The 57,446-nt window shown below is 73.0% G+C and carries 46 protein-coding genes and 1 tRNA gene (1 of these 47 only partly in view); 21 read left to right on the plus strand and 26 right to left on the minus strand.

Features of this window, described 5'->3' with window-relative positions; all coding sequences use genetic code 11:
• Positions 1–61, plus strand: the end of a protein-coding gene (locus tag ACIRNI_RS23430) for a class I SAM-dependent methyltransferase (RefSeq protein WP_403553946.1). Its footprint begins 758 nt before the window's first position; 61 of the gene's 819 nt are visible here — the last part of the coding sequence; the start codon falls outside the window, past its left edge; it ends in the stop codon at positions 59–61.
• A 61-nt stretch (positions 62–122) separates the two neighbouring features.
• Here the strand turns inward: ACIRNI_RS23430 and ACIRNI_RS23435 are convergent, their stop codons facing one another.
• The 3 genes from ACIRNI_RS23435 to ACIRNI_RS23445 all read right to left on the minus strand — a co-directional run bounded on the left by ACIRNI_RS23435 (position 123) and on the right by ACIRNI_RS23445 (position 4,353).
• On the minus strand, positions 123–1,670 hold the full coding sequence (locus ACIRNI_RS23435; protein ID WP_403553947.1) for a protein kinase: 1,548 nt from the start codon (positions 1,668–1,670) through the stop codon (positions 123–125).
• A complete protein-coding gene (locus ACIRNI_RS23440; protein ID WP_403553949.1) occupies positions 1,667–2,218 on the minus strand; it encodes a hypothetical protein in 552 nt (183 codons plus the stop codon). The genes ACIRNI_RS23435 and ACIRNI_RS23440 overlap by 4 nt, the downstream gene beginning before the upstream one ends.
• 119 nt (positions 2,219–2,337) lie before the next feature.
• Complete coding sequence (locus ACIRNI_RS23445; protein WP_403554128.1) at positions 2,338–4,353, minus strand: class I SAM-dependent DNA methyltransferase; 2,016 nt, start codon at positions 4,351–4,353, stop codon at positions 2,338–2,340.
• 296 nt (positions 4,354–4,649) lie between these two features.
• Between ACIRNI_RS23445 and ACIRNI_RS23450 the strand changes: the two genes are divergently transcribed.
• On the plus strand, positions 4,650–5,387 hold the full coding sequence (locus ACIRNI_RS23450; protein ID WP_403553951.1) for a hypothetical protein: 738 nt from the start codon (positions 4,650–4,652) through the stop codon (positions 5,385–5,387).
• On the opposite strand, the gene ACIRNI_RS23455 is transcribed toward ACIRNI_RS23450, so the two are convergent.
• The 3 genes from ACIRNI_RS23455 to ACIRNI_RS23465 all read right to left on the minus strand — a co-directional run bounded on the left by ACIRNI_RS23455 (position 5,374) and on the right by ACIRNI_RS23465 (position 10,167).
• Positions 5,374–5,871 carry a hypothetical protein gene (locus ACIRNI_RS23455; protein ID WP_403553953.1) on the minus strand — a complete coding sequence of 166 codons (498 nt, stop codon included), beginning with the start codon at positions 5,869–5,871 and terminating at the stop codon, positions 5,374–5,376. The two genes, ACIRNI_RS23450 and ACIRNI_RS23455, sit on opposite strands and share 14 nt — an antisense overlap.
• Positions 5,868–9,308, minus strand: a complete 3,441-nt coding sequence (locus tag ACIRNI_RS23460) for a hypothetical protein (RefSeq protein ID WP_403553954.1) — start codon at positions 9,306–9,308, stop codon at positions 5,868–5,870. The genes ACIRNI_RS23455 and ACIRNI_RS23460 overlap by 4 nt, the downstream gene beginning before the upstream one ends.
• A 94-nt stretch (positions 9,309–9,402) precedes the next feature.
• The gene (locus ACIRNI_RS23465; protein WP_403553956.1) at positions 9,403–10,167 is read right to left on the minus strand and encodes an HNH endonuclease family protein; all 765 of its coding nucleotides are present in this window, start codon (positions 10,165–10,167) and stop codon (positions 9,403–9,405) included.
• A gap of 198 nt (positions 10,168–10,365) precedes the next feature.
• Between ACIRNI_RS23465 and ACIRNI_RS23470 the strand changes: the two genes are divergently transcribed.
• The gene (locus ACIRNI_RS23470) at positions 10,366–10,839 is read left to right on the plus strand and encodes a carboxymuconolactone decarboxylase family protein (RefSeq protein WP_403553958.1); all 474 of its coding nucleotides are present in this window, start codon (positions 10,366–10,368) and stop codon (positions 10,837–10,839) included.
• A gap of 49 nt (positions 10,840–10,888) precedes the next feature.
• Here the strand turns inward: ACIRNI_RS23470 and mfd are convergent, their stop codons facing one another.
• Positions 10,889–14,419, minus strand: coding sequence for a transcription-repair coupling factor (gene mfd / locus ACIRNI_RS23475; RefSeq protein ID WP_403553960.1), 3,531 nt, complete (start codon positions 14,417–14,419; stop codon positions 10,889–10,891).
• A 265-nt stretch (positions 14,420–14,684) separates the two neighbouring features.
• Between mfd and ACIRNI_RS23480 the strand changes: the two genes are divergently transcribed.
• Genes ACIRNI_RS23480 through ACIRNI_RS23490 form a run of 3 tightly spaced genes read left to right on the plus strand, consistent with a single transcriptional unit; the run spans position 14,685 to position 17,013 of the window.
• Positions 14,685–15,200, plus strand: a complete 516-nt coding sequence (locus tag ACIRNI_RS23480; protein WP_403553962.1) for a SigE family RNA polymerase sigma factor — start codon at positions 14,685–14,687, stop codon at positions 15,198–15,200.
• Positions 15,193–15,549 (plus strand): hypothetical protein, encoded by a 357-nt coding sequence (locus ACIRNI_RS23485; RefSeq protein WP_403553964.1) that lies wholly within the window; start codon positions 15,193–15,195, stop codon positions 15,547–15,549. The genes ACIRNI_RS23480 and ACIRNI_RS23485 overlap by 8 nt, the downstream gene beginning before the upstream one ends.
• A 24-nt stretch (positions 15,550–15,573) precedes the next feature.
• A complete protein-coding gene (locus ACIRNI_RS23490) occupies positions 15,574–17,013 on the plus strand; it encodes a DUF2079 domain-containing protein (protein WP_403553966.1) in 1,440 nt (479 codons plus the stop codon).
• A 37-nt stretch (positions 17,014–17,050) separates the two neighbouring features.
• On the opposite strand, the gene ACIRNI_RS23495 is transcribed toward ACIRNI_RS23490, so the two are convergent.
• Both ACIRNI_RS23495 and ACIRNI_RS23500 read right to left on the minus strand, forming a co-directional pair.
• On the minus strand, positions 17,051–19,630 hold the full coding sequence (locus tag ACIRNI_RS23495) for an ABC transporter permease (RefSeq protein WP_403553968.1): 2,580 nt from the start codon (positions 19,628–19,630) through the stop codon (positions 17,051–17,053).
• The gene (locus tag ACIRNI_RS23500; protein WP_403553969.1) at positions 19,627–20,415 is read right to left on the minus strand and encodes an ABC transporter ATP-binding protein; all 789 of its coding nucleotides are present in this window, start codon (positions 20,413–20,415) and stop codon (positions 19,627–19,629) included. The genes ACIRNI_RS23495 and ACIRNI_RS23500 overlap by 4 nt, the downstream gene beginning before the upstream one ends.
• A 322-nt stretch (positions 20,416–20,737) precedes the next feature.
• On the opposite strand from ACIRNI_RS23500, the gene ACIRNI_RS23505 reads away from it, so the two are divergent.
• Positions 20,738–22,258: an MFS transporter gene (locus ACIRNI_RS23505; protein ID WP_403554130.1), complete on the plus strand. Its 1,521-nt coding sequence runs from the start codon at positions 20,738–20,740 to the stop codon at positions 22,256–22,258.
• Between the two features lie 210 nt (positions 22,259–22,468).
• Here ACIRNI_RS23505 and ACIRNI_RS23510 read toward each other — a convergent pair whose 3' ends face one another.
• From ACIRNI_RS23510 to ACIRNI_RS23520, 3 genes are all read right to left on the minus strand, one after another.
• Positions 22,469–23,380, minus strand: coding sequence for a cellulose-binding protein (locus ACIRNI_RS23510; protein ID WP_403553971.1), 912 nt, complete (start codon positions 23,378–23,380; stop codon positions 22,469–22,471).
• 100 nt (positions 23,381–23,480) lie between these two features.
• Positions 23,481–25,973 carry an SUKH-4 family immunity protein gene (locus ACIRNI_RS23515; RefSeq protein WP_403553973.1) on the minus strand — a complete coding sequence of 831 codons (2,493 nt, stop codon included), beginning with the start codon at positions 25,971–25,973 and terminating at the stop codon, positions 23,481–23,483.
• Positions 25,974–25,980: 7 nt separating this feature from the next.
• Entirely contained in the window at positions 25,981–26,967 is a 987-nt protein-coding gene (locus tag ACIRNI_RS23520) for an SMI1/KNR4 family protein (protein ID WP_403553975.1), read from the minus strand.
• A gap of 228 nt (positions 26,968–27,195) precedes the next feature.
• Between ACIRNI_RS23520 and ACIRNI_RS23525 the strand changes: the two genes are divergently transcribed.
• Together ACIRNI_RS23525 and ACIRNI_RS23530 are read left to right on the plus strand one after the other, a co-directional pair.
• Positions 27,196–27,753: a YwqJ-related putative deaminase gene (locus ACIRNI_RS23525; RefSeq protein ID WP_403553977.1), complete on the plus strand. Its 558-nt coding sequence runs from the start codon at positions 27,196–27,198 to the stop codon at positions 27,751–27,753.
• A 10-nt stretch (positions 27,754–27,763) separates the two neighbouring features.
• Positions 27,764–28,252 (plus strand): SUKH-3 domain-containing protein, encoded by a 489-nt coding sequence (locus ACIRNI_RS23530; RefSeq protein ID WP_403553979.1) that lies wholly within the window; start codon positions 27,764–27,766, stop codon positions 28,250–28,252.
• A 10-nt stretch (positions 28,253–28,262) separates the two neighbouring features.
• On the opposite strand, the gene ACIRNI_RS23535 is transcribed toward ACIRNI_RS23530, so the two are convergent.
• Positions 28,263–29,594 (minus strand): sensor histidine kinase, encoded by a 1,332-nt coding sequence (locus tag ACIRNI_RS23535; protein ID WP_403553981.1) that lies wholly within the window; start codon positions 29,592–29,594, stop codon positions 28,263–28,265.
• Positions 29,595–29,749: 155 nt separating this feature from the next.
• Here ACIRNI_RS23535 and ACIRNI_RS23540 point away from each other — a divergent pair, with 155 nt between their 5' ends.
• The 8 genes from ACIRNI_RS23540 (at position 29,750) to ACIRNI_RS23575 (ending at position 36,291) form a co-directional block, all read left to right on the plus strand.
• Complete coding sequence (locus ACIRNI_RS23540) at positions 29,750–30,622, plus strand: hypothetical protein (protein WP_403553983.1); 873 nt, start codon at positions 29,750–29,752, stop codon at positions 30,620–30,622.
• 11 nt (positions 30,623–30,633) lie between these two features.
• Positions 30,634–30,704: transfer RNA gene (locus ACIRNI_RS23545), tRNA-Gln, on the plus strand.
• Positions 30,705–30,813: 109 nt separating this feature from the next.
• The gene (gene glmU / locus ACIRNI_RS23550; protein ID WP_403553985.1) at positions 30,814–32,265 is read left to right on the plus strand and encodes a bifunctional UDP-N-acetylglucosamine diphosphorylase/glucosamine-1-phosphate N-acetyltransferase GlmU; all 1,452 of its coding nucleotides are present in this window, start codon (positions 30,814–30,816) and stop codon (positions 32,263–32,265) included.
• Positions 32,266–32,374: 109 nt separating this feature from the next.
• A complete protein-coding gene (locus ACIRNI_RS23555) occupies positions 32,375–33,352 on the plus strand; it encodes a ribose-phosphate diphosphokinase (RefSeq protein WP_031068797.1) in 978 nt (325 codons plus the stop codon).
• A gap of 209 nt (positions 33,353–33,561) precedes the next feature.
• Positions 33,562–34,152, plus strand: coding sequence for a 50S ribosomal protein L25/general stress protein Ctc (locus ACIRNI_RS23560; protein WP_403553987.1), 591 nt, complete (start codon positions 33,562–33,564; stop codon positions 34,150–34,152).
• Between the two features lie 84 nt (positions 34,153–34,236).
• Positions 34,237–34,833, plus strand: a complete 597-nt coding sequence (gene pth, locus ACIRNI_RS23565) for an aminoacyl-tRNA hydrolase (RefSeq protein WP_403553989.1) — start codon at positions 34,237–34,239, stop codon at positions 34,831–34,833.
• A 54-nt stretch (positions 34,834–34,887) separates the two neighbouring features.
• Complete coding sequence (locus tag ACIRNI_RS23570) at positions 34,888–35,355, plus strand: hypothetical protein (protein ID WP_403553991.1); 468 nt, start codon at positions 34,888–34,890, stop codon at positions 35,353–35,355.
• Between the two features lie 201 nt (positions 35,356–35,556).
• Positions 35,557–36,291: an LAETG motif-containing sortase-dependent surface protein gene (locus ACIRNI_RS23575; RefSeq protein WP_403553993.1), complete on the plus strand. Its 735-nt coding sequence runs from the start codon at positions 35,557–35,559 to the stop codon at positions 36,289–36,291.
• A 79-nt stretch (positions 36,292–36,370) separates the two neighbouring features.
• Here ACIRNI_RS23575 and ppc read toward each other — a convergent pair whose 3' ends face one another.
• On the minus strand, positions 36,371–39,100 hold the full coding sequence (gene ppc / locus ACIRNI_RS23580) for a phosphoenolpyruvate carboxylase (RefSeq protein WP_403553995.1): 2,730 nt from the start codon (positions 39,098–39,100) through the stop codon (positions 36,371–36,373).
• Between the two features lie 228 nt (positions 39,101–39,328).
• On the opposite strand from ppc, the gene ACIRNI_RS23585 reads away from it, so the two are divergent.
• Together ACIRNI_RS23585 and ACIRNI_RS23590 are read left to right on the plus strand one after the other, a co-directional pair.
• A complete protein-coding gene (locus ACIRNI_RS23585) occupies positions 39,329–40,321 on the plus strand; it encodes an acyl-CoA desaturase (RefSeq protein ID WP_403553997.1) in 993 nt (330 codons plus the stop codon).
• Entirely contained in the window at positions 40,318–40,995 is a 678-nt protein-coding gene (locus ACIRNI_RS23590; protein WP_355361850.1) for a TetR/AcrR family transcriptional regulator, read from the plus strand. Before ACIRNI_RS23585 ends, ACIRNI_RS23590 begins: the two co-directional genes overlap by 4 nt.
• A 105-nt stretch (positions 40,996–41,100) precedes the next feature.
• On the opposite strand, the gene ACIRNI_RS23595 is transcribed toward ACIRNI_RS23590, so the two are convergent.
• On the minus strand, positions 41,101–41,928 hold the full coding sequence (locus ACIRNI_RS23595) for a trans-aconitate 2-methyltransferase (RefSeq protein WP_403554000.1): 828 nt from the start codon (positions 41,926–41,928) through the stop codon (positions 41,101–41,103).
• 131 nt (positions 41,929–42,059) lie between these two features.
• Between ACIRNI_RS23595 and tamR the strand changes: the two genes are divergently transcribed.
• Positions 42,060–42,554 (plus strand): MarR family transcriptional regulator TamR, encoded by a 495-nt coding sequence (gene tamR / locus ACIRNI_RS23600; RefSeq protein WP_355361846.1) that lies wholly within the window; start codon positions 42,060–42,062, stop codon positions 42,552–42,554.
• Here the strand turns inward: tamR and ACIRNI_RS23605 are convergent.
• From ACIRNI_RS23605 to ACIRNI_RS23640, 8 genes are all read right to left on the minus strand, one after another.
• A complete protein-coding gene (locus ACIRNI_RS23605) occupies positions 42,516–43,367 on the minus strand; it encodes a LuxR C-terminal-related transcriptional regulator (protein WP_403554131.1) in 852 nt (283 codons plus the stop codon). The two genes, tamR and ACIRNI_RS23605, sit on opposite strands and share 39 nt — an antisense overlap.
• Positions 43,368–43,598: 231 nt before the next feature.
• Complete coding sequence (gene galK / locus ACIRNI_RS23610) at positions 43,599–44,774, minus strand: galactokinase (RefSeq protein WP_403554002.1); 1,176 nt, start codon at positions 44,772–44,774, stop codon at positions 43,599–43,601.
• Positions 44,771–45,742, minus strand: a complete 972-nt coding sequence (galE, locus tag ACIRNI_RS23615; protein ID WP_403554004.1) for a UDP-glucose 4-epimerase GalE — start codon at positions 45,740–45,742, stop codon at positions 44,771–44,773. The genes galK and galE overlap by 4 nt, the downstream gene beginning before the upstream one ends.
• On the minus strand, positions 45,739–46,782 hold the full coding sequence (gene galT, locus ACIRNI_RS23620) for a galactose-1-phosphate uridylyltransferase (RefSeq protein ID WP_355361838.1): 1,044 nt from the start codon (positions 46,780–46,782) through the stop codon (positions 45,739–45,741). The genes galE and galT overlap by 4 nt, the downstream gene beginning before the upstream one ends.
• Before the next feature lie 116 nt (positions 46,783–46,898).
• On the minus strand, positions 46,899–47,591 hold the full coding sequence (locus tag ACIRNI_RS23625; RefSeq protein WP_355361836.1) for a LuxR C-terminal-related transcriptional regulator: 693 nt from the start codon (positions 47,589–47,591) through the stop codon (positions 46,899–46,901).
• A 251-nt stretch (positions 47,592–47,842) separates the two neighbouring features.
• The gene (locus tag ACIRNI_RS23630; protein ID WP_403554007.1) at positions 47,843–49,594 is read right to left on the minus strand and encodes a PQQ-binding-like beta-propeller repeat protein; all 1,752 of its coding nucleotides are present in this window, start codon (positions 49,592–49,594) and stop codon (positions 47,843–47,845) included.
• A 46-nt stretch (positions 49,595–49,640) separates the two neighbouring features.
• Complete coding sequence (locus ACIRNI_RS23635; RefSeq protein WP_403554009.1) at positions 49,641–51,446, minus strand: PQQ-binding-like beta-propeller repeat protein; 1,806 nt, start codon at positions 51,444–51,446, stop codon at positions 49,641–49,643.
• A 265-nt stretch (positions 51,447–51,711) separates the two neighbouring features.
• Positions 51,712–53,526: an ABC-F family ATP-binding cassette domain-containing protein gene (locus tag ACIRNI_RS23640; protein WP_403554011.1), complete on the minus strand. Its 1,815-nt coding sequence runs from the start codon at positions 53,524–53,526 to the stop codon at positions 51,712–51,714.
• A gap of 64 nt (positions 53,527–53,590) precedes the next feature.
• On the opposite strand from ACIRNI_RS23640, the gene ACIRNI_RS23645 reads away from it, so the two are divergent.
• The gene (locus ACIRNI_RS23645; RefSeq protein WP_403554013.1) at positions 53,591–54,307 is read left to right on the plus strand and encodes a lipoprotein; all 717 of its coding nucleotides are present in this window, start codon (positions 53,591–53,593) and stop codon (positions 54,305–54,307) included.
• 18 nt (positions 54,308–54,325) lie between these two features.
• Here the strand turns inward: ACIRNI_RS23645 and ACIRNI_RS23650 are convergent, their stop codons facing one another.
• The 3 genes from ACIRNI_RS23650 to ACIRNI_RS23660 are packed head-to-tail and all read right to left on the minus strand — an operon-like array spanning position 54,326 to position 57,389.
• Positions 54,326–55,219, minus strand: a complete 894-nt coding sequence (locus ACIRNI_RS23650) for a 4-(cytidine 5'-diphospho)-2-C-methyl-D-erythritol kinase (protein WP_403554015.1) — start codon at positions 55,217–55,219, stop codon at positions 54,326–54,328.
• Positions 55,216–56,079, minus strand: a complete 864-nt coding sequence (rsmA, locus tag ACIRNI_RS23655; protein WP_403554017.1) for a 16S rRNA (adenine(1518)-N(6)/adenine(1519)-N(6))-dimethyltransferase RsmA — start codon at positions 56,077–56,079, stop codon at positions 55,216–55,218. Before rsmA ends, ACIRNI_RS23650 begins: the two co-directional genes overlap by 4 nt.
• Positions 56,076–57,389 (minus strand): ubiquitin-like domain-containing protein, encoded by a 1,314-nt coding sequence (locus ACIRNI_RS23660; RefSeq protein ID WP_403554019.1) that lies wholly within the window; start codon positions 57,387–57,389, stop codon positions 56,076–56,078. Before ACIRNI_RS23660 ends, rsmA begins: the two co-directional genes overlap by 4 nt.
• Positions 57,390–57,446 lie beyond the last annotated feature (57 nt).

Raw genomic sequence — 57,446 nt, forward strand, 5'->3', positions numbered from 1 at the left:
GGGGCTCACGGGTCTGGGCCGGGTGGCGGACTCCGTGTACTGCCGGGCGGCCGAGGCGTAACGGCGGCTTACAGCAGCGTGGCGGGGGCTCAGGCGGACAGGCGCTCGCCGGAGCCTGCGTTCTAGAAGGTACGCATCTGCTGCTGGCGTTCCAGCGCGCGCCGCAGCTCCGCCGCCTGCGGGTGGTACGGCCCGTAGACCCGCTCCGTGTCGTACAGCAGGCTCTGCAGCTGCTGGTACGCGGCCGAGTGGTCGCCCGTCGCCAGCAGCAGGTGGCCGATGCGGTGGCGCAGGTCGAAGGCGCGGCCGGGGTCGGGCGCGGTGGCCGCGGTCGTGCCGCCGTTCTCGTAGTACGGCAGGAGGGCGCGGTATTCGGCGAGGGCGGCCGCGGTCTCGCCGAGCTGTTCCAGGCAGAGCGCGGCGTCGTACCGGAACTGGAGCGTCTGCGGGTCCGCCGGGCCCGCCTCGGCCGTCCGGTCGTCCGCGAGGCGCCGCAGCTCGGGCAGGGCGCGGCGGTACTGGCCGTCGTCCATCAGCGTCGTCGCGTACTGCTTGCGCAGGATCCGGACGACCGGGGAGTGCTCGCCGTGCTCGGCGGCGGCCGCGGGGAGGATGCCGCCGAGGATGTCCACGGCCTGGGTGATGCCGCCCTCGCCGAGGAGTCGCTTCACCTCGTCGACCGCGGCGGCGACGTCGGGCCGTCCGGCGGCGGTCGTCGCGACCGGCGCGACCGGCGGGCGGGGCGGGGGCGGGGGTGCGGCGGCACGGTCCGGCCAGGGCGCGTACGGGCGCAGGAAGGGGCGCGTCGGGTCGAGGGGCCCGGCCGTGACGCCGCGTGCGGGCAGCAGGGGCGCGAGGACCTCGTACACCTCCTGCGCGCCGGACGGCCGGTGCTGCGGGTCCTTGGCGAGCAGCCGCAGCACCAGGGCCTCCAGGGCCTCGGGTATCTCGGGGCGCAGGCGGCGCACGGGAAGCGGCGGCTCGTACAGGTGGCGGTGGAGGACGCCGAGGGCGGTGGAACCGGCGAAGGGCACGTTCCCGCTGAGGAGTTCGTGGAGCAGGACACCGAGGGCGTACAGGTCGGTGTACGGGCCGACGGCGCCGCCCATGGCCTGTTCGGGCGCCATGTAGGCGGGGCTGCCGACGGGCGAGCCGGTGTGGGTGAGGCGGGTGGTGTCGGTGTCGATGACGGATGCGACGCCGAGGTCGAGGACGGTGAGGGTGCCGTCCGGTTTCACCATGACGTTGCGGGGCTTGAGGTCGCGGTGGACGATCGGCACGGCGTGCACGGCGGCGAGCACGCCGCACAGTTGGGCGGCGACGGCGACGGCCCACTGCCAGGGGTACGGGTCGTGCTCGGCGAGGTGGTCGGCGAGGTCGGCGCCCTCGACGTACTGCATGACCAGGTAGAGGTCGTCGCCGTCACTGCCCGCGTCGTGGACGGTGACCAGGCCGGGGTGGGAGACCTGGGCGGTGACGCGGCACTCGCGCACGAAGCGGCGGCGCATCTCCTCGGCGGCGGTGGCGGCGGCCATGTGGTCGGGACGCAGCAGCTTGACGGCGACGCGGCGGTCGAGGCGGCCGTCGTAGGCCGTCCAGACCTGGCCCATGCCGCCCTGGCCGATGACGGTGGACAGTTCGTACCGGTCGGCGATGATCCGCCCGTTCACCGGCTGTCTCCTCCCGGGTTCCGCGGGTCTCCGGGGTTCCGCGGGTCCCTGCGGAGCAGGTGGCTGAGCTCGTCGAGCTCGGCGCGCACCTGGTCGATACGGGGCGGCTGGGGCTGGGGCTGCGCCGGGGGCGTGGGGGGTGGTGTGGCGGGCGGTCCGTATCCGTACGGCTGCGGCGGCATCTGCACGGGCTGCGGCGGGCCGTACGGGGGCAGGGGCGGTACGGGTGCCGCCGTGGCCCGCTGACGGTGGTGGATGTCGACGATCAGGTAGTACACGACGACGCCGACCATCTGCACCAGCAGCCCGGCCATGCCGACGTTCGAGATCCAGTGGTCCGCGAAGTGCTCTTCCAGGGTCACCAGGCAGCCGATGTTCACCACCAGTTGGCACCAGAACAGCGCCCAGTCCCGGCCCGTACGGCGCACGATCGCGATCCGCAGCATGGCCACCCAGGCGAGCATGCCGAGCGTCAGCACGATCAGGAGGCAGAGGATCACGCGCACGGCGATCACGCCCGCCGTCACGGCGGGACGCGGGGGCGTCATGGGCGCGTGCCCGTGCATACGTCGCTCCAGGGATGCGGATCAGAGGAACTCGAGCGTATACACCGACACCGACAGCCGCCCCAGGGTTGTACGAAACGGCCGCCCTCCTGATCGCTGGGTCACTCAGGTGACTCGGGCAGCACCGTGCCGTCCGCCAGGCCGTCGTACAGGCCCTGCACCAGCTGCTCGCCGAGCCGTCCCGCGAGGCGCAGCGCGTCCTCGAACTCCGCGAGGGTGCGGAAGCGTTCGCCGTAGCGGCGCTGCTCGGCCAGGGGCAGCCGGGGCAGGCGGAGGCGCCGTACGTCGAGCCGGGTGGCGGTGGAGGCGTAGCTGCTGGCCCGGCGGTTGTTGGCCGTGCCGCGCAGGAAGCCCGCGAGGAACCAGGGGTCCAGGGCGGTGCGGTCGGCCCGCAGCAGCTGGAGGTTGCGGCCGAGCGCGGCACCGGCCGTGGCGGCGTCGACGACGCGCGCGACGGAGCCGCCGCCGAGGACGGGGACGACCACGTCGCCCTCCTCGGTGAGCACCGGCTCTTCCGGGGGCCCGTCGGGGAGGGTGCCGGAGGGTGCCGCGCCGGCGAGTACGTCGTGCTCGGTGAGGACCGCGACCGGGTGGCCGGCGGGCGCCGTGCCGGTGCCGCCGGCGCGCAGCTGGAGGGCGCCCGCGCGGGCGAGTTCGCCGACCGTGGTGAGGGTGCGGGCGGCGCCCGCGGCGGACGGGGCGGGGGCGGCGGGCGGGGGCGTGAGCTCCATGGTGCGGCGCAGGGTGGCGCCGAGGCGTTCGCGTACGTCTTCGAGGCCTGCCGCCGAGCCGCCGGGGGCCGGGAGGGGCAGGTGGCGGGCGGGGGCCAGGTCGACGTCGTCGTCGAGCAGTTCGATGACGGGTACGGAGCGGCTCACGCCCGGGACGCCGGGGTGGTCGCCGCGGCCGCGCCAGGCGTCGAGCACGGCCGACTTAAGGGCGGGCCAGGGCAGTTTGTCCCGGCCGCCGTCCGGGACCAGGCCGGTGGTGTCGACGAACAGCAGTTCCGGGTCCGGGCGCTGGTCCGCGCCGGGCCGGCACAGCACCCACAGGTGCAGTGGGATGCCGTACGGGGGCGCGGCCCCGGCGGGCAGGGCGATCACGGCGCGCAGGGCGCCGCGGCGCAGCAGGTCGGCGCGGATGCGGCGGCCGGAGCGGCGGGAGGCCACGGCCGGGGGCATCAGGAGGACGGCGGTGCCGCCGTCGCGGAGACGGGCGAGGGCGTGCTGGACCCAGGCCAGTTCGGACTCCGTGCGGGCCGGGAAGCCGTACTCCCAGCGGGGGTCGTAGGCCAGTTCGTCGTGGCCCCAGTCGCGTTCGTTGAACGGTGGGTGGCAGACGACGGCGTCGGCGCGGAGCCCGGGGAAGGCGTCGGCGCGGAGGGTGTCGGCGGCGGCCGTACGGATCCCGGCCGAGCTGTGCAGGGCGAGGCGCAGCGCGGTGAGCGCGGCGAGGTCGGGGTCGGCGTCCTGGGCGTGGACGGTGTCCGCGCGGTCGAGGGCGCGCAGGAGTCCGCCGGTGCCGCAGGCCGGGTCGAGCACGGTCCGCGCGGAGGGGCCGGCGAGGGCGGCCATCAGCTCGGCGGGGCCGGGCGGGGTGAGCGTGTACTGGCGGGGATTGGCGTCCAGGTGCCGCCCGAGCAGGAACTCGAACGCCTGGCGCGCCCCGCCGAGCTGGGCGGCCAGGTCGGCGGCGCCGCGCAGCAGCGGCAGGGAGGGTTCGAGGTCGGCCGCCGTGGGGGTGCGTACGGACCGGGGGACGCCGAAGCGGGCGGTGAGCACCTCCTCCAGGGCGGTCGGCAGGGCGTCGGCGAGGCGGTCGTCGGGGAGGGCGGAGAGCTCCAGCCAGCCGGTGGGCCGCTCGTGGACGAGGAGCAGGGCGCAGCCGGCGTGGACGAGCGCGGTGAGGGGTCCGGCGGGGTGGGAGGTGAGCTGCTGCCAGACGCGCTCGCGCAGGGGCACCTCGGCGAGCTTGCCCTGGTCGCGCAGCCACTGCTCGACCTCGGCGAGGGCGAAGGAGGGGCTGGTCTCGGTGCCGCCGACGGGCTTGGGGAAGTCGGCGTGGCGCCGGCGCCAGTTGCTGACGGCGGCGCGGCCGACGCCGGCGAGCCGGGCGATACCGGCGGCGGTGACCTCCGGTGCGCCTGCTGAGGCAGCGGCTGCTGCGGCTGCTGCGGCTGCCGTGCCTGTTGTGCCCGCCGTGCCTGCTGTGCCTGCTGCGCGCTCCTGCGGCACGTGTCCGTCTCCCCTCATCCGCCCTCATCCGCACTGAAGGACCGAGCATACCGATCCAACGGTTCACAGTGTGAGTCGATCGAAATTCCGTGAACCGTGTTGACTCGGTTCACACGCTCTGCTGTGATTGACCCATCGAACAACGGAGCAACTCCAGCGCCCGGGAAGGTGCCACAGCCATGTCTCAGCCCATGAACGCCCCGCAGCCGCAGCAGCCGCAGCACGGCCGGCCGGAAAAGAAGCGCGGCTGGTTCGCCCGCCACAAGGTGCTCACCGGCCTCGGCGCGGTCGTCGTGGTCGTCGCGGTGGCCTCCGCGGTCGGCTCGGGCGGTGACGACGCGTCCCCCAAGACGGCCTCGGGCGACACCAAGGGCAAGCAGGAGCAGCAGGCCAAGCCGCAGGAAGAGGCGAAGAAGGCCGCCTCGATCGCCGGCGACGGCGACCACGAGGTCGGCAAGGACGTCCAGCCCGGCCTGTACCGCACCAGCGGCAACGAGGACGGCCTCTGCTACTGGGAGCGCGCCAAGGACTCCACCGGCGAGACCGACTCCATCCTCGCCAACGACAACGTCACCGGCACGAGCTACGTGCTGCTCAAGGCGAGCGACAAGGTCTTCAAGTCCAACGGCTGCAAGGACTGGGAGGCCGTCGACGAGAAGGCCGCCGGGACGCCGAAGTCGGAGGCGAAGGGCGACGGCGGCATGTTCAAGGTGGGCGCGGACCTCGCCCCCGGCACGTACAAGTCCACGGGCAACGAGGACGACACGTGTTACTGGGAGCGCGCGAAGGACGCCTCCCACAACACGGACGCCATCCTCGCGAACGACAACGTCTCCGGCACGGCCATCGTGAAGATCACCGCGACCGACGGGTACTTCAAGACGACGGGCTGCAAGGACTGGGTCAAGACCGGCTGACGCTCGCCCTGACGGCCCCCGTCCCACAGGGCGGGACGGTCCCGAGGGTCACCTGACCGTCCACCAGGCATTCGAGCAGTACCCGTCCACCCAGCGGATGGATCCAGAGATGCGGCTCGACGTCCAGGAGGTCGCGCGCGTGCGCGACCGCCAGCTCCGCGGACAGCACCACCGTCGGCAGGACGAGGTTGCCCCACTGGACCGCGACGAGCGCGCCCGCCGCCACCTCGGGGGCGAGCAGTTCGGCGGCCAGCCGGGCCCACCCGTCCTCGTCGTCCCACCAGCGGCGCTCCCGCACGGAGCCGGCGCTCCAGTCCAGCCGGTCACCGGACAGGGCCGGGAACAGTCCGAGGGTCGCGGCCGCGACGCTCCTGCTGTCCTCCCGGTCCAGGAGCATGACGTCCTCGCCGTTCCGGAGGAAGCCGGGCAGGAGGTCCGGCCGGCTTCCACGGAGGTGGTCCGCGGGGGTGTCCGCGGCCCTCACTCCCGCTCCACCACGACCTCCAGCGCCGCGTCCCGCACGTCCGCCACCGGGTGCCGGCGCAGTGTGCGCAGGGGGGCGGGCCAGCCGAGGCGGACGCCGAGGGTGCCGACCAGGGCGACGGCCAGCAGCCCGGCGCCCGGGTCGCCCGCCGCCGTGCACCGCTCGGCCGCGGCCAGCGCCACCGCCGGGTCCTGCGCGCGGTGCGTGACCGCGACGCGGGAGACCAGCCGGTCGGCGGTCCGGGCCGCGAGCGCCGGCCTGCCGTCCACCGCGTCGGCCACGGCGCGCAGCCGGGCCGTCAGCTCGGACGGCTCCGCGTCGAGGTCCACGAGTGTCACGAGGAGCCGCGCCCGGGCGCCGGCCAGGGACGGCTCGGCGGCCAGCTGCGCGGCGACCGCCTCCACCACGGGGCGGGCCCCGGGCCCCCGGCCCTGGTCCGCGGGCAGGTTCTCCACCAGGGTCGACAGCCGCTGACGGGCCGGCAGGTCGCGGTCCTCCAGCGCCTCGTACTCCCCGGCCGCGACGGCCGTGAGCAGCCGGGCGACCGTGTCGTGCAGCAGGCTCCCCGGCGCCGCGCCGCCCAGCGGGTGGGGCAGGCCGGAGACGGCCAGCATCGCGACGGCCTGCGCGGCGCTGCGCCAGAGGCTGTGCCAACCACCCGTTCTGGTGCGCTCCTCCAGCGCGGTGACCGTGCCGAGCAGGACATCCGCCACCTCGGGTGCGTCCCCGGCCCAGAGCGGCAGCTTCTCCAGCGCGGCCGCCGCGGCGGCACTGTGCGCGGACCGGCACACCTGCCCCACCAGCCGCGCGTACCGGGCCCGGTGGACCGCCGGCACAGCCCCGTGTTCCGCCCCCACCAGCGCCCGCAGCACCTGCTCGGCGCCGTCGCGCGCGGCCTCCGTGAGCACCGCCCAGGCCTCCTCGCGGCCGAGGAGCTCGGTGCTCGCGGCGACCACGGCCGCCTGGACGTCCGGATGGGCGCCGGGCGCGCGGTACGCGGCCGCCAGCAGCGCGGCGGCGCGGTGCGGCGGCAGGTGGCGGGCGGCGAGGCGGACGGCCTCCTTGCGGCTGGTCACCTTCACGCCGTCGCTCGCGGTGAGCAGGGCCCGCAGCCGCACGTCCAGTACGGACGGCGCGGCGTAGCGGGCGGCGCGCCCCGCGGCGTACACGGCGACGCGGGCGCGGTCGCCTCCGGCGTGCGCCAGCAGCACCGGCAGGGCGAGCTGCGGCTGCTCGGTCCACACCAGAGCGCCGAGCGCGGCCTCCACGAGCACCACCGCGGCCGGCCCGGCCTCCTCGCCCTCATGGCCCTCCTCGGCGTACCGCAGCGCCAGCTCCCGGCCGTGCACCGGCAGGGCGGCCGCCGCCCGCAGCACCGCGGCCCGCTCGTGGAGCGGAAGGGTCGCGTCCGCGACGGCCTCGGCGGCCAGCCGGGCCGCCGCCGCCTGCTGGCGCGGCAGCCACCGGTGGGCGTACCAGAAGGGGGGCAGGGGGCGGCGCGTGCCGGGCTTGAGGAACCGCCCGTACGGCGGGGTCTCGCCGATCAGGGTGTCGAGGAGGTCGGTGCGGCGGGCCGCCAGCACGTGGTGGACCGGCGGGAGGGCGGCCGCCGACGGTTCGAGGGCGAGGAGGCGCGCGACCCGCTCGTCGCGCGTCGCCGCGGGTTCGAGCCAGAGCCGCGCCGCGGTCTCGAAGGCGCTGTCGTCGGCGTTGACCAGGGCGTCCTCCAGCATCCGCTGGAGCGGCTCCATCCGGTGGGCGCGCGGCCCGAGCGCCTGGACCAGCGCGAGGAGCGGGCGGTGGTCGCCCTTGCGCGCGGCCGCTTCCAGCCAGGGCCGCAGTGCGTCGAAGAGGCGGTGTTCCTGACCGCGCGGCAGGCCGTGGTGGAGCGTGCCGAGGTCCCCGACGCCCACGTGCCCGGCGATCCGCTCCAGCACGGACAGGGCCCAGTCGCGCAGGACGGCCTCGCCGTCGGGCACGTGCGCGTGCGCGCGCAGCACCGCGAGGGCGAGGCGGCGCAGCGCGCCCCGGGCGCGCGGTGAACCGTCGCGCGCCTCCAGCGCGTCGCGCACCACCTGGTCGAGCGCGCCCGCGCACTCCGCAGTGAACAGCGCGGCGCGTACGCCGGCGAGCGCTTCGAGCGCCGCCGCGCGCACCGGGTCCTGCTCGTTGCGGAGCCGTGCGCTCATCAGGTCCAGCAGTTCACGGACGTCGGTCTCGTCGCCGGACGCGTCCACGTTGGCGACCAACAGCGGCCAGACCAGGGCCCGTTCGGTCGCGTCGGGCCGCCGCAGCGCGTCCAGCAGGTCGGGGCGGGCCTCGGCGACCGGGCAGTGGGCGAGCGTGTCCAGCACGTCGCTCCAGTACCACCCCTCCGCGCGGCCCTGGCGCGCCCAGTGGCGGGCCTCCGCCCACCGCCGCTCGCGCGGCAGCACGGCCAGCACGTCGTCCGCGAGGGCGGCGGTGCCGTCCGTGCCCTCCGTCGCCGCGTCGAGGAGGTCGCCCCGGCGCCCCGGCGGCACCACCTTGAGCAGCGCGGCGAGGTGCGCCGTGCGCCGCGCCCAGTGGCGGGCGAGCGCGGGCAGGGACGGCGGGTCGGCCAGCGCGATTCGCCGCAGCACCGCGTTCGGGGGCAGCGGCTCGTAGCGCTGCGCCGGGCGTTCCGGCGAGATCAGCCACCGTACGACGCGCTCGGCGTCGGCCTCCGCCAGCACGCCCAGCTTGTCCCAGAGCGGCGCCGGCAGGTGGCCGGGCCCGTACGCCTCCAGCAGCGCGAGCACCCGCAGCGGCCGGGCGGGCGCGGCGGCCGCGATGCCGCGCGCGTGCCCCTGCCACCACGAGGTGCGCAGATGGAGCGGCTGCGCGGCGAGGTCGCGTTCGGCGTGGTCGAGCACGGCGTCGGGGTGGCGGCGGCCGAGCTGTGCCCACGACACGACGGCGTACGCGAGCGCGGGCAGCGTCCGCGCCACGAACGGCGCCGAGCAGACGGGCAGCAGCCGGGCGGCCTCCGCGTCCCCCCACTCCTCGCGCAGCCGCTCCACCAGGCGCTCGGCGAGCGCCGTGCGCCGCCCCCGCAGGACGACGCGGGCGAGGGCGTGCCGGGTGGCCTCGGAGGCGTCGTCGTACGCCGCCTCGATGACCGCGTCCGGCAGCGGGAGCGTGCGGGCGGCGCGCAGGGCGTACCCGCGCACCACCTCGTCGGGGTCGGTCAGCCGCTCGGCGAGGAAGTCCGCCTGGCCCCCGGCCAGCGCGGCCAGTGCGGCGAGCCGCCGCGCGTACGTGCCCTCGACGCCGCCGAGACCGTCCCACTCCGCCAGCACCTCGGGCAGCCCCCCGCTGCGCGCCAGATCGCGGGCCGCGCGGGCGACGTGCCGCAGCCGCCGCGCGTGCGGGAGTGGTTCGAGGTCGGCGAGCAGCAGGGCGGCGGTGCGAGACATGGGGTGATTGTGTCCTGAAACACCCACCGCGCCGCACTGATTATCTGATGAGCTATCGGATGAGCTGTCGGATGGACCTCGCCTGTGCGGCGGTTCAGCCGCCCCCGCACTGCCGCAGCATCGCCTCCTTGTCCGCCGCGGTCACCGCCAGCTCGTACGCGGCGGCCACCTGCGAGAAGCGCACGGCGTACGCGCACCGGATCCGCTTGTCCGGCGGCAGCCAGGACGCCGGGCCGGAGTCGCCCTTCGCCGAGTTGGCGCGGCCTTCGACCGGGAGGAGGTTCAGCGGGTCGTTCGCGAATCGCTCGCGCTTGCTCTCCGGCCAGCGGGAGGCGCCCATCTGCCAGCTGTACGACAGCGGCACCACGTGGTCTATCTGCACCTCGGCGGCGTCCTGCTTGCGCCAGTCGATGGTCCGGCCGGTGTACGGGTCCGCCAGCGTCATCGCCATGACCACGCAGTCGGACCCCTCACGGAAGCGCAGCCGTTGCCCGTCGCGGCGCAGCAGGTCGTTGCGGGTGTCGCAGCCGTTGCGGGCCAGCGGTACGCCGTCGGCCGTGTCCATCCAGGCGTAGCCGAACTTGTCGCGGTCGTACCCGGTCTTCGGCCCGCGTCCCTTCACCGCCAGGCGTTCGAGGAGGCGGCGGGCCTCGGCGCGGTCGGCGTCGGAGGTCAGGGGCGCGAGGCCCGGCTTCGTACCGTCGGGGTTGTCGAGCGGCCGGGCGGCGCTCGACGAGGAGCCGGGGGCGCCCGACGCACCGTCGTCGGAGCCGTGGTCCGCGCCGGGGACGCACCCGGCGGCGAGTGTCGCGACGGCGGCCAGCAGCACGGCGGGCAGGACCCTTCGGGGCGTACGCATGCCCGAATCGTAGGTGGCGCACCTTCAGGGCGTTACACCTTGCCGATCCCGAGGGTGTTCTCGCGCGGCAGCACCACTGCCGATGCCCCCGGCACCGCGTGACACACGTCACGCGCACCCCGGCCCTCCGGCATGTCACATCCGGGCCGGGTCGCTCCGTCCCTGCTGTGTAACCGTCAACACGGCAAGGAGAACGCCATGGACGCCCGTCTCAACCTCTACGGCAGCCCCCTCGCGCCCAAGCTCGTGAAGCACCTCGGCGCGGCGGGCAAGGTGATAGCGGACTCGGCCCTGCCGGCCGCGACGCAGGAACTGGTGAAGATCCGGGCCAGCCAGATCAACGGCTGCGGCTTCTGCCTCGACATGCACACCAAGGAGGCCGCCCACGCCGGGGAGACCCCGCTGCGCCTCAACCTGGTCGCGGCCTGGCGGGAGGCCACCGTCTTCACCGACGCCGAGCGCGCCGCGCTGGAGCTGACCGAGCAGGGCACCCGCATCGCGGACGCGGCCGGCGGCGTCACGGACGAGGCGTGGGCGAACGCCGCCAAGCGCTACGACGAGGAGCAGCTCGCCGCGCTCGTGTCCCTGATCGCCCTCATCAACGCCTACAACCGCCTCAACGTGATCGCCCGCCAGCCGGCCGGTGACTACGTGGTGGGCCAGTTCGGCTGATCGCGGCCACGGCCGGGCGCAGCCCGGCCTGCCCCGGCCCGACCGCGCCTCACGACCCCAGGATCGTCGTCAGGAACTCCCCCGTCCACGCCAGCAGTTCACGGCCCACCACCGGCTTGCCGCCGATCTTGCCCGTGGTCGGGCGGGGGACCAGGATCTGGTGGGTCTGCGGCTTGATCACCGTGCGCGGGTAGAGGCGCTTGAGGCGCAGCTCCTGCGATTCGCGCAGCTCCACCGGGGCGAAGCGGATGTTCGGGCCCTGGAGGACGATCTCGCCGACGCCGCAGGCGCGGGCCAGCATGCGCAGGCCCGCCACCAGCAGCAGGTTCTCGACGGGCTCCGGGAGCTTGCCGTAGCGGTCGGTGAGCTCCTCGCGGACCGCCTTGATGTCGTCCTCCGAGTTCGCGGAGGCGATCGCGCGGTACGCCTGGAGGCGCAGGCGCTCGCCCGGCGCGTAGTCGTGCGGGACGTGCGCGTCGACCGGAAGCTCGATCTTGACCTCCAGCGGCGGCTCCTCCTCCACGCCGCCCTCCAGGGAGGCGCGGTAGTCCGCGACCGCCTCGCCCACCATGCGGACGTACAGGTCGAAGCCGACGCCCGCGATGTGGCCGGACTGCTCGCCGCCGAGGAGGTTGCCCGCGCCGCGGATCTCCAGGTCCTTCATGGCGACGTACATGCCCGCGCCCATCTCGGTGTGCTGGGCGATCGTCGCCAGGCGCTCGTGGGCGGTCTCGGTGAGCGGCTTCTCCGGTGGGTAGAGGAAGTACGCGTACCCGCGCTCGCGGCCGCGGCCCACGCGGCCGCGCAGCTGGTGCAGCTGCGACAGGCCGAAGTTGTCGCCGCGCTCGACGATGAGGGTGTTGGCGTTGGAGATGTCGATGCCCGACTCGACGATGGTCGTGGAGACCAGGACGTCGAACTTCTTCTCCCAGAAGTCGACCACGACCTGTTCCAGGGCCTGTTCCGACATCTGGCCGTGGGCGATCGCGATCCGCGCCTCGGGGACGATGTCCCGCAGCCGGGCCGCCGCCCGGTCGATCGACTCGACGCGGTTGTGGATGTAGAAGACCTGGCCCTCGCGCAGCAGCTCGCGGCGGATCGCCGCGCCGATCTGCTTCTCCTCGTACGGGCCGACGAAGGTCAGGACCGGGTGCCGCTCCTCCGGCGGGGTGGTGATCGTCGACATCTCGCGGATGCCGGTCACGGCCATCTCGAGCGTCCGGGGGATGGGGGTCGCGGACATCGTCAGCACGTCGACGTTGGCCCGCAGCTTCTTCAGCTGCTCCTTGTGCTCGACGCCGAAGCGCTGCTCCTCGTCGACGATGACCAGGCCCAGGTCCTTGAACTTCGTCTCGGACGAGAAGAGGCGGTGCGTGCCGATGACGACGTCGACCGAGCCCTCCTTCAGGCCCTCCAGCGTCGCCTTCGCCTCCGCGTCGCTCTGGAAGCGGGACAGCGCCCGGACGACGACCGGGAACTGCGAGTACCGCTCGGAGAACGTCCCGAAGTGCTGCTGCACCAGCAACGTCGTGGGGACGAGGACCGCGACCTGCTTGCCGTCCTGCACCGCCTTGAACGCGGCGCGCACCGCGATCTCCGTCTTGCCGTAGCCGACGTCGCCACAGATCAGCCGGTCCATGGGGACCGACTTCTCCATGTCCTCCTTCACCTCGGCGATGGTGGACAGCTGGTCCGGCGTCTCCGCGTACGGGAAGGCGTCCTCCAGCTCCCGCTGCCAGGGCGTGTCGGGGCCGAAGGTGTGGCCGGGCGCCGCCATCCGCGCCGAGTACAGCTTGATCAGGTCGGCCGCGATCTCCTTGACCGCCTTCTTCGCCCTGGCCTTGGTCTTCGTCCAGTCCGCGCCGCCCAGGCGGTGCAGCGTCGGCGCCTCGCCGCCCACGTACTTGGTGACCTGCTCCAGCTGGTCGGTGGGGATGTAGAGCCGGTCGCCGGGCTGGCCGCGCTTGGCGGGCGCGTACTCGACCAGCAGGTATTCGCGGGTCGCGCCCTGCACGGTGCGCTGCACCATCTCGATGTAGCGGCCGACGCCGTGCTGCTCGTGGACGATGTAGTCGCCGGTCTCCAGCGTGAGCGGGTCGATCGTCTTGCGGCGCCGCGTCGGCATCCGCTGGCCGTCCTTGCCGGCCGCCTTCTGGCCCGACAGGTCGGTCTCGGTCAGGACGGCGATCTTCAGGCCGGGGTCGATGAAGCCGTACTCGATCGAGCCGCACGCCACGTGCACGACGGACGGCGAGATGTCGGTGAGGTCCCCCTCGAGACGCGCGGCGATGCCCTCGCCGCCCAGCACCTCGACCGTGCGGGCCGCCGGGCCGTGCGCCTCCGTCACGAAGACCGTGCGCCAGCCGTCCGCCAGCCAGCCCTTGGTGTCGGCGAGCGCGCGGGCGGTGTCACCGCGGTACGACTCCGGGGCGTGCATGCCGAGCTTGAACGTGTCCTCGTCGAGCTCCTCGTCGGCGGCGAACGGCGACACCGACCACCACATCATCCCCAGCTCGCGCGCCCGGTCCCGGACGTCCGCGATGCCCCACAGCGACGCCGCGCCGAGGTCGATCGGCGCCTCGCCGCCGCCGGCCGTGGCCGCCCACGACGCCTGGAGGAACTCCTGCGAGGTCGCCACCAGGTCCGCCGCCCGCGTCCGCACCCGCTCCGGGTCGCACACCACCGCCATGGAGCCCTTCGGCAGGACGTCCAGCAGCAGCTCCATGTCGTCGACCAGGACCGGCGCCAACGACTCCATGCCCTCCACGGCGATGCCTTCGGCGATCTTGCCGAGCAGCTCGCCGAGCTCCGGGTGCTCCTCGGCCAGCGCCGCCGCGCGCGCCTTCACGGACTCCGTCAGCAGCAGCTCGCGGCACGGCGGCGCCCACAGGCCGTGCTCGGCGACCTCCAGGGACCGCTGGTCGGCGACCTTGAAGTAGCGGATCTCCTCGATGTCGTCGCCCCAGAACTCGATCCGGAGCGGGTGCTCCTCGGTGGGCGGGAAGACGTCCAGGATCCCGCCGCGCACCGCGAACTCGCCGCGCTTCTCCACCAGCTCCACGCGCGCGTACGCCGCCGCCGCGAGCCCCTCCACCACGTCGTTCAGATCGGCCTGCTGCCCGGTGCGCAGCGCCACCGGCTCCAGGTCGCCGAGCCCCTTGACCTGCGGCTGGAGCACCGAGCGTACGGGCGCGACCACGACCGCGACAGGGCCGGCCGCCGGGTCGTCCGCCGACGGGTGCGCCAGGCGCCGCAGCACCGCCAGCCGGCGGCCCACGGTGTCGGAACGCGGCGAGAGCCGCTCGTGCGGCAGCGTCTCCCACGCCGGGTACTCCACGACCGTGTCGGGGTCCAGCAGGCTGCGCAGCGCCGCCGCCAGGTCCTCCGCCTCCCGCCCGGTCGCCGTCACGGCGAGCACGGGCCTCCCGGCGTCCCGGGCCAGCGCGGCCAGCGCGAAGGGACGCGCGGCGGGCGGACCGACCAGGTCGACATTGCTCCGGTGGCCGTCGGCCGCCGCCTTCACCGCTTCGGCGAGGGCGGGGTCCTTGACGACGGCGTCGAGCAGACCGTGCAGGCTCATGGAGGCTTCCATCCCGAGGTATGGGGCCCCGAGGTGTGGGGCGAGGGGCAACGCGAACCGCCCGACACGTCTCACGGGCCGGGGGTTTCCAGCCTACGACGTCGTCGACATACCCGCGTTCGAAACGACCCCCCGACAAGTCCGGCCCCGGTGTCAACCGGAACCGCGCCCCCGTGCGTATACGTCACGGAACCCGTCCCGCCCCTTCCCTCCGTCCCCCTTCCCTCCGTTCCACCCGATTCCACCCGTGCCGCTGGGAGCCGCATTGACCGAAGAGGAGTTCCACGAGCTCTACGCTCACTCCGTCACGCGGCTCGTCGGCCAGCTGTACCTGATGACCGGCGACCTCCACGAGGCCCAGGACGTGGTCCAGGAGGCGTTCGTACGGGCCTGGGGGCGCCGGTCGCGGCTCGTCCGCGACGCGGGGCCGGAGGCGTGGATCCGCACCGTGGCGTGGAGGCTCGCCGTCAGCCGGTGGCGGCGCGGGCGCCGGGCCGCCGAGGCGTGGCGCCGCCACGGCGCCGGGCTGCGGGACACCGCACCCGCGGCCGACGCCTCGTCGGTCGCCCTCGTGGCGGCGCTGCGCACGCTCTCCGAACGGCAGCGGCGCGTCGCGGTCCTGCACTACGTGTGCGACCTGTCCGTGGAGCAGGTCGCCGCCGAGACCGGCATCTCGGCCGGCACCGTCAAGACGCACCTGTCCCGGGCCAGGGCCGCCCTCGCACCGCACCTCGCCGAGAACCTCGCCGAGAACCTCACCGAGGAGGAGCACGGTGTCTGACCAGCAGCACAGGGACGCAGCTCTCGCCGCGGCGCTGAAGCGGGCCGCCGACGGCGCCGCCCGGCGCGTCGTGCCCGCGCCGCCCGCCGAGGTGGCCGTACGGGGACGGCGGCGGCGCGGCCGTACGCTGGCCGCCGCGGCGGCGACCGCGGTGTGCGTCCTGGGCGCGACGGGCGCGCTCGCGGCGCTCGGCCTGCGGCCCGACCCGCCGGCCGTGCCCGCGACACGGCCGTCGCCCGCGCCCTCCACCTCGTACCCGGCCCCCATCCCCTCCCCCATCCCCTCCCTCACCCCGACCGCGTTCCCCTCGTCCGTACCGCCGCCGCCCATCGGGTCCCGCAACCCGTAAGCGACCCGAAGGAGTCCCCGACGCATGCATGGAGTCGTCGTCGCCCCACACCCCACCGGCCGCACCGGCCCGGTACCGGAGCCGATACCCCGGCCGCCCGCCCCACGACGCGACCCGGCGGGCGGCCGCACACCCCACCTCCTCGCACTCGCGCTCTTCGCCGCGTACACCACGCTCTCCGTGCTGCGGTACCGCCGCATGGAGACCCGCTCCTGGGACCTGGGCATCTTCGAGCAGGCCGTCCGCGGCTACGCCCACCTGCAGGCGCCGGTCGCCGACCTCAAGGGCCCGGGAGCCAACGTCCTCGGCGACCACTTCAGCCCCGTCACCGCCCTCCTCGCCCCCGCCTACCGGCTCTTCCCCACCCCCGTCACCCTCCTCGTCGCCCAGGCCGCTCTGTTCGCCCTCGCCGCCATCCCCGTCACACGCGCCGCGACCCGCCTGCTGGGCCGGGGAGCGGGCCTCGCCGTCGGCGTCGCCTTCGGGCTGTCGTGGGGCATCCAGCGGGCGGCCGACTTCGACTTCCACGAGATCTGCTTCGCCGTCCCGCTGATCGCCTTCTCCCTGGAGGCGGTGCTCCGGGCCCGGTGGCGGGCCGCCCTGCTGTGGGCGGCGCCCCTCGTCCTGGTCAAGGAGGACCTGGGCGCCACACTCGCAGCGCTCGCGCTGGTCGTCGCCTGGCGGGCGCGCCGCACCGCGCCCCGTACCGCCGTGTACGCGCTCGGGGTCGCACTCCTCGGCGCCGCCGCCACCCTCCTCACTCTCACCGCCGTCATCCCGGTCTTCAACCACACCGGCGGCTACGACTACTGGACCAAGCTCGGCGACGGGCCGGGCCCCTTCGCCGGTGCCGAGACGAAACTGCGCACCCTCGCCTGGATCCTGCTGCCCACCACCGGCCTTCTCGCGCTGCGATCCCCCCTCCTCCTGGTCGCCGCCCCGACCCTCGGCTGGCGCTTCCTGTCCGGTGACTCCCACTACTGGTCCACCGAGTGGCACTACAGCGCCGTCCTGATGCCGGTGCTCTTCCTCGCCCTCACCGACGCCGCCGACATCGCGCGCCGCAGCCCGCTCCCCTGGCTGCGCACCTACGGGGACCGGCTGCCCGCCTGCGCCGCCGCGGCCGCGCTCGCCCTGACCACCACGCTTCCTCTGGCGTCGCTCACCGAGGCGCCGACGTACCGCAAGCCGCCCCGGGCCGTCGCCGCCGAACGGCTCCTGTCCCGGATCCCGGACGGCGCGACCGTGGAGGCGAACGTCGGACCCGTCAGCCGCCTCGCGGGCCGCTGTCGGGTCCTGTGGATCGGTGACCCGCGCAACCCCGCTCCGGACTGGATCGCGTTGAACAACAGCTCCGGCTGGGTGCGCGACCCGCTCGCCTACGCCGAGCGGCTCCACCCGGACGCCCGCTTCCATGTGACGGGCACGGCGGCCGGCTACGTACTCCTCGAGCGCCGCCCCTGACCGTGGGATGCGGAGCCTGCGATGCCGGGGCCGGTGTTCAGTCGGTCGCGATCGCGTTCAGGACGTTCATCCGCCCCGCCCGGAAGGCCGGTATCAGCGCCGCGAACAGTCCCACGAACGCCGACCCGACGAAGACCGTCAGGATCGTCGGCCACGGGATGTCCAGCACCCCCAGCCCCTCCAGGGCCAGCAGTTTCTGCGCCGACGTGCCCCAGCCCATGCCCAGGCCGAGGCCCAGCAGGGCACCGAAGAGGGCGATGACCACCGACTCCAGCCGGATCATGCGGCGCAGCTGACGGCGCGACAGGCCGATCGCCCGCATCAGGCCGATCTCCCGCGTCCGCTCGACCACCGACAGGGCCAGGGTGTTCACCACGCCGAGGACCGCCACGATGATCGCCAGCGCGAGCAGTCCGTACACGATGTTCAGCAACTGCCCGACCTGGTCCTTCAGGTCCTGCTTGAAGTCGGTCTGGTTCTGCACCGTGTACTGCGGATAGGCGGCCAGCGCCTCCTTCAGCGCGGCGTACGCCTCGCTCTCCTTCCCGTCCTCCGCCTTCGCGAACATGATGATGTTCTTGGGCATCCGGTCGGCGGGGACGTAACTCTGCGCGGTCGTGATGTTGATGTACATCGCGCCCTTGTCGACGTTCGTGTCGTCCGAGGTGATCGCCGCGACCCTGAGCTTCGCGGCACGCTCACCGCCCTTGAAGGCGACGGTGATCGTGTCGCCGACCTTCACCCCGTGCTCCGTGGCGTAGTCGCTCCCCATCGACATGGCGTCCTTGCCGTACGCCGCCGACAGCTCGCCCCCGAGGGTCTCGCGCCGCAGATCGGTGGCGTACGTCGGGTCGGCGGCGACGAGGCGCTTCTCCTCCGTCTTCCCGTCCGGCAGGGTCAGCTTCGCGGGCACCGCCTTGTACTCGGTGACGTGCGCGATGCCGGGTGTCTTCTCCAGGGCCGCCTGCGCCTGCGGCACGATCGGCTGGCCCTTGGTGCTCTGGACGATGAAGTCCGCCCCGACCGACCGGTCCAGCTCGTCGGTCGCGGAGGCGACCATCGACGAACCGACCACCGACAGGCAGGCCACCAGCGCCAGGCCGATCATCAGGGCCGCGCCCGTCGCTCCCGTACGGCGCGGGTTGCGCAGCGCGTTGCGCTCCGCCATCCGCCCGACCGGCCCGAACACGCGCAGCACCACCACGCTGACGACGCGCACCACGCCACCGGCGAGCAGCGGCCCGACGACGACGAACCCGATGAGGCTCAGGACGACGCCGACGCCGAGGTACATCGAGCCTTCGCTCGCCTTGTCCGCCTGCGCCGCCGCGTACAGCGCCGCGCCGCCCGCGCCCGTCAGCAGCAGGCCCACGACGCCGCGTACGAGCCCGGCCTTGCCGTCCGCCGGGGTGCCCGCGTCACGCAGCGCGGCCATCGGGGAGACCTTGCCGGCCCGGCGGGCCGGGACGTACGCCGCCAGCACGGTCACGACGATGCCGAGGACCAGACCGATCGCCGGAGTGGTCCACTTGACGGTCAGGTCCTGCGTGGACAGCTCCATGCCCATGGCCGACATGAGCTCCATCAGGCCGATCGCCAGCCCCACGCCCGCGCCGACGCCGAGCACCGACCCGACGACCCCGAGCAGCACCGCCTCCACCAGCACCGACCGGTTGACCTGCTGACGGCTCGACCCGATGGCGCGCATCAGGCCGATCTCCCGGGTCCGCTGGGCGACCAGCATGGAGAAGGTATTCACGATGAGGAAGATGCCGACGAGGAAGGCGATCCCGGCGAAGCCGAGCATCGCGTACTTCATGACGTCGAGGAACCCGCCCACGTCCGCACGCCCGGCGTCCGCGGCCTCCTTCTGCGTCTGGAGCTTGTACGCCGCCCCGTCGACCACCGCCGCCACGTTCCGCTTCAGCTGCTCGTGGCCGACCCCCGCCTCGGCCTCCACCGCGATGTGGGTGAAGAGACCTTCCCCGCCGAGCAGTTCGCGCTGCGCGGTCGGCGTGTGGAAGTAGACGACGGCGGCACCGGGGTTGGTGACCTTGAAGGTGGCGATGCCGGAGATCTTCGCCGTGAAGTCCCCGGTGACGGCGATGGTGCGCAGCTCGTCACCCAGCTCGAGGTAGTGCTTCTCGGCGGTGTCGGCGTCGACCATCACCTCGGTGGGCCCGCGCGGGGCGTGCCCCGACGTGATCTCCATCGACCGCAGGTCGTTGCGCGTCCAGTTGCCGGCGATGGTCGGGGCGCCGGTGCTGGAGCCCATGTCCTTGTTGTCGGCGTCGACGACGGTCACGCTCATCGACACGACCGCGCCCTCGGCCGACGCGACACCCTCGGCCCCCGCCACCTGCCGCACCAGCGAGGCCGGCAGGGTCTCGGGCTTGCCCGTCTCCGGGATCTCGTCGTTCGCCGCCGCCGACTTGGGGCTGATGGTGACATCGGCCGCCGACGCCGCGAACAGCTTGTCGAAGGTGGTGTTCATGGTGTCCGTGAACACCAGCGTCCCGCTGACGAACGCCACCGACAGCAGCACCGCCACCGCCGACAACGCCATGCGTCCCTTGTGCGCGAGGAAGTTGCGCAGGGAGGTCCTCAGCACCGTCATGACGTCCGCCCCCGCGCGTCGAAATCCTTCATGCGGTCGAGGACGGCTTCGGCGGTCGGCCGGAGCATCTCGTCCACGATCCGCCCGTCCGCCAGATACAGCACCCGGTCCGCGTAGCTCGCGGCCACGGGATCGTGCGTGACCATCACGATGGTCTGCCCCAGCTCGTCGACCGACGTCCGCAGGAAGCCCAGCACCTCCGCCCCCGCCCGCGAGTCCAGGTTCCCGGTCGGCTCGTCCCCGAAGATGATCTCGGGCCGGGCCGCCAGCGCCCGCGCCACCGCCACCCGTTGCTGCTGGCCGCCGGACAGCTGGTTCGGCCGGTGCTTCAGCCGCCCGGCCAGGCCCACCGTCTCCACGACCCGGTTCAGCCAGGCGGTGTCCGGCTTGCGGCCCGCGATGTCCATCGGCAGCGTGATGTTCTCCAGGGCGTTCAACGTCGGCAGCAGGTTGAACGCCTGGAATATGAAGCCCACCCGGTCCCGCCGCAGCCGCGTCAGCTTCTTGTCCTTGAGCCGGGTGATCTCCGTCTCGTCGAGGAAGATCTCCCCGCTCGTCACGGTGTCCAGACCGGCCAGGCAGTGCATCAGCGTGGACTTGCCGGACCCGGACGGGCCCATGATCGCGGTGAACTGCCCGCGCGCGATGTCCACGTCGACGTGGTCGAGCGCCACGACCCGGGTCTCCCCCGCGCCGTACGCCTTGACGACCTGCCGCGCCCGCGCCGCGACGGCCGTACGCCCTCCAGTACCCCCGTGCCTGGGGATGGTCACAGCCGTTGTCACGGTACGTCTCCTATGTCGGATGCATTCGGGAATGCGTGTCCGGGTAGTCCGGCTACTCCGGGTACTCCGGATGCCTTGGATGCCACTGCTCTCGCTTGCCACTGCACTCGAGTCTTCCGCCCCAACAGGCCTCCGCGCATTGGGGCCTGGCGCAGTTTCGACCTGGGGTTTTCCCCACCCACGCTAGGGAGCCACCCCCCTTCCCCTCCTCCTCCGGCGGGAGGAACCGCCCCCGGGCCCGCGTACGGAGCTCCCCCTAGGGGTTCCTCGGGGGCTTCTCCATCCGCAGGCCGGATGAGAAGCTGAGCCGACGGATACATGCATAGGGAAAGGACCCGACTCGGTGACCGACGCGATACCCGACGCCGCGTCCCCCGACACGGGCCCCGCCGCCCCCGCTCCCCCCGGCCCCCGGAGCCGACGCGGCCCGGTCGTCGCGGCGCTGATGCTCGGCATGGCGCTGGCCGCGCTCGACGGGACCGTCATCGCCACCGCCGTACCGCAGATCGTAGGCGACCTCGGCGGCCTCTCCGTCTTCTCCTGGCTCTTCTCGGGCTACCTCCTCGCCGCGACCGTGACCCTCCCCGTCTACGGCAAGCTCTCCGACACCTTCGGCCGCAAGCCCGTCCTCATCGCCGGCATCGTCCTCTTCCTCCTCGGCTCCCTCCTCTGCGCCGCCGCCTGGAACATGGCCTCGCTGATCGCCTTCCGCGTCGTCCAGGGGCTCGGCGGCGGGGCCCTGCAGGGCACCGTGCAGACCATCGCGGCCGACCTCTACCCGCTCAAGGAGCGCCCCAGGATCCAGGCGCGGCTCTCCACCGTCTGGGCGACCTCGGCCGTCGCCGGCCCCGCGGTGGGCGGGCTGCTCGCCGGGTACGCCGACTGGCGCTGGATCTTCCTGATCAACCTCCCGGTCGGCGCGCTCGCCCTCTGGCTGGTCGCCCGCCACCTGGTGGAACCCGCCCGTACGCGTACGACGCGCACGGCACCGGTACGCGTCGACTGGCCCGGCGCCCTCGCCGTCTTCGCCACCGGAACGCTGCTGCTCACCGCCCTCGTCCAGGGCGGCGTCGCGTGGCCGTGGCTCTCCGCCCCGTCCCTGGCGTTCTTCGCGGGCGCCGTCCTGCTCGGCGCCCTGGCGGTCGTCATCGAGCGCCGCGCGGCCGACCCCATCATTCCCGGCTGGGTCTGGCGCCGCCGCACCATCGCGGCCGTGAACCTCGCCCTCGGCGCGCTCGGCCTGCTGATGGTGGCCCCGACCGTCTTCGTCCCGACGTACGCCCAGACCGTCCTGGGCCTTGGCCCCATCGCCGCCGGGTTCGTCCTCTCCGCGATGACCCTGTCCTGGCCCATCACCGCGGCCTTCTCCAACCGCCTCTACACCCGCATCGGCTTCCGCCTCACCGCGGTCGTCGGCATCACGCTGGCCATGCTGGTCCTGCTGGCCTTCCCCCTCCTGCCCCACCCCGGCGAACCCTGGCAGCCCGCGCTGATCATGCTGCTGCTCGGCGGAGCGCTCGGCCTCTTCCAGCTGCCGCTGATCGTGGGCGTCCAGTCCACGGTCCCCTGGTCCGAGCGCGGCACCACGACCGCGTCCGTGCTCTTCTGCCGCCAGGTCGGCCAGAGCCTCGGCGCGGCGCTCTTCGGCGCCCTCGCCAACGCCGTCCTCACCGACCGCCTGCCCTCCGGCGACCTCAACGACCCGGCGACGCTCACACCGAAGGCGGTGGACGCGGCCGTCGACCACGTCTTCACCGCCGCCGCGGGCGCCGCGCTCCTCGCCCTCCTCGTCCTGCTCGTCCTCGCGCCGCGCCGCTTTCCGGTTCTGTCGGCCGACGAGTGAACGCACCGCGCGCGTACCGCATCTTCCCTGGTGGCCGAGGCCATCGTCCGGACGGCCGCGGCGGCCGGTGCCGCCTGGGCCGTCCACCGCTTCCTGCCGGCGCGGCGCGTGACGCCGCCCGCCTCGTGCGACGGGGTAGCCGGGCCCTAGGGAGTGGGCTTTTGCCAGGGCGTGGGCGCGGCGGGGGCGTCGGCTCCCGCCGCGTACACCTCACGCCACGTCCGGGTCCGGATCCGCCGGACGGCCCGTCAGGGTCGCGAGGCTCTCTCTCACATGGGCCATGTGCTCCCGCAGCCCCTCGCGCGTCTCCGCGTGCTCCCGCAGCAGCCGCTCGGTCTCCTCCTCCACGCGCTGCTCCTCCACGCGCGCCTCCGCCAGCAGCTCCGCCGCCCGCGCCTCCGCCTCCCGCTCGCGCTGACGCGCCATCTCCTCGGCGTCCGCGTACGCCTTCTCGGCCTCCGCCAGGTGGCCCTCCGCCTCCGCGATGAGCCCCGCCAGCCGTTCCTTCTCCTCCGCGCGCCGCTCGGCCAGCTCCTGCTCCGCCGCATCCCGCTGCTCCGCGTGCACCTTCTGCTGGGCCGCCATCAGCGCCTCCGTGCGCTCGCGCACCTGGCGGAGCTCCGCCTGCGCCTCGCCCCGCGTGCGCTCGGCCTCGCCCCGGGCCTCGGCCCGTACCTCCTGCGCCTTCTCCCGGGCCGAGAGCAGGATCTGCGCGGCCTCCTCCTCGGCCGCCGCGCGCAGCGCGTCCGCCGCCTCGCGCGCCGCGTCCCGGGCCTGCCGCCCCGCCTCGTCGGCCGCGTCGGCCAGGGCCTGCGCCTCGGCCGCCGCCCCCGCCCGTACCGTCCCGGCCTCTTCCTCCGCGAGCACCAGCAGCTGGTGGGCCTGCGGCCCGAGCGACTCGTACCGCTGCGGCTGCAGCCCGGCGACGACCTCCCGCAGCCGGGCGGCCTCCTTGTCCATCTCCTTGGCCAGGACGGTCAGCCGCGCCGCGCGCTCCCACGCGCCGTCGCGGTCGGCCGAGAGCTGGCTGACGTAACGGTCGACGTCCTTCGGGCGGTAGCCCCGGCCCTTGGCGACGACCCCGAACCCGTGCGGTGATGTTGATGCTGTGTCAGGACTCATAGGCCCAGGATGCGTCAATCATCACAAAAAGGGACGTAATGACCGGCCTGTACGGAGCAGGCCGGTCACCCTTCGTCACCCCTCGTCCCCTCGGCTCACCTCACAGCAGGCCGTCCCACATCTGCTCCAGCAGCACCGACCACCAGCTCTCCGGCGACGCCAGCGCCGCCGGGTCCAGCATCGCCAGCTGCGCCTGGAAGTCGACGGTCCACCGCCCCGCCTGCTCCGGAGTCAGCCCGAACCTCAGCCGCCACATCCGCCCCAGCAGCGCCAGGCACCGCGTGAACTCCGGCAACCCGCTGTTCACGAACTGCGGCGCCACCGGCTGACCACCCGGCCCGGCCTCCACCGGTACGGCGACGATGTGCGCGGTCCCGTACTGCACACACAGCGCCCGCCCGAAGTCGGAACCCAGCACCAGGTACGAACCCGCGTCACCCGCCGGCTGCACCTGCCGCTGCGCCGCCAGCTCGGCGAGTGTCGGCACGACCGGCTGCGCGGGCTGCGCCCAGAAGAACGGCCCGAAGTCCGCCGGCAGCCCCGCCCACACGAGCGTGAGCGCCACCAGCTCCGGCACGCCCTGCCGCGACACCGCCCGCTGGTCGAACCGGCAGATGCCCTGCGGCCCGAACGCCGCCGCCAGCTCCTGCGCGATGGCCTCCGGCGGGACCGGCGGCGCGGGCTGCACCGGCGGCAGCGGGGCGCGCAGCGGTGCCGGGCGCGCCGGACCGTCCGCGACCTGGTGCAGCTCGCCGTGGTGCGCGATGAGCTGTGCCATGCCCTGCTGACGGCTGGCGTGGTCACGCCCGTACGAGGCGATCGACGTGATCCGGGCCTGCGGCCAGGTCTCCCGGATCATCCGGGCGCAGTAGCCGCCGGGCAGGTCGCACGACTCCAGCTCGGTGTGCAGCTCCAGCACCTGGTCCGGCGGGATGTTCATGGCGCGCAGCTCGTGGAACATCTGCCACTCGGGGTGCGGCGTGCCGGGCGCCGAACGGCGGATGAGCTGCTGCTCGGAGCCGTCGGGCGCGCGGTAGCGCAGCACGGCCTGGTAGCCCGGACCGACGGTCGGCTGCCCGGTCGGCTGGCCCATGGGCTGCCCCATCGGCGGCTGCGGCTGCGGGAACGCGGGCGCGGCGGGCGCGGGCGCGGGCGGCGCGGGGGGCTGCGGGCCCCCCGGGCCCGGCTGCGCCAGCATCGTCGCGGCATGGTGCACCCCGCCCCCGGGCGGCGGCGTGGCACCCGGCGGCCGCGGCGCACCCGGCGCCCCGGGAGGACCGGGCGGAGCCGGCGGCTGCGGACCACCACCGGTACCACCGGTACCACCAGGGCCACCGATCCCACCAGGCCCCGGATGCGCCAGCATCGTCGCCGCATGGTGCGCGTCGCCACCGACCGGCCCCGGCGGCGCCGGAGGCGGCGGGCCGGCGGGCCCCGGCTGCGCGAGCATCGTCGCCGCGTGGTGCACCCCACCGCCGGGCGGCGGCGTGGCCCCGGGCGGCGCGGGCGGCGCCGGAGGCGCGGGCGGCTGCGGACCCTCGGGGCCCAGCTGCGCCACGAGCTGCGTCGGTACGTAGCCCCCGGCGGGCGCACCGGGAGCACCCGGCCCCGTCGCGGGCGGCCTGGCCCCCGGCGTACCGGGCGCACCGGGCGGCGGCGGAGTCGTCGGACCGGCACCCCGCGAGGGCCGCGCGGCGCGCGGCGGCAGGACGGCCTTGCTGGTCGCGGCGTCCGCGATGTCACCCGCCGCCGGCGCCGGCGCGCCCGGTGCCGCGGCACCGGGCATGGCCTGCGGGTCCAGCGCGGGCGCGATGGCGGTACGCGGCAGCTGACTGCCACCCGGCAGCAGCGCCGTCGGCGCGTCGGCGCCGACCGCCGGCGGCGGCGTCTCGTCGTCGTCCGCCCCGGTCAGCGGCGGCGCGAACACGGTGGCGGGCAGCGGTACGGAACCGTCGTCCCCGCTTCCGTTCCCCCCGCTGGTGTCGTTCCAGGACGGTCCGGCGGGCCCGGCCGACCCGGCGGGCACGCCGTCGGAGGCGGTGGGCTCGTAGTCCACGCCCCCGCGCCCGCCCGCACCGGCCGGCGCGGCCCAGACGTCCTCACCCGCGGAGGCGGAACCACCACCGGCCACGGGAGCGGCAGGAGCCGCGACCGCGGGCTCCGCAGCCTCACCCACGGCCACAGGCTCCGAAGCCTCAGAAGCCCCAGACCGCGGAATGCCCCGCTTGTCCGCCGCGTCCTGCAACCACTCCGGCGGCGTCAGCAGGAACGACGTCTGGTTCAGGTCGATGCGCTCCGGCGCGGGCGCGGCCGCCGGGGCCGCGTCGACCGGCGGAGCCCCGTACTCCTCCTCGTACCGGCGGATCACCTCACCCACCGGCAACCCCGGCCACAGCGTCGCCTCACCGCTGTCCCGGGCGATCACCAACCGCTGACGCCCGCCGTCCGACGTCGGACCCTCCTCGCGGTCCTCCGCCCACACCACGAACCCCAGCTCGAACTCCCGCACCCGCACCTCACGGTGCTGGTACGCGGGCACGTCGCCGTTGACCCACTCTTCCGCGCGCTCCTGCGCCTGCGCGAAGGTCACCATCGGACCGTCACCCCTCGTCCGAGACCGGGACGGCCCGCGCGAAGCCGCCGTCCACCATCAGGTTCGCCACCGTCTCCAGCTCCGGCGGATTGCCCGCCAGCCGCTGCAGGAACTCGTCGAAATCCGCCCCACAAGGCAACAGCAGCCGCTCCACACGCTCCTGCACCGTCAAGCCGTCCTGATCCCGCGCGTCGTCGTACGCGCAGAACCACACCGACCCCGCACCCGCGCCCCTCACCTTGACCGCGAGGATCCCGCCCTGGACAAAACCGACACCCAGGTAATCCTTCGTCAGATGGTCCCGCAGACACTTGTTGACGTAGACCAGGTCATTGACCGCCGCCTCCTCGCGCACCGTGAAGAACGGCTGATCGACCAGCAGCCCCAGCTCCGCGTCGAGCGCGGCACCCACCGGCGCACAGCCGCCCGCCGCCTTCAGGAACGAGCGGTACGCACCCGGCAGCCGGTAACCGAGGTCCTCCTCCACACCCTGCAGCTGCGCCTCGGACACCGACAGCGCGCCCTTCGGCAGCCCGAAGTGCGCGGGCCGGGTCTCCTGCAGCGGCCGCGTACCGCGCTTGCCGTGATCCACCGCGGCCGTCGCCAGCCCGCCGTGGTGCCGCAGCAGCGCCTTCACCTCCACCGGCACCAGCTCCATGCGACGCGTACCCGCCACGTGGTGCCACGTCCAGCCGTGCGGCGTCGCCACCGGCGGAATCGTGTCCCACAGCTCGTGCCCGGACGCCGCGAGCGCCGCGTTCGCCGACACGTAATCCGTCAGCCGCAGCTCGTCGACGCCGAAACCCTCCGGCGGCTCGGCGATCTCCGCGGCCGCACGCGCGTACGGCGAGAAAACCGGACGCCCGTCCGCGTCCACCCGCACACCCCTGGGGTGCCGGGCGGCACGCACCGGGTCCGGGAAATGCACGACCTGCCCGGCGTAGGCCGCGTTCGGTGGCGCGGCATGATGCTGCCCGAGCCGACCTGTCGTCATGGCGGTTGCCCCCTGCTGCTGCTGGCTTGGTCCGCACAGCCTAAGCGGTGGGGCAACACGGGGAACCCGTCCTCCGTTTCGGTGACCCGACGTCACCCCCAGGTGACCCACCGACGACCACACGACACACCGATCACACGTTTAAGCGCCCCCGCTTCCCCATCAGCTCACCCATTTGGCAGGCTGTTGATCGCAACTCGGGGGATTGCAGAGGGGACGACAGGCACCATGTACACAGTGCAACCAGCAGCAGCCACACCCGCGACCAGCGGGACCAGCGCGACGAGCGGGACTCCCGCCACGGGCGACCCCCGCCTCACCTGGAGCAGCAGCACCCCCGACCGCGCCCCCGCCCTGCGCCACCGCCGCGACGGCATACTCCCCACCGTCGGCGCCGCCCTCTCCGTACGCGGCGAAACCCTCACCTGCACGGCCGGACGCGGCAACCGCCCACCCGCCCTGCACCCCCTCGTCCAGGACTTCCTCGACACCCTCACCAGCGGCCAGCGCGAACGCTTCACCGGCCGCTGCCCCGAAGCCATCCTGCTCTCCCGCCACCTCACCGCCACCGAGGCCGGCCGCTCCAAACGCGCCCAGCGCAAACCCCTCACCCAGGGCGAAGCCCGCCGCGCCCTCAAACACGCCAAACTCACCGCACGCCGCATCCGCGAGGACGGCGACCCCCTCCACGGCAGCTACGCCGCGCCCTGCCGCTCCTGCGCGGCGCTCCTCGCCCACTTCGGCGTACGCCCCGTCGACCCGACGACCACCGACCGGAACGGCTGACCGCACCCCCATGCCCGACCTCAACACCACCCGGTTCCCCGTCGCCGTCGACGCCGCCCTCCGCGAGGCCGGATGGCAACCCGGCCGCTGGGACATCAAGCAGGCGGAACACTGGGCCGACGCCCTCCGGGCACACGTCTCCCCCGCCGGACACCGGCACAGCGTCTTCCCCGCCGCCGTCGAAGCCTGGGCCGAATTCGGCGGCCTCCACATCGCGGGCCCCGGCCCCGGCCGCCAGATCGCCCCCACCCCCGTCCGCTTCGACCCCCTCGCCGGACTCCACCTCGCCCGCAGCCTCGCCGACCTCGGCCGCGCCCTGGAGACCGAGATCGCCCCCCTCGGCGAGGAAGCCGACCACCAGGCCGTCCTCGCCATCGACACCCAAGGCCGCGTCTACAGCCTCGACCACTCCGGCGACTGGTACCTCGGCCCCGACATCGACCACGCCCTCGCCACCCTGATCACCGGCGCCCTCCCCACGCGCCTCACATCCCCCTGAGAGCTGAGAGCTACGCCGCCGAAGCGGGCGCCACCGGCAGCACCGCCGACACCTTGAAACCGCCCTCGTCCGTCGCACCCGACACGAAGACCCCACCCAGCGCGGTCACCCGCTCCCGCATGCCCACCAGGCCGTTTCCCCCACTCGGCAGACCGGCATCCGCCACCGCACCGTCCGAGGGACCGTTCTCCACCTGCATCGCCACCTCGTCCCCCCGGTGCGCCAGGCGCACCACCACCTTCGCCCCCGCCGCGTGCTTGTGGACGTTCGTCAACGCCTCCTGCACCACCCGGTACGCCGTCTGCTCGACGTCGGGCGCGTACGTCCGCGCCTCGCCCATCACCCGCAGCTCCACCACCATCCCCGCCTGCCGCGACTGCTCCACCAGCTCGTCCAGGGCGTCCAGGCACGGCCCGTCCTCCGACGCCGCCTCCGCCGCGGCAGCGGCGGCCGCACGCCCCACGGCCTCCAGCGGCACCGACGCGGACGGCGGCGGCGGCGCCACCGGCTGGGGCTCCTCCGCCCGCAGCACCCCCAGCATCTGCCGCAGCTCCGTCAGCGCCTGCCGCCCCATGTCGCCCACCAGCGCCGCGTTCTTCACCGCCTTCTGCGGATCCTTCAACGCCACCGCCTGGAGCGCCGCCGCGTGCACCACCATCAGGCTCACCCGGTGCGCCACCACGTCGTGCATCTCCCGCGCGATCCGCGTCCGCTCCTCCACCCGCGCCATCTGCGCCCGCTGCTCGGCCCGGTCGGCCAGCAGCGACAGCTCCTGCTCCAGGCTGTCCGCCCGCTCCCGCAGACTCTCCATGAGCCGCCGCCGTGCCCCTATGTACAACCCGAACAGCACGGGCGGGGCGTTCAGCCCCAGCGACAGCATCACCGACACCAGCGGCACGTACCACGACGACGTCTCGAAGTCCGCCGCCGCGACGTCCTGCCGCACCCGCACGTACGTCACGATGAACACCGCCGCCAGCGACATCCCCGCCAGCGCCGCGATGATCCGCCGGGGCACCTCAGAGGCGGCGAGCGTGTACAGCCCGACGATCCCCATCAGGTAGCCCATCTCGGCCGGCGTGATCGCGATCGACACCAGCACCACGGCGACGGGCCACCGCCGCCGCACCAGCAGCACGGCCCCGGCGACCAGCCCGAACAGCACCCCCACCGGCACGGGCAGCCCGGCGTTCTCCGCGAACCCGACCCCCTCGCCGGCACACTCCAGCGCCGACACCAACGCCAGCACCACGTCCAGCACGGCGCTGCGCCGTCTCCCCCACCACCACCAGCCCCGGGCGGTCGCGCCCGCAGCGTCCTGGTGTGCCCCCGTTGTGGTCATGTCTCCCAGCCTACGGGCGGCGACCACCTCTTTTCCGGCGAGTCCAGCAGCACAAACAGGGACGATCCGCATCCGAAACATACACATATCCCTCGAACACGTGAATCGCCCGCGCATTCGACCCGGACGTCCGGATTCCGGACGAACCTGTCCGCGTGACCACTGCGCTCGGCAAGTACGCCGACTTCGAGAGCCTGCGCGAGCAGGCCATCGCCCTGCGCCGGGAAGGCCTCAGCCTTCGCCAGATCCGCGACCGCCTGGGCGTCCACAACAACGACATCCTCAACCGGCTCGTGAAGGGAGAACCGCCGCCGGAGTGGACCAAGCGCCCCCGCGCCAAGGACGACCTCCGGGCCAAGGCCCGCGAGCTGCGACTGCAGGGCATGACCTACGACCAGATCCAGATGGAGCTGGGCTGCTCCAAGAGCTCCATCTCGCTGTGGGTGCGGGACCTCCCGAAACCGGAGCGGAAGCGGACCCCCGCGGAGGCGTCGGCTATCGCGAAGCGAGGCTGGGAGCCGACACTGCGGCGCCGCGACGCGGAGCGGCAACAAGCGAAGGCGGCCGCCGCCACCGCAGTCGGCGAACTGTCCGACCGTGAGCTGTTCCTGGTGGGCGTGGGTCTCTATTGGGCCGAGGGCACCAAATCCAAGCCGCATCGCCCACAGGAGCGCGTCACCTTCATCAACAGCGACCCGGACATGGTCAGGGTCTTTCTGGCCTGGCTACGCCTGCTCGGCATCACAAGGGAGCAGCTGCGATATCACGTACACGTGCACGAATCGGCCGATGTCGCAGAAGCCGAGCACTTCTGGGCCGAGGTCGTCGGCGCAGACGCATCAGCCCTGGGCAAGACGACACTCAAGAGGCACAACCCCAAGACCAACCGGAAGAACACCGGCGAGGGTTACCGCGGCTGCCTGGTGGTCCGCGTCCTCCAAAGCGCCGACTTGTACCGTCGCGTCGAAGGGGCTTGGTACGGCATAGTAGGTGCTGCCCTCGCGACCGATCGAAAGAATCGGACATAAGGGGCAGACCATCCCGGGTCGTCTAATGGCAGGACAAATGGTTTTGGTCCATTGAATGAGGGTTCGATTCCTTCCCCGGGAGCTCCTAGGTTCGGGTCCTGACCTCACGGTCAGGACCCGCACTCGTTTCCTCCCCGAAACCCCCCGGTATCCTGCGGTTGTCCACCACCCGAAAGCCGAAGGGCATTCCCGTGAGCGCCAACCGCCCGGCAGCCGTCGTCGTCCTCGCAGCGGGTGAGGGCACCCGCATGAAGTCGAAGACCCCCAAGGTCCTGCATGAAATCTGCGGGCGCTCGCTCGTCGGGCACGTCGTCTCGGCGGCGCGCGAGCTGGAGCCAGAGCACCTGTGCGTCGTCGTCGGGCACGCGCGTGAGCAGGTGACCGCGCACCTCGACGAGCACTACGCGGGCACCCGTACCGCCGTGCAGTACGAGCAGAACGGCACCGGGCACGCCGTGCGCATGGCGCTGGAGGAGCTCGGGGCCGGGGCGCTGGAGGGGACCGTCGTCGTGGTGTGCGGGGACACGCCCCTGCTGTCGGGTGAGACGCTCGGCGCGCTCGCGGCGACGCACGCCGCCGACGGCAACGCCGTCACCGTGCTGACCGCCGAGGTGCCGGACTCCACCGGGTACGGGCGGATCGTGCGCGACGCCGGGACCGGCGCGGTGACCGCGATCGTGGAGCACAAGGACGCGACCGAGGCGCAGCGGGCGATCCGGGAGATCAACTCCGGGGTGTTCGCGTTCGACGGGAAGCTGCTCGCGGACGCGCTGGGCAAGGTGCGGACGGACAACAGCCAGGGTGAGGAGTACCTGACGGACGTCCTCGGCATTCTGCGGGAGGCGGGTCACCGGGTGGGGGCGTCGGTGGCGCCGGATCACCGGGAGATCCTGGGGATCAACAACCGGGTGCAGTTGGCGGAGGCGCGTCGGCTGCTGAACGAGCGGCTGTTGGAGCGGGCCATGATGGCCGGCGTGACGGTCGTGGACCCGGCGTCGGTGTTCGTGGACGCGACGGTGACGTTCGAGCGGGACGCGGTGGTGCACCCGAACACGATCCTGCTGGGTGCGACGCATCTGGCCGAGGACGCCGAGGTGGGTCCGAACAGCCGGCTGAAGGACACCCGTGTGGGCCGTGGCGCCCGGGTGGACAACACGGTGGCGGACCGTGCGGAGGTGGGCGAGGCGGCGACGGTGGGCCCGTACGCGTATCTGCGCCCGGGCACGGTCCTGGGGCCGAAGTCGAAGGCGGGCACGTACGTCGAGATGAAGAACGCGCAGGTGGGTGAGGGGTCGAAGGTCCCGCACCTGTCGTACGTCGGTGACGCGACGATCGGCGAGTACTCGAACATCGGCGCCGCGAGTGTGTTCGTGAACTACGACGGCGAGGCGAAGCACCACACCACGATCGGGTCTCACTGCCGGACCGGTTCGGACAACATGTTTGTGGCTCCTGTCACGGTCGGGGACGGGGCTTACACCGCCGCCGGCTCGGTGATCACGAAGGACGTGCCGCCGGGTTCGCTGGCCGTCGCCCGTGGCCAGCAGCGGAATATCGAGGGTTGGGTGGCGCGAAAGCGTCCCGGGAGTGCTGCCGCGCAGGCTGCGGCGGAGGCCTCCGAGCAGGCCCGACGCGAGGACTGACCGGAAACAGGTGCGTCGAACTCGGCGTACCGTGATACGTGCACACAAATTCGGCTGGTTCGCGCGGAAGTGGCTCGCGGCCAGAGAACACGTCTGAGGAGACAGTGCTGTGACCGGGATCAAGACGACCGGCGAGAAGAAGCTGATGCTCTTCTCCGGCCGCGCCCACCCCGAGCTGGCCGAGGAGGTCGCACATCAGCTGGGTGTCGGCCTCGTGCCGACCAAGGCGTTCGACTTCGCCAACGGTGAGATCTACGTCCGCTTCCAGGAGTCGGCGCGCGGCGCGGACTGCTTCCTGATCCAGAGCCACACGGCTCCGATCAACAAGTGGATCATGGAGCAGCTGATCATGATCGATGCTCTGAAGCGGGCTTCGGCCCGGAGCATCACCGTGATCATCCCGTCGTACGGCTACGCCCGGCAGGACAAGAAGCACCGTGGCCGTGAGCCGATCTCGGCCCGTCTGATCGCGGACCTGCTGAAGTGTTCGGGTGCGGACCGCATTCTGACGGTGGACCTGCACACGGACCAGATCCAGGGCTTCTTCGACGGCCCGGTGGACCACCTGTCGGCGCTGCCGGTGCTGGCGGACTACGTGGGTGCGAAGGTCGACCGGAACAAGCTGACGATCGTGTCCCCGGACGCCGGCCGTGTGCGGGTGGCGGACCGCTGGTGCGACCGGCTGGACGCGCCGCTGGCGATCGTGCACAAGCGGCGTGACAAGGACGTCGCGAACCAGGTCACGGTCCACGAGGTCGTCGGTGAGGTCGAGGGCCGGGTGTGTGTCCTGGTGGACGACATGATCGACACGGGTGGCACGATCTGCGCCGCCGCCGAGGCGCTGTTCGCGCACGGCGCGGAGGACGTGATCGTGACGGCGACGCACGGCATCCTGTCGGGTCCGGCGGCCGACCGTCTGAAGAACTCCAAGGTCAGCGAGTTCGTGCTGACGAACACCCTGCCGACGCCGGGTGAGCTGGAGCTTGACAAGATCACGGTTCTGTCGATCGCGCCGACGATCGCCCGCGCGGTCCGTGAGGTGTTCGAGGACGGTTCGGTGACGAGCCTCTTCGAGGAGCAGGGCTGAGCACCACATGAGCGAAGGGGCCGCTCCGACCATGCGTCGGGGCGGCCTTTCGCTTTCGGTTAGACTGGTGTAGTTGCTCGGCGAGGGAGGCCGTACCCGTTCACTCGGTACGGCGGTCCGTTATCGACGCGCTCTTCGTAGCAGGCCAAGTCCAGTCGTGGCCGGGTGACCACGACCGTTGATCCGTCTGACACTTACGAGGAGTGCACATGTCCGAAATTAAGCTCGCCGCGCAGACCCGCACCGAGTTCGGCAAGGGTGCGGCCCGTCGCATCCGCCGCGCCAACCAGGTGCCGGGTGTTCTCTACGGCCACGGCTCCGACCCGATCCACCTGACGCTGCCGGGCCACGAGCTGCTGCTGGCGCTGCGTACGTCGAACGTCCTGATCTCCCTGGACATCGACGGCAAGACCACCGAGCTGGCGATCCCGAAGGACGTGCAGCGTGACCCGCTGAAGGGCTTCCTGGAGCACGTCGACCTCCAGCTGGTCCAGCGCGGCGAGCAGGTCACCGTCGAGATCCCGGTCGTCGCCGAGGGCGAGCTGGCCGCGGGCGGCAACCTGCTGGAGCACGTGCTCAACGCGCTTCCGGTCGAGGCTGAGGCCACCCACATCCCCGAGTCGCTGACGGTCTCCGTCGAGGGCCTGGAGGCCGGTGCCTCCGTCCTGGCGAAGGACATCCCGCTGCCGAAGGGCACCACGCTGGCCGTCGAGGGCGACACGGTCGTCCTGCAGGTCCTGGCCGCGCAGGCCGAGGAGCCGGCCGCCGAGGGTGCGGGCGACGAGGCCGCCGAGGCCTGAGCCCTTCCGGGTTCCGCTTGACGGGGTGGTGGGCTGTGGCCCGCCGCCCCGTTTCCCTGTTCCTACGCGAGGAGACGTGACGACATGACGACGGACGCCGGCGCCCCCTGGCTCATCGTGGGTCTGGGCAATCCGGGGCCTGAGTACGCCGGCAATCGGCACAACGTCGGGTTCATGGTGGCCGATCTCCTCGCGGAGCGGATCGGCGGGAAGTTCAAGCGTGCGCAGAAGGCGCAGGCGCAGGTGGTGGAGGGCCGGATGGGGCCGGTGGGGCCGGCGAACCGGCGGGTGGTCCTGGCGAAGCCGATGTCGTACATGAACCTGTCGGGTGGTCCGGTCACGGCGTTGCGGGACTTCTACAAGGTGCCGACGGCGCACATCGTGGCGATCCACGACGAGCTGGACATCGACTACGGAGTGCTGCGGCTGAAGCTGGGTGGCGGGGACAACGGGCACAACGGTCTGAAGTCGATGACGAAGGCGATGGGGCCGGAGTACCACCGGTTGCGGTTCGGTATCGGGCGTCCGCCGGGGCGGATGCAGGTGGCCGACTTCGTGCTGAAGGACTTCTCGTCGGCGGAGCGCAAGGAGTTGGACTACTTCGTGGACCGGGCGGCGGACGCGGTGGAGTGCCTGGTGACGGAGGGGTTGGAGCGGGCGCAGTCCGCGTACAACTCGTGACGGGTTCCGTTCGGCATTGACCGGGTGCGGTCATGTGCCAGAGGATCGCGCCCCATGAGCAAGAAGCGGACTTCAGCCCTCCCGTACGCCCGTAGTGCCGTCATGGCGCTGGTCGCCCTGCTGCTGGTGGTCGCGGGCACGTGGGCGTCGTGGGGTACGGCGCAGCACGTCCTGCTGTCGAAGGGGCGTGAGCACGGCACGCTGACGGTCACGGGCTGCTCGGAGGATGTCTGTACGGGGCGGTACGACCCGGAGGGGCCGGCGGGGCCGCGTACCGGCATGACGATCGGTCGTTCGGTGGCGGTGGAGGAGGGTGGCAGCTACGCGGTGGTGGTGAAGCCGGACACGACGGAGGTGGTGCGCGTGGGCTGGTCGGGTGGGTTGCACGCGTGGCTGCCGCTGGGTGGTGCGCTGCTGCTGGCGGCGCTGGTGATCGGTGGGGGGATGCGGTTGCCGCGGTTGGCGTGGGTGTCGGCGTCGGCGGGTGGGGCGCTGTTGGTGGGGGCCTTCTTCGCGCTGTGACGCCGGGCGGGGTGTAGGGGGTGAGCGCGCAGGGGGCGTAGGGGCGTAGCGGAATGGGTCATTCACTCAATCGTTACGGGGAACATTGGGGCAAGGCGCAGTCCTTGGTACGGATGCGGCGCAAGTCTCCTTGACGGGGCGTCGGGAATCACAAGAGGCTTCAGCCGCCCCCCACGGCCTCCCTCTCTCGTTGGACTGCCCATGCGCACTCTTACTCTTTCCGGCGTGCTGGTGGCGGCTGCGGCCTGCTCGCTGGTGTTTGCCCCCTCCGCACTCGCCACCAAAGGCGACAACGGCACCGTCAAGATCCATGACGCGTCGACCGGCGAGGAACTCCTCAAGAACGAGCCGCACGTCTGCACCTTCTACCTCGACGCCTTCGGCTTCGACGACGGCCAGGAGGTCGACTGGCGCATCGAGGCCTGGGCGCCGACGGCCGGTGTCAAGGGTGAGACGGTCAAGACCGGTTCGCTGACGCTCGACGGCTCCGGCCACGGCCGTACCGAGGACCTGTCGCTGCCCGACGGTCACTACAAGCTGTTCTGGAACTTCGACGGCGAGAACGGCCGGGCCAAGCAGAAGGTCTTCTGGACCGACTGTGAGGCCGTCGAAGGTGACGGTGACGGGAAGCCGGGCACGTCCGGGCCCGGCGAGCGGCCGTCGGCCGAGACCTCCGACGAGACCTCCACCGAGGTCTCGGACGAGGCGTCCGCCGGTGCCTCCGGCTCGGCGGCGGGCGGCGAGTCGTCCGCCTCCGCCGTCCCCGTCACGGACGGCTCCGGTGGCGGCGACCTGGCCGAAACCGGCAGCTCCGCGCCCGTGGGCGTCCTCGCGGGTGTCGCGGCCGCTCTGGTCGCGGGTGGCGGCTACCTGGTGGCGCGCCGCCGCAGGACCCAGGTCGAGGCCCAGGCCCCGGCTTCGGCGGAAACCCTGTAGCCGTTGCCGTAGCCGGCAGTGACGCACGAGGGGGCGCCCGGTCGTGGACCGGGCGCCCCCTCGTTTCCTCCCGTACGCGTCAGCCGGTGTTGCGCAGTCCGGCGGCCACGCCGTTGACGGTGAGCAGCAGCGCCCGCGCGAGCAGCGGGTCGGGCTCCTCGCCGCGTTCGGCGGCGGTGCGCTGGCGGGCCAGCAGGGCGACCTGGAGGTAGGAGATCGGGTCCAGGTAGGCGTCGCGGATGGCGAAGGTCTGCTGGAGGACCGGGTTGGAGTCGAGGAGCTTCTCGCCTCCGGTGACGCGCAGGACCTCGGCGACGGTGAGCTCGTGCTCGGCCCGGATGGTGTCGAAGACGTGCCGGAGGTTCTCGGGCACGAGGGTGTCGACGTAGTGGCGGGCGATCCGCAGGTCGGTCTTGGCGAGGGTCATCTCGACGTTGGAGATGAAGTTGCGGAAGAAGTGCCACTGCTCGTACATCTCGGCGAGTACGGCGTCGAGGCCCGCTTCGCGCAGGGCCTTGAGGCCGGAGCCGACGCCGTACCAGCCGGGGACGATCTGCCGGGACTGGGTCCAGCCGAAGACCCACGGGATGGCGCGCAGGCCGTCGAGGCCGGCGCCGGAGTCGGGGCGGCGGGAGGGCCGGGAGCCGAGGTGCAGGTCGGCGAGCTGGTCGACGGGCGTGGAGGCGAAGAAGTACGCCGGGAGGTCCGGGTCCTCGACGAGCCTGCGGTAGGCGGTGTGGGCGGCCTCGGAGGCGGTGTCCATGGCCGCGTCCCAGCGGGCGAGGGCCTCGTCGGACTGGCGGGGCGCGGTGTGCAGGGCGGACGCCTGGAGAGTGGCCGCGACCGTGAGCTCCAGGTTCTCCCGGGCGAGGGAGGGGATGAGGTACTTGTCGGAGATGACCTCGCCCTGCTCGGTCACCTTGATCTCGCCCTCGAGGGTGCCCCAGGGCTGGGCGAGGATGGCCTCGTGGGTGGGGCCGCCGCCGCGGCCGACGGTGCCGCCGCGGCCGTGGAAGAGGCGGAGCCGTACGCCGTAGCGGTGGGCGACGTCGCGCAGGCGGCGCTGGGCGCGGTGGATCTCCCACTGGGAGGTGGTGATGCCGCCGAACTTGGAGGAGTCGGAGTAGCCGAGCATGACCTCCTGGACGTCGCCGCGCAGGGAGACGAGGCGCCGGTAGGAGGGGTCGGCGAGCATGTCGTTGAGGATGACGTCGGCGGCCTTGAGCTCGTCGGTGGTCTCCAGGAGCGGCACGATGCCGATCTTGGCCCAGCCGGCGTGCAGGTCGACGAGTCCGGCCTCGCGGGCGAGGACGGCGGCGGCGAAGACGTCGTCGGCGCCCTGGCACATGGAGATGATGTAGGACTCGACGACCTCGGGGCCGAACCGCTCGAAGGCGTCCTTGATGGTGAGGAAGACGCCGAGGGTCTTGGTGCCGGCCGCGTCGAGCGGGGCGGGCTGGGGCGCGAGGGGCCGGCGGGAGCGGAGCTCCTTGGCGAGGAGCTTCTGCCGGTAGTCGCGCGGCATGTCCGCGTACCGCCAGGATTCCTCGCCGAGCCGGTCGAAGAGCTGGCCGAGGGCGTGGTGGTGAGCGTCGGCGTGCTCGCGTACGTCCATGGTGGCGAGCTGGAGGCCGAAGGCGGCGAGGGTGCGGATGGTGCGGTCGAGGCGGCCGTCGGCGAAGAGGCCGCCGCGGTGCTCGCGCAGGGAGGTCTGGATCAGGGTGAGGTCGCTCAGCAGCTCGGCGGTGCCGAGGTAGTCGCGGCCGTCCTGGTGCGGGGTGCCCTTGGCGAGGCGCTCGCGGGTGTTGAGGAGCTTCTGGCGGATGCAGGTGGCCTTGAGCCGGTAGGGCTCCTCGGCGTTGAGGCGCTTGTAGCGGGGGCTGATCTCGGGGAGGCTCTCCAGGTCGCGCTGGAGGGAGTCGAGGAGCTCCTGGGTGGCGCCGGCGTACCGGATGGAGTTGGAGAGCTGGGCGCGCAGCTGGTCGATCAGCTCGATGGCGTCGGTGATGCCGTGCTCGTGCTGGAGGATCAGCACCTCGCGGGTCACGGTGGGCGTGACGTTGGGGTTGCCGTCGCGGTCGCCGCCGATCCAGGTGCCGAAGGTGAGGGGGCGGGTGCCGGGCGGCAGCTCGACGCCGACGCGCTCGAGCTCGGCGGCGAGGTCTTCGAGGACGTCGCCGACGGCGTTCGCGTGCAGTTCGTCGAGGTAGTAGATGGCGTTGCGGGCCTCGTCGGCGGGCTCGGGCCGTACGACGCGGAGCTCGTCGGTCTGCCAGATCAGGTCGATGGACTCGGCCAGGCGCAGGTCGTGACGGCGCCGGTCGGAGGCGATGACCGGGGTTTCGAGGAGCTCGGCGATACGGCGGAGCTTGTTCAGCACGGAGCGGCGCGCGGCCTCGGTGGGGTGCGCGGTGAAGACGGGCCGGACGTTGAGGTTCCGGACGGTGTCGCGGACGTGCTGGGGGTCGCCGTCCTTGAGCATGTCGGCGGTGCGGGCGAGGAGGCCGCCCTCGGCGGCGCGCTTCTCGCGCATCTCCTTGCCGCGGTGCACCTGCTCGGTGACGTTGGCGAGGTGGAAGTAGGTGGAGAAGGCGCGGACCAGCTTGGCGGCGGTCTGGAGGTCGGTGTCGCCGAGCAGCGCGGCGGCGGCCTCACCGTCCTCGCGGGTCAGGCGGCGGACCTTCTCCACGAGCTCGAGGAGCTCGTGGCCCTCCTGGCGCACGAGCGTCTCGCCGAGGAGGTCGCCCAGGCGGCGGATGTCGGAACGCAGCTCGGCGTTGGCGGTGGTGGTCTGGTCTGCACTGCTCACAGGTGCGGCTCCTTGCAGTGTTCGAGCACGTCTGGAGGGGTACTGAAAGCTGGCGGACCACGCTGTCCGACGACACCCAGGATAGGTGTCGCCGGGCGTGGCGCCTTCCACTGCCCCCTTGCCGCGCGCCCGCACGCTGACATACTTACGACGCCGTAGGTTACGGGACCGTAGGAATGGGCACCCGTGACACGGTTTCCGTTGTATCCCTCACCCCCAGGGGACCCCATGACCTCAAGCCCCCAAGTGCTCGACACCCCGGACCCAGCCGCCGCTGCTGACGTTTCCCCGGATCTGCCCCTCGCCACTCTCGGCGGGGACAACAAGCGTTCGATCGAGCAGATCACGCTGCTGCTGTTCATCACGGTGCCGTTCCTGGCCCTGGTCGCGGCGGTGCCGCTGGCGTGGGGCTGGGGTGTGAGCTGGCTGGACCTCGGCCTGCTGGTGGCGATGTACTTCATCGGCTGCCACGGCATCACGATCGGTTTCCACCGGTACTTCACCCATGGCTCGTTCAAGGCGAAGCGGCCCCTGCGGATCGCGCTGGCGGTCATGGGGTCGCTGGCGGTGGAGGGCCCACTGGTGCGCTGGGTGGCGGACCACCGCAAGCACCACAAGTTCTCGGACGCGGAGGGCGACCCGCATTCGCCGTGGCGGTTCGGCGAGACGGTGCCGGCGCTGATGAAGGGCCTGTGGTGGGCACACATCGGATGGATGTTCGATGAGGAGCGCACCCCGCAGGCGAAGTACGCGCCCGATCTGATCAAGGACCCGGCGATCCGGGCGATCTCGCGCTGGTTCATCGGCTGGACGGTGCTCTCGCTCGCGATCCCGCCGCTGGTGGGCGGCCTGGTGACGATGTCGTGGTGGGGCGCGTTCACGGCGTTCTTCTGGGGCTCGCTGGTGCGGGTGGCGCTGCTGCACCACGTGACGTGGTCGATCAACTCGATCTGCCACGCGGTCGGCAAGCGCCCGTTCAAGTCGCGGGACCGCTCCGGGAACGTCTGGTGGCTGGCGGTGCTGTCGTGCGGTGAGTCGTGGCACAACCTGCACCACGCCGACCCGACGTCCGCGCGTCACGGCGTGATGCGGGGGCAGATCGACTCCAGCGCCCGGCTGATCCGCTGGTTCGAGAAGCTGGGCTGGGCGTACGACGTGCGCTGGCCGAGCGCCTCGCGGATCGAAGCCCGCCGCCAGGACCGGGCCGCGAACGCGGCATGATGGACGGTGTGGCGATCGACGGCAGCAGCACCAGTAATAGTGACAAACCCAGGCGGGGCCGCCGGGTCCGGATGACGGGAGCCGAGCGCCGCCAGCAGCTGCTCGACATCGGCCGCACCCTCTTCGCAGAGCGGGGCTTCGAGGGCACGTCCGTGGAGGAGATCGCGGCGAAGGCCGGGGTGTCCAAGCCGGTGGTGTACGAGCACTTCGGCGGCAAGGAAGGCCTGTACGCGGTCGTCGTGGACCGCGAGATGCGCCAGCTGCTCGACATGGTGACCGGCGCCCTGACCGCGGGCCACCCGCGCGAGCTCCTCGAACAGGCGGCGTTCGCGCTGCTGGACTACATCGAGGCGTACACGGACGGCTTCCGGATCCTGGTCCGCGACTCCCCGGTGGCGCAGTCCACGGGTACGTTCGCCTCGCTGATCTCGGACATCGCCACGCAGGTGGAGGACATCCTGGGCCTGGAGTTCAAGGCCCGGGGCTTCGACCCGAAGCTGGCGCCGCTGTACGCGCAGGCGCTGGTGGGGATGGTGGCCCTGACGGGCCAGTGGTGGCTGGACGCCCGCAAGCCGAAGAAGGCGGAGGTCGCCGCGCACCTGGTGAACCTCGCCTGGCACGGCCTGGACGGGCTGGAGCCGAAGCCGCGGCTGATAGGCCACCGCAAGAGCTGATCACCGGAGCTGATCACCACCGCAGAACCGATCACCCACGCACGGGCGGAGGGGCGCCGCGCACGACGCGCGGCGCCCCTCCGCTTTCCGCGTGTTCCGCGTCGCTCACTCCGGCTTGTGCGCGACGGCGAAGATCCGGCGGAACGGGAAGACCGTGCCGTGCGGCCCCGGCGGGTAGGCCTTGCGCAGCAGGTCGCGGTACTGGTCGAGGAAGTCGGCGACGGCCTCGTCGTCGCCCTCCAAGGCGGTGAGGACGGGGCGCAGGGCGGTGCCCTTCACCCAGTCGAGGACGGGGTCCTCGCCCTGGAGGAGCTGGGAGTAGACGGTCTCCCAGACCTCGGTGGCGCAGCCCAGGTCGGTGAGGCGGGCCAGGTAGTCGGCGGAGGTGAGGATGTGGACGAAGCGGCGGCCGTGGTCCCCGAGGCGGTCGCGCCACTGCGGCGACTCGCACAGTTCGCCGAGGAGCGCGTGGCTGGGCGAGGTGAAGTTGCCCGGAACCTGGAAGGCGAGCGTGCCGCCCGGGGTGAGGCCGTCGATCCACAGGGGCAGGGACTCGGGGTGGTTGGGCACCCACTGGAGGGCCGCGTTGGAGACGATCAGGTCGTACGGCTCGTCGGGCGCCCAGTGCGCGGCGTCGGCCGGGCGGAAGTCGAGCCAGCCGCCGCCCGGGGTGGTGCCGGCGTAACGCTGCTTGGCCTGCTCCAGCATCTCGGGGGAGAGGTCGAAGCCGGTGATGTGCGCGTCGGGCCAGCGGTCGGCGAGGAGCGCGGTGACGTTGCCGGGGCCACACCCGATGTCGGCGATTCGGGCGGGCCTCCCCTGCGCGGTCGCGGGCAGCTCGGGTATGCGGTTGAGGAGGTCGATGAACGGGCGGGTGCGGTGACTGGAGTGGCGCAGATACTGCTGCGGATCCCAGATTGGTGCGGAATGCATGGAAGAGCCCCCTTGCTGGAACGGAGAACCGAAGCGGAACAGAGTCCCGGCCCCGTCATGCCCAATGGTCCAGGCGAATATTTCTTGACGTCAAGAGACTTCACATCGACAGAGCGCCTACACTGATCGCCATGGAGGACGAGGTCGACCGACTGGTCGCAGCATGGCGCCGCGAGCGCCCCGACCTCGACGTGGAACCGCTCGAGGTGCTCAGCCGCGTGTCCCGGCTGGCCCGGCACCTCGACCGCGCTCGTCGGCTGGCGTTCTCCGAGCACGAGCTGGAGCCCTGGGAGTTCGACGTCCTGACGTCACTGCGCCGCGCGGGCGCCCCCTACCAGCTCTCCCCCGGCCAGCTGCTCACGCAGACGCTCGTCACCTCCGGCACCATGACCAACCGCATCGACCGGCTCGCCAAGAAGGGCCTCGTCGAGCGGCTCCCCGACCCCAGCGACCGCCGCGGCGTCCTCGTGCGCCTCACGCCCGAGGGGCGCGACCGGGCCGACCAGGCGCTCGCCGGGCTGCTCGACCAGGAGCGGGCGATCCTCGTGGAGCTCTCCCGCGCCCAGCGGGCCGAGCTCGCCGCGCTGCTACGCCAGCTGACCGCCCCGTTCGACAACATCCCCTAAGGCCGGACCGAGGTCGGCCGGACCCACCCCGGCCCGGCGGGCCAGTGCGACGGCCGCCAGCGTGGAGTGCACACCCAGCTTGCCCAGCACGTTCTGCATGTGCGTGCGCACGGTGTGCGGGGAGAGGAAGAGGCGCTCGGCGACCGCCTTGCGGCCGAGCCCCGCGACCATGCAGCGCAGCACCTCCCGCTCGCGCGGGGTGAGGGACTCCACCAGCCGCTCGCTCTCCGTGCGGTGCTTCCGCGCGGCCGTCAGCTCGCGCAGCACCCCGGTGAGCAGGGCCGGCGGCAGGTGGGTCTCATCGCGCAGGACGCCCCGGATCACCGCCAGCAGCCGTTGGAGCGAGCAGTCCTTGGCGACCCAGCCGGAGGCCCCGGCCTGGAGGGCGAGCGCCGCCCGGCGCGGGTCGTCCTTCTCGGCGAGCACGACGGTCCGCACGGTGGGCTGACCGGCGCGGACGCTCGCGACGAGCGAGATGCCGTCGACCAGCTCCTCGCCGTGGTCCGGGACCGCGCGCGGCGGGGCGGCCGGAAGCGAGGCCGTCGGAGGCGGGGCGGTCCGGGGCGCGGGCACCGTCACCGCCGGGTTCACCGCCGGGCTCGCGGCGGGCGGGCCGCCCGCGCCGAGGTCGGCGTCGATCAGCAGGACGTCGAACCTGCGGCCCTCGGAGGCCGCCCGCTCCAGGCAGCGCAGCGCGGCGGGGCCGCTGCCGGCCGCCGCGACGTCCACGTCGGGCTCGGCGGCGAGGGCCGCGGCGAGCGACTCGGCGAAGATGCGGTGGTCGTCCACCACCAGAACCCGGATACGGACCACTGACACCCCCAAGTGTCGCCGCTGCGTCGAGGAAGGGAGCAGCCGCGGGTACGGCGCCCGGAGAGGAGGTCTCGTGGTCGTCGCGCGGCCGCCGCCGCGCAGTGACTGTTACCCCGCCCCGGGCGTCGTACCCGACTGTCTCGCCCCTGATCAGCGCCGGCCCCCACCGGCACCGTGCATCAGAGTACGGCCGGCGGCCCGGAGGGGAAGGCGGTTTGCGGAACTGACCGGTTACGCGAGGCGGCGCGCTCCCGCCGACGGGACCGCCGGGAAGACGCGCGGAGCCGTGAACCCGGCGGCGGCGAAGGCCGCTTCGACCGCCTTCGTCACCGTTTCCGCGCCGTCCGCCTCGGTCAGCACGATCGCCGAGCCGCCGAAGCCGCCGCCCGTCATCCGCGCGCCCAGCGCGCCCGCCTCGGTCGCCGCGGCCACCACCAGGTCCAGCTCGGGGCAGGAAACCCGCAGATCATCGCGGAGGGACGCGTGCCCCTCGGTGAGCACCGGCCCCACCGCCCGTACGTCTCCGGCGTCGAGCAGCGCGATCGTCCGCCGCACGCGGTCGTTGTCGGAGACGACGTGGCGGACGTAGGAGCGAATCGTTTCGTCGGACAACCGCCGCAGGGCATCGGGCAGTTGCACGTGGTCGATTTCGCGCAGCGCGCGCACGCCGAGCGCCCGCGCGCCCGCCTCGCACCCGGCGCGCCGCTCGGCGTACGCGCCGTCGCCGAGCGCGTGCTTCACCCGCGTGTCGACGACCAGCAGCCGGAGCCCCCGCGCGGCGAGGTCGAACGGCACCTGGCGGTGCGACAGGTCGCGGGTGTCGAGGTGCAGGGCGTGCCCCTCGGTGCAGCACGCCGACGCCATCTGGTCCATCACGCCGCACGGCACGCCCACGAAGGCGTTCTCCGCGCGCTGCGCGAGCACGGCCAACACCTCGCGCGCCAACCCGAGTTCGTACAGCTCGCTCAGCGCCAGGGCGGTGACGACCTCCAGGGCGGCCGACGACGACAGGCCGGCGCCGGTCGGGACGGTGGAGGCGAGGTGGATGTCGGCACCGGTGACGGGGTGGCCGGCGTCGCGCAGCGCCCACACGACCCCGGCGGGGTACGCCGCCCAGCCGGTGTCCGAGCGGGGGACCAGCTCGTCGGGCGCGAGCTCGACGACACCCTGGCCGACGTCGGCGGAGTGGACGCGCAGCCGCCCGTCGGAGCGCCGCGCCACCGCGGCGACGGCGGCGTGCGGGAGGGCCAGCGGCATCACGAAGCCGTCGTTGAAGTCGGTGTACTCGCCGATCAGGTTGACCCGGCCGGGCGCGGCCCACACGCCCTCGGGCGCGTACCCGTACAGCCGCCGGAAGTCCCGCGCGATGTCCGTGTGCACGGTGTCCGTCTGCGCGATGTCCGTCATTCCCCGTCCCCCGCTTCCCGCTTCCGCGCGAACTCCCACGCGTCCGCCACGATGTCCGCCAGGCCGGGGCGGGACGGCTGCCAGCCGAGCCGCTCGCGGGCGGCCTCGGCCGAGGCGACCAGGACCGCCGGGTCGCCGGCGCGGCGCGGGGCGACGACCTCCGGCACCGGGTGGCCGGTCACCTTCCGCACGGTCTCGATGACCTCGCGGACGGAGAAGCCGTTGCCGTTGCCGAGGTTGCAGATCAGGTGCTCGCCCGGCTCGACCGCGCTAAGGGCCAGCAGGTGCGCCTCGGCGAGGTCGGCGACGTGGATGTAGTCGCGTACGCAGGTGCCGTCGGGGGTCGGGTAGTCGTCGCCGTAGACGGAGATCGACGCCCGCTTGCCGAGGGCGACCTGGAGGACGAGCGGGATGAGGTGCGACTCGGGGTCGTGGCGCTCGCCGCACTCCCCGTACGCGCCCGCGACATTGAAGTACCGCAGCGAGGCGGCGGCCAGGCCGTGGGCGGCGGCCTCGCCGGTGAGCATGTGGTCGACGGCGAGCTTGGAGGCGCCGTACGGGCTGGTGGGCGCGGTCGGGTCGGTCTCGGTGAGGGGCGTGGAGACCGGTTCGCCGTAGGTGGCGGCCGTGGAGGAGAAGACGAGCCGGCGCACGCCCGCGTCGCGCATGGCGGCGAGCAGCGCGATGGTGCCGCCGACGTTGTTGACCCAGTACTTCTCGGGGTCGGTGACCGACTCGCCGACCTGCGAGAAGGCGGCGAAGTGGAGCACGCCGTCGTAGGAGGCGTCGAGGTGGCGGGCGGCGTCCTGGACGCGGCCCTCGACGAAGCGGGCCCCGGCTGGGACGCCTTCGCGGAAGCCGGTCGACAGGTCGTCCAGGACGGTCACCTCGTGTCCGGCCTCCAGCAGGTGTGCGGCGACCACCCCGCCGACGTAGCCGGCTCCGCCGGTCACCAGGTACTTGCTCACTTGCTCGCCACCTCTCGCAGTCGCCGGGCCGCGGCCTCCGGCGGTACGTCGTTGATGAACACACTCATGCCCGACTCCGAGCCCGCCAGGAACTTCAGCTTGCCTGCGGTGCGCCGGATGGTGAAAAGCTCCAGATGCAGGGCGAAGTCGCCGCGCCGGGGGTCGCGCAGCGGCGCCTGGTGCCAGGCGGCGATGTACGGCGTCGGGGGCTCGCCCGGCCCGAAGATCCGGTCGAAGCGGCGCAGGAGCTCCAGGTAGACGCCGGGGAACTCGGCGCGGGCCGCGTCGCCCAGGGCGCGCAGGTCGGGCACGCGCCGCGTGGGGTGGAGGTGCACTTCGTACGGCCAGTGCGCGGCGTACGGCACGAAGGCGAGCCACTCGTCGGTCTCCAGGACCACCCGTTCGGCGTCGGCGCGCTCGCGGGCGAGGAGGTCGTCGAAGAGGTTGCGGCCGGTGGCGGCGCGGTGGGCGTCGAGGGAGCGGAGCATCGCCGCCGTGCGGGGGGTGGTGAAGGGGTACGCGTAGATCTGGCCGTGCGGATGGCCGAGGGTGACGCCGATCTCGGCGCCCCGGTTCTCGAAGCAGAAGACCTGCTCGACCTGGTCCAGTTCGGCGAGCTCGGCGGTCCGGTCGGTCCACGCCTCCAGGACGAGGGCGGCCTGCTCCTCGGTGAGGTCGGCGAAGGAGGCGTCGTGGTCGGGGGTGAAGCAGACGACCTCGCAGCGCCCGGAGTCGCCGGCGAGGGAGGGGAAGCGGTTCTCGAAGACGACGACGTCGTAGTCGGAGTCGGGGATCTCGCTGTGCCGGCCGTCCCGGGAGGGGCACAGGGGGCACTCGTCCGCGGGCGGGTGGTAGGTGCGGCCCTGGCGGTGCGAGGCGATGGCGACGGAGTCGCCGAGGAGGGGGTCGTGCCGGATCTCGGAGGTGGTGGAGATGGGGTCGAGGGGGCGGGGGTCGACGGCGTCGCGCACGGCGTCGTCCCGCCGGTCGTAGTAGACCAGCTCACGCCCGTCGGCCAGCCGGGTCGACGTCTTCTTCACTGCGGGCTCCTGCCGTGCGCCGTTCCAACACAACCACACACAAGGAACCACAACCGAACATCGCAGTCAATGCCGAAGCGCGCCCGGCCGGCGAGCGGGGCGGCGAACGGGGCGTTTCAGTCGGTGGGCTGGTGCGAGGCGTGGCGCAGGGCGGCGCGGTCCAGCAGGCCCGTACGGGCGGCGAGGGCGGCGGCCTCCAGGCGGGAGCCGACGCCGAGCTTCATCAGCACGCGCTGCACATGCGTCCGCGCGGTGCTCGGCGCGATGTGCATGCCCGCGGCGATCAGGCGCGTGTCCTCGCCCTCCGCGACCCGGACGAGGACCTCCACCTCGCGCGGGGTGAGCATGCGCAGCAGCCGCTGGCCCTCGTCGTCGGGCTGGGCCGCCGGGTTCAGCAGTTCGGTGAAGGCGCTCTGGAGCAGCTGCGGCGCGACCGCCACTTCGCCCGCCCTGGCCTTGAGCATCGCCCGCTCGACGCCTTCGATGCGCTCGTCGTGGCGCACGTAGCCGGACGCGCCCGCGGCGAACGCCGCCGCGATCCCGCGCGGGCTCGGCACCGGGCCGAGGATGACCACCGCCACCTGCGGGCGGTCCTGCTTGATGCGGACGACCGGGTCGAAGGCGCCCGGTTCCGCCGGGGCGGCCGTGCCCAGCAGGCAGACCTCCGGCGCGCGGCTCACCACCAGTTCGGCCGCGCCGGCGGCGGGTGCGGCTGCCGCGAGCACCCGGTGCCCGCGCAGTTTCAGCGCCGAGGCGAGCGCCTCGGCGAGCAGGCGGTGGTCGTCGACCACCATGAGCCGCACGCCCATCGAGCAATCCCCCATCCCCGCCGGTCCCGGCTCCCCGCCGGCTCCGGCCCCCCGCCGTCCCCGGCACTGTTGACCCGGCAAGCTACACGCTTGTTCGACGTCTCGCGCCCCCTCGCTGCCAGAAGCCCCCCGGAATGTCGAATTCTTCGCTGATAAGGGCTACTTGGAGCCCTTTATGGTGACGGCCCGGCACCTCGGTCTTCCGAGGTGCCGGGCCGGGCGACGGACCCGCCGCGAGGGGCGGGCGGGCGTCAGCGCGTGGTGTACGCCAGCACGAAGTACTGCGTGTCGTCGGTCGACGAGGCGCTCCGCTCGGAGATCATCCGCTCCGAGATGAACAGCCGTCCGGCGGCGTAGCGGATCTCCGCGTGGTCGAGCGAGAAGCTTCCCTCGGCGTCGCGCACGGACTTGTCGGCCGGGTTCTCCATCAGGACGGTCTGCTTGAAGGTGGCCCCGTCGATGCTGACGATCTGGCCGCCCTTGTCGTAGGGCGGCTCCTTGTAGGCGATGATGTTGCCGCCGTCCATGCGCAGCGGGAACATCGAGTACCGCTCGCCCGCCTCGGCCTTGTCGCTGGTGGGCTTGCCGGTGGTCAGGTCGAAGGAGACGATCTCGTTGGTCTGGCCGTACGCCTCGCCGGTGCCTTCGTGCTCCTCGGTGGGCAGGTAGACGCGGCCGTTGCCGACGACGACCTTGCTGCACGCCTCGACCATCGTGGAGTCGCAGTCGCCGGCGAACCGCTCGGCGTCCACCGCGATCTTGACCTTCAGCTTGCCGGTCTTCTCGTCGATGGAGAAGAGGTCGGAGATGGAGGAACCGTCACCGGCGGTGTCGCCGACGTCGGCCGCGACGACCAGCGGCTTCGTGGAGATGATGCCCACGTACTCCACCCCGGCCGGCATCTTGAACTGCGAGAGCGGCCGCCCGCTCGCCGGGTCGAGGTTCTGGATCATCACGTACTGCTGGTTGTGCGGGCCGCACTTGCGCGCCGCGACGAGCGCCTGGCCGCCGCCGTACCCCATGTCGAAGCACTGGTCGGTGTTGGCCTGGGGCTTCCAGAGCTCCTTGCCGGTGGCCAGGTTCCAGGCCGCGCCGCCGTCGGTGCCGCCCGCGGCGACCGTGCCGGCGCCGACGGTGACCTCGGTGAACCGGGTCTTGGCGTCGCCGTTCGCGCCGGCCACGGACTTGCTCCACAGCAGCTTGCCCGTGGTCAGGTCGACGACGCCGATCTCGGTACACGGCTGGTAGTACTTCGGGGCGACGCGCTTGGTGGCCTCGAAGCCGATCGCCGCCTTGTTGTCCTGGACGTGGCGGGACGCCGCGCAGACCTGGCCCGGCAGGGCGAGGGTCCACAGCGGGGTGCCCTTGTCCAGGTCGTACCCGACGACCGAGTTGACGCCCGACTTCACGTACGCCTTGTCGGTGGTCCAGGAGCCGACCACGGTGGTCAGGTCCGCGACCGCGGGGTGCGGCATCTGGAAGGCCACCTTGGAACGGGTGTTGGCGGGCGCCTTCTCCGTGCCGGGCCCGTCGGGCGCCTTGCCGCCGCCATCACCGCCGCCCTGTCCGGCGGTGGCGCCGGAGGTGGCGCCCTTCGCCTCGTCGCCCTTGCCGCCGCCTCCGTCGCCGCTGCTGGTCGCGTACCAGATGCCGCCCGCGATGATCAGGACCACGGCGACGGCCGCGGCGATGATGATCTGCATCTGGGTGGACAGCTTCTTGCCGCCCTGCGGGGGCAGCGGCGGCTGCGCCGGGGGCTGCTGGTGCAGGGGGGCGGTCGGGTAGCCGTAGCCGTACGGCTGCTGGCCGGGCACAGTGCCCGGCGCCTGACCCGGCGCCTGGGGATAGCCGTAGCCGGGGGGCTGGCCCGGGGCCTGGGGGTAGCCGTAACCCTGGTTCGGCGGCGGGGTGGGGGCGCCGAAACCGCCCTGGGGCGGAGGGCCCGGCGGCTGGTTCGGCGGCTGGTTCGGCGGCTGGCTCGGGGGCGGGGGTGGCTGCGTCATGGTGTGGGTCCCTCTGGGGTCCGGTGCGGGCCCTGCTGGCGGTGCGTCACTTGGAGAAGGCCATCATCGTCTTGGTCTGCTTCTCCTGCTCGTCGTTGCTCGCGCTCACGCGACCGCTGACGATGAAGAACCGGCCGTCGGCGTAGGCGTACTTCGCGTCGAAGAACGTCCTCTCGATCTGGGCCGTCGACTGCGGGTGCTGGAGCAGCACCGTGGGGCTGCCGCCGGTCGGCGCGAGCGTGGCGACCGCTCCGCCCCGGTCCCACGAGCCCTCCATGTAGAGCAGCACGTTGGCGCCCTCCATGCGCAGCGGCGTCATGGTCTTCTTCGGGCCCGCCGAGGCGCGCCACTTGGGCTTGCCGGTGTCGAGGTTGAACGCCACCACCTCATTGGTGCCGTCGGTCACCGACGTGGGGGCGGTCGCCATGTAGAAGGTGGTGGCGTCGGCGGCGACGCCGATGCAGCCCTCCAGGTTCTGGCCGAAGACGATGAAGCTGCCGCCGCAGTTGGCCTCGAACTTGTCCTTGCCGCCGTCGAGCGTGGAGCGGAGCTTGCCGGTGTCCGTCAGCGCGAAGACGGACCACTTCTTCTCCTTGCGCTGGGTCGCCGAGACGACCAGCGGGCTGACGGAGTAGACCTTGTCGACCTCCCAGTTGGGCGCCAGCTTGTACGACCACTTGGGCTTGCCCGTGGCCGGGTCGACCTCGCTGATCTCGTGCTGCTGCTTCTCGTAGTCGCCGGTGGGGCAGCTGGAGGCGGCGATGAGCTTGGGCCCGCCGGCGAAGGCGTACGGCTGGCAGCCGCCGGACCGCTTGCCGAAGAGCTGCTTGCCGTCGGCGAGGGAGTAGCCGTAGGAGTTGTTGGTGCCTGCGGCGGTGACGGTGGTGCCGCTGATGGCGAGCGTGACGTCGGAGAGGGCGCTGAAGCCGGTGCCCTTGGCGATGGTCTGCTTCCAGCCCGCCTTGCCGGTCTTGAGGTCGATCTGCTGGAGCTGGAGGCAGTCGGCGCGGTCGCCGGTGCCGTCCTTGACGCCGATGACGATGGTGCCGTTGGCGGCGGGCGCGACGGGGGCGGCGCACACCTCGGTGGTGAACGGCACCTCCCACTTCTTCTTGCCGTCGGCGACCGAGTAGCCGCTGATGCTCTTGTACATGGCCTTGACGAGGGTGTCGCCGACGACCCAGGGGCCGTGCACGTCCGCGCCGTTGCGCGGGAGGTCGACGTCGTTGGTGCCGAGCCACGCGACCTTGGCCTCGCCGTCCTTGCGCCCGGCGTTGAGGTCGTCCTCGGCGCCGCGGCCGTCGCCGTTGCCGTCGCCCTGGTCGACGTCACCGGAGCCGGTGGGGTCGGGCGCGGCGCTGGAGCCCTTGGCGTCGGGCTTCTTGGGGTCGGTGTCGTCACCGCTGACGGCGAACCAGGTGCCGCCGCCGATGACGAGGAGGGCGGCCACGGCGGCGCCGATGATGACGCCGGGCTTGCCCTTGAAGGGGTTGCGGCCGCCACCGGCGGGCGCCGGGGCCGGCGCACCGGGGTACTGCGGCTGCCCGGGGTAACCGCCGTAGGGGCCGGGCTGCGGCTGGCCGTACGGGCCCGGCTGCTGGCCGTAGGGGCCGGGCTGGGGGGCGTACGGGCCCGGCTGCTGGGGGTAGCCGTAACCGGGCTGGACCCCCTGCGGCGGGGCGGCGGGTGGCGGGCCCGCCGGCGGCTGCGACGGCGGCATGGGCGGCTGGGCCGGGGGCATCGGCGGCTGGGCCGGCGGCTGTCCCGGGGGCTGGGGGAATCCTTGCTGCGGGTCCTGCGGAGACCCGAAGCCGCCCCCCTGCGGCGGTTGCTGGCTGGGCGGCTGAGTCATCAGCGCTTCCCCCTTCGTGCGGTCCGGTGAACGACCGGCCTCCCCCGCGATTCCGGGGCGCACGTACGCGCACGCGTACCGCCGGAATGGAGCGAATCGGACACGGATTCCGCAGTGTTACGTGAGTCGAGCGGGGCTTCTTTCTATCACTCGGGTACGACACGAAAGGGGCTGGTCCGCCCCTGTTCCCAAGGGAGGACCGGCCCGTGATGCCCTCGTTATGCGCTCTCCACGCCTTCGTCACGCCCCTTTGAGGGTCGGAGGGTCAGGCGTCGTCGGCGAGTTCCAGCCAGCGCATCTCCAAGTCCTCGCGCTGCGCGGCCAGTTCCCTCAGCTCCGCGTCCAGTTTCGCCACCTTCTCGAAGTCCGTGGCGTTTTCGGCGATCTGAGTGTGGAGCTTGCTCTCCTTCTCGGAGACCTTGTCGAGCTGGCGCTCGATCTTCTGCAGCTCCTTCTTGGCGGCGCGGGAGTCGCCCGCGGACTTCTCCTTCGCGGGCGCGGACGCGGACGCCGACGCGGCGGCCGGTGCCGGGGCGGCCGTGTCGATCATCCTCTGGCGCCGCTCCAGGTACTCGTCGATGCCGCGCGGCAGCATGCGCAGCGTGGCGTCGCCGAGGAGCGCGAACGTCTTGTCCGTCGTGCGCTCGATGAAGAACCGGTCGTGGGAGATGACGACCATCGAGCCGGGCCAGCCGTCGAGGAGGTCCTCCAGCTGCGTGAGGGTCTCGATGTCGAGGTCGTTGGTGGGCTCGTCGAGGAAGAGGACGTTCGGCTCGTCCATCAGCAGGCGCAGCAGCTGGAGGCGGCGGCGCTCACCGCCGGAGAGGTCGCCGACGGGCGTCCACTGCTTCTCCTTGGTGAAGCCGAACTGCTCGCACAGCTGCCCCGCCGTCATCTCGCGGCCCTTGCCGAGGTCGACGCGGTCGCGCACCTGCTGGACTGCCTCCAGCACGCGCAGCGTCGGCGGCAGTTCGGCGACGTCCTGCGAGAGGTACGCGAGGCGTACCGTCTTGCCGACGACGATCCGCCCGCCGGCCGGCTGCTTCTCGCCCTGGGTGGCGGCGGCCTCGGCGAGGGCGCGCAGCAGCGAGGTCTTGCCGGCGCCGTTGACACCGACCAGGCCGATGCGGTCGCCGGGGCCGAGCTGCCAGGTCAGGTGCTTGAGCAGCATCTTGGGCCCGGCGGTGACGGTCACGTCCTCCAGGTCGAAGACGGTCTTGCCGAGCCGGGCGTTGGCGAACTTCATCAGCTCGCTGCTGTCGCGCGGCGGCGGTACGTCCGCGATGAGCGCGTTCGCCGCCTCGATGCGGAACCGCGGCTTCGAGGTGCGCGCCGGGGCGCCGCGCCGCAGCCAGGCCAGCTCCTTGCGCATCAGGTTCTGCCGCTTGACCTCCTCGGTGGCGGCGATGCGCTCGCGCTCGGCGCGCGCGAAGACGTAGTCGGAGTAGCCGCCCTCGTACTCGTGCACCGCGCCGCGCTGGACGTCCCACATGCGCGTGCAGACCTGGTCGAGGAACCACCGGTCGTGCGTGACGCAGACGAGCGCGGAGCGCCGGGCCCGCAGGTGCTGGGCGAGCCAGGCGATGCCCTCGACGTCGAGGTGGTTGGTGGGCTCGTCGAGGACGATCAGGTCCTGCTCGGCGATGAGCAGCTTGGCGAGCGCGATGCGCCGCCGCTCGCCGCCGGAGAGCGGCCCGATGACGGTGTCGAGGCCCTGCGGGAAGCCGGGCAGGTCGAGCCCGCCGAAGAGCCCGGTGAGCACGTCGCGGATCTTGGCGTTGCCGGCCCACTCGTGGTCGGCGAGGTCGCCGATGACCTCGTGCCGGACGGTGGCGGCGGGGTCGAGCGAGTCGTGCTGCGTGAGCACCCCGAGGCGGAGCCCGCCGCTGTGCGTGACACGGCCGGTGTCGGCCTCCTCCAGCTTGGCGATCATCCGGATGAGGGTGGTCTTGCCGTCCCCGTTGCGCCCGACGACGCCGATCCGGTCCCCCTCGGAGACGCCGAGGGACACACCGTCCAGCAGGGCACGGGTGCCGTACACCTTGCTGACTGCCTCGACATTGACGAGGTTGACTGCCATGTCACTCCTGCTACGGGGGGAAGGGCCGACCTACCAGGGTAGCCGCCGCGGACAGTGCGATAGCGTGCGCGTTCGTTCGAACGGACTCTGGGTGGGGATCTTCATGGGGCGGTACGTGGCGCGGGGCGCGGTTCCGGCGGTCGTGGTGGCGGCGGGGCTGCTGCTGAGCGGGTGTTCGTCGGAGCCGGAGAAGCCGGGGAAGCCGGCCGGGGAGAAGGCGCAGGCGTCCGCTTCGGCGTCGCCGTCGAAGGCCGCTTCCGCCGACGCCGCCCCTGGCGCCGCCGTCAAGGGCGCGACCCTCGGCGGCGCGGGGTCGCCGTGCGCGCTGCCCGTGTCGTTCGACACCGCGCAGGACTGGGTGGCGAAGAAGGTGACCGCCCCGGAGGACCCGGACCTCGCCGAGCTCATCCGCCAGGGCCCGGTCACGATGGCCTGCGAGGTGGACGCCAAGCCCGCCGGGCACCTCGGCTTCCTGCGCGTGTGGACCGGCACCGGGAAGGGCGGCTCCCCGCGCCAGGCGCTGGAGGCGTTCGTGACCGCCGACAAGGGCGCGAGCGAGGCACGGTACACCGAGATCAAGGCGGGCGCCCTGCCGGCGACGGAGGTCACGTACACGTACACGAGCGACCTCCTCGACGAGTCGAAGCCGGAGCGCGCGTTCGCGGTGACGACCCCGAGCGGCCCGGTGGTCGTGCATCTGGGCGGCCTGGACGCCGCGGAGCACCAGGCGATGCTGCCGGCGTACGACCTGGCGAAGAAGTCGGTCGCCCTCAACGGCTGACCGGCCAGGGTCCCCGCCTCACACCACCGTCGCCCCCGGCGCCGGTGACGTCGCCACCCGGGCCGTGCGGCAGGTGCCGGAGGCCAGCAGGGCGTCGGCGACGGCGGCCGCCGCGTCCGCGTCCTTCACCAGGAAGGCGGTCGTCGGGCCGGAGCCGGAGACCAGGCCCGCCAGGGCGCCCGCGTCCGTGCCCGCCGCGAGGGTGGCGGCGAGGGAGGGGCGCAGGGAGAGCGCGGCGGGCTGGAGGTCGTTGGCGAGGGCGCCCGCGAGGGCGGTGGCGTCGCCGGTGCGCAGGGCGTCGAGCAGCGCGGGGGAGGCGGCCGGGGCGGGGACGGACGTGCCGGCGGTCAGGCGGTCGAACTCGCCGTAGACGGCGGGCGTCGACAGGCCGCCGTCGGCGACGGCGAACACCCAGTGGAAGGCGCCCCCGACCTCCAGCGGTGCGAGCCGCTCGCCGCGTCCGGTGCCGAGCGCGGCGCCGCCGATGAGCGAGAACGGCACGTCGCTGCCGAGCTCGGCGCAGATGTCGAGCAGTTCCTCGCGGGAGGCCTCCGTACCCCACAGCGCGTCGCAGGCGAGGAGCGCGCCCGCGCCGTCGGCGCTGCCGCCCGCCATGCCGCCGGCGACGGGGATGTCCTTGGCGATGTGGAGGTGGACGTGTCCGGGGATGCCCCGGCGCGCGGCGAGGGCCAGCGCGGCGCGGGCGGCCAGGTTGGTCGCGTCCAGCGGCACCTGGTCGGCGTCGGGGCCCGAGCAGGTGATCCGCAGCTCGTCGGCGGGGGTCGCGGTCACCTCGTCGTACAGGGAGACGGCGAGGAAGACGTTGGCCAGGTCGTGGAAGCCGTCGGGCCGTGCGGCGCCGACCGCCAGCTGGACGTTGACCTTGGCGGGTACGCGTACGGTGATGCTCACGCTGACTTGGCCTCCGCGATGCGGGCGAACTCTTCCACGGTGAGGGCCTCGCCGCGTGCCTGCGGCGAGATCCCGGCGGCCACCAGCGCGGCCTCGGCGGCGGCGGGCGACCCGGCCCAGCCGGCGAGCGCGGCCCGCAGGGTCTTGCGGCGCTGCGCGAAGGCCGCGTCGACGACCGCGAAGACCTCTTCCTTGGTGGCGGTGGTCCGCACCGGCTCGGTGCGGCGGACGAGCGAGACGAGGCCCGAGTCGACGTTCGGCGCGGGCCAGAAGACGTTGCGCCCGATGGCGCCGGCGCGCTTGACCTCGGCGTACCAGTTGGCCTTGACCGACGGCACGCCGTACACCTTGTTGCCGGGGCGCGCGGCGAGCCGGTCGGCGACCTCCGCCTGGACCATGACCAGGGTCCGGTCGATGCTCGGGAAGCGGTCGAGCATGTGCAGCAGGACGGGCACGGCGACGTTGTACGGCAGGTTCGCGACGAGCGCGGTCGGCGCCGGTCCCGGGAGCTCCTGGACGTGCATCGCGTCGGAGTGGACGAGCGTGAAGCGGTCCTTCTTCGCGGGCATGCGGGCGGCGACGGTCGACGGCAGGGCGGCCGCCAGTACGTCGTCGATCTCGACGGCGACGACCCGGTCGGCCGCCTCCAGCAGCGCCAGCGTCAGCGAGCCGAGGCCCGGTCCGACCTCCACGACGACGTCCTCGGGCCGGACCTCCGCCGTCCGGACGATCCGGCGGACCGTGTTGGCGTCGATGACGAAGTTCTGGCCGCGCTGCTTGGTGGGGCGTACGCCCAGCGCGGCGGCCAGTTCGCGGATGTCGGCGGGGCCGAGGAGGGCGTCGGGATCAGTGGTGCTCACCGATACAGCCTACGGCCGCAGTGCGGCCACGGACTCGACCCCTGCTGCACGTAGAGCTTCTTCGCCCGGTATGTCTGTTCCGAGGCGGGGGCGTCCTGCGGGACGCCCCGGCCGCCGAGCCGCTGCCAGGTGCCGGGGTCGAACTGGTACAGCCCGCCGTAGGTCCCGGAGGCGTCGACGGCGTCGGGGCGGCCGCCGGACTCGCACTGGGCGAGGGCGTCCCAGTCGAGGTGGTCGGCTCCGGCGACGGAGGTCGGCATCGGCTTCGTACCGACGAGCACCCGCTGCGTGACCGGCTCCCGTACGACCTCGTCGGCGATCTTGCGGGGCTGCTGGCGTACGCCGTTGACCGTGCGGACGGCGTACGTCACGCGGCGCGCGCCCGTGCGGCCCTGCCGCTCCACCACCTCGGTGCCCACGTGGAGGGAGGGGTCGCGGATCCTTTCCACGGCGTACGGAATGGACTGCTCGCGCACCTCCTGGAGGCCGGTGATCCGCAGGACGGTGATCGTCTGCCCGTCGCGCGGGAAGCTGCCGGGCGGGACGGAGGTGGTGTCCTCGCCGCTGAGGGTGATGCCCGCCTGCTCGACCGCCTCGCGGACGGTGGCGGCGTTGGTGCGGATGGTGCGTTCGCGGCCGTCGGCGAGGAACGTCACCGTCCGTTCCGTCCGGACGTCGAGGGTCAGGCCGCGGCGGGGGATCGGGGTGGTGCGCGGGACGGACAGGTACGCGCCTTCCGCGCGCACCCCGAATCCGCGCAGCGCCTCGTCGACCGTGCGGGCGGTCGTCCAGACGCGGCGGCGCTGCCCGTCGAGGGTGAGGGTGACGGGGCGGCCGTACCGGACGACCACCTCGTCGCCGTTGCCGAGCTCGGTGCCCGGCGCGGGCGCGACGACGTCGTGCGGGCCGACGGGCAGGCCCTCGTCGGCGAGGAGCTCGGAGACGTCGTCGGCGAAGGTGTGCATGGTGCGGGGTACGCCGTCGACGGAGAGGCGTACGGCCTTGTCGCCGGCGACGAAGGCGCTGGTGCCGCCGGCGAGGAACGCCACGACGAGGGCCTGCGGGAGGAGGCGCCTGACGCCGTCGGGCGCGCCGCCACCCCGCCCCGCCCGCCGCGTCCGCGCCCGGCGGGCCGCCGCGCGGCCTCCTGGGTCAGTCGGCGCGAATGCCGCGAGAGTGGGGGCCTCCGGGTCGACCGCGGCCGCCTGGCGCGGCACGCCGGGGTGGGCGGGCGCGGGCCGGAGGACCGGGGCCGGGACCGGGGCCGGGCCCGTGGGGGCGGGCTCGAAGGGCGCACGGAATCCGTTCACGAGGCCGGGACCCTAGCGGAGCCTTTGTCACTCTCCAAAGCGGCTCGACTACGCAGG

It is taken from the genome of Streptomyces sp. NPDC093546 (assembly GCF_044765045.1).
Classification (GTDB): Bacteria; Actinomycetota; Actinomycetes; order Streptomycetales; family Streptomycetaceae; genus Streptomyces.

Coding starts and splice junctions, on each gene's coding strand:
- ACIRNI_RS23440 (WP_403553949.1), bottom strand. CDS start 2,218: ATGACGCCCCCGCGTCCCGCCGTGACGGCGGGCGTGATCGCCGTGCGC.
- ACIRNI_RS23450 (WP_403553951.1), top strand. CDS start 4,650: ATGTCTCAGCCCATGAACGCCCCGCAGCCGCAGCAGCCGCAGCACGGC.
- ACIRNI_RS23460 (WP_403553954.1), bottom strand. CDS start 9,308: ATGTCTCGCACCGCCGCCCTGCTGCTCGCCGACCTCGAACCACTCCCG.
- ACIRNI_RS23465 (WP_403553956.1), bottom strand. CDS start 10,167: ATGCGTACGCCCCGAAGGGTCCTGCCCGCCGTGCTGCTGGCCGCCGTC.
- ACIRNI_RS23470 (WP_403553958.1), top strand. CDS start 10,366: ATGGACGCCCGTCTCAACCTCTACGGCAGCCCCCTCGCGCCCAAGCTC.
- mfd (WP_403553960.1), bottom strand. CDS start 14,419: ATGAGCCTGCACGGTCTGCTCGACGCCGTCGTCAAGGACCCCGCCCTC.
- ACIRNI_RS23490 (WP_403553966.1), top strand. CDS start 15,574: ATGCATGGAGTCGTCGTCGCCCCACACCCCACCGGCCGCACCGGCCCG.
- ACIRNI_RS23495 (WP_403553968.1), bottom strand. CDS start 19,630: ATGACGGTGCTGAGGACCTCCCTGCGCAACTTCCTCGCGCACAAGGGA.
- ACIRNI_RS23510 (WP_403553971.1), bottom strand. CDS start 23,380: ATGAGTCCTGACACAGCATCAACATCACCGCACGGGTTCGGGGTCGTC.
- ACIRNI_RS23515 (WP_403553973.1), bottom strand. CDS start 25,973: ATGGTGACCTTCGCGCAGGCGCAGGAGCGCGCGGAAGAGTGGGTCAAC.
- ACIRNI_RS23520 (WP_403553975.1), bottom strand. CDS start 26,967: ATGACGACAGGTCGGCTCGGGCAGCATCATGCCGCGCCACCGAACGCG.
- ACIRNI_RS23525 (WP_403553977.1), top strand. CDS start 27,196: ATGTACACAGTGCAACCAGCAGCAGCCACACCCGCGACCAGCGGGACC.
- ACIRNI_RS23530 (WP_403553979.1), top strand. CDS start 27,764: ATGCCCGACCTCAACACCACCCGGTTCCCCGTCGCCGTCGACGCCGCC.
- ACIRNI_RS23535 (WP_403553981.1), bottom strand. CDS start 29,594: ATGACCACAACGGGGGCACACCAGGACGCTGCGGGCGCGACCGCCCGG.
- ACIRNI_RS23560 (WP_403553987.1), top strand. CDS start 33,562: ATGTCCGAAATTAAGCTCGCCGCGCAGACCCGCACCGAGTTCGGCAAG.
- pth (WP_403553989.1), top strand. CDS start 34,237: ATGACGACGGACGCCGGCGCCCCCTGGCTCATCGTGGGTCTGGGCAAT.
- ACIRNI_RS23570 (WP_403553991.1), top strand. CDS start 34,888: ATGAGCAAGAAGCGGACTTCAGCCCTCCCGTACGCCCGTAGTGCCGTC.
- ACIRNI_RS23575 (WP_403553993.1), top strand. CDS start 35,557: ATGCGCACTCTTACTCTTTCCGGCGTGCTGGTGGCGGCTGCGGCCTGC.
- ACIRNI_RS23585 (WP_403553997.1), top strand. CDS start 39,329: ATGACCTCAAGCCCCCAAGTGCTCGACACCCCGGACCCAGCCGCCGCT.
- ACIRNI_RS23590 (WP_355361850.1), top strand. CDS start 40,318: ATGATGGACGGTGTGGCGATCGACGGCAGCAGCACCAGTAATAGTGAC.
- ACIRNI_RS23595 (WP_403554000.1), bottom strand. CDS start 41,928: ATGCATTCCGCACCAATCTGGGATCCGCAGCAGTATCTGCGCCACTCC.
- tamR (WP_355361846.1), top strand. CDS start 42,060: ATGGAGGACGAGGTCGACCGACTGGTCGCAGCATGGCGCCGCGAGCGC.
- galK (WP_403554002.1), bottom strand. CDS start 44,774: ATGACGGACATCGCGCAGACGGACACCGTGCACACGGACATCGCGCGG.
- ACIRNI_RS23625 (WP_355361836.1), bottom strand. CDS start 47,591: ATGGGCGTGCGGCTCATGGTGGTCGACGACCACCGCCTGCTCGCCGAG.
- ACIRNI_RS23630 (WP_403554007.1), bottom strand. CDS start 49,594: ATGACGCAGCCACCCCCGCCCCCGAGCCAGCCGCCGAACCAGCCGCCG.
- ACIRNI_RS23635 (WP_403554009.1), bottom strand. CDS start 51,446: ATGACTCAGCCGCCCAGCCAGCAACCGCCGCAGGGGGGCGGCTTCGGG.
- ACIRNI_RS23640 (WP_403554011.1), bottom strand. CDS start 53,526: ATGGCAGTCAACCTCGTCAATGTCGAGGCAGTCAGCAAGGTGTACGGC.